Source organism: Nocardia sp. NPDC059228 (assembly GCF_042754245.1).
Lineage (GTDB): Bacteria > Actinomycetota > Actinomycetes > Mycobacteriales > Mycobacteriaceae > Nocardia.
On the sequence record NZ_JBHZAL010000017.1, the window covers coordinates 78,263 to 135,933 of the forward strand.

The following is a 57,671-nucleotide window of genomic DNA, read 5'->3' on the forward strand; positions in this document are numbered from 1 at the left end:
GATCCGCGCTTGGCGTGGCGTCTGCCTGCTGAAGGCGAGGGCTCGGTCCCAGCGCCGAGCAGTCCTGTGCGGGGTCAGGATCCGAGACTGACATGGAGGTTGCCTGAGGAAGGCGAAGGCTCGACGCCGGAGCCGCAGCGGCAAAGGCCGGTTGAGGACCCCAGGTTGACTTGGCGGTTGCCTGAGGAAGGTGAGGGCTCGGCTCCGGAGTCCGGCGGTCCTGTGCGGGGTCAGATCCGCGCTTGGCGTGGCGTCTGCCTGCTGAAGGCGAGGGCTCGGTCCCAGCGCCGAGCAGTCCTGTGCGGGGTCAGGATCCGAGACTGACATGGGGGTTGGCTGAGGAAGGTGAGGGTTCGACGCCGGAGTCCGGTGCTTGTGACCCGGGGCAGGATCCGCGTTTGACGTGGCGGGTGTCTCCGGGAAGTGAGGATCCGACCGTTGAGCTGCCGCGGCCGCCTCACGATGACGATGTGCCGGATACGACGTCGCTGATTCCTTATACGCCGCGGTACTTCTCGATTCCGCCGATTCCGGAGTACACCGCGCCCGCGCCTCCGCCCGAGAGCGTGTGGGAACCCGAGCAACCGCCGAAGCCGGCCCCGCCGCCGCACCCCGGGCCCGAGCCGAAGCCACCCCACCCGCCGACCCCGGTCCCGCCGTATGGGCCGGGACATGCGTACACCCACGAGCCGGGGTAAGGGCATGGCCACGGACCTGGAAATAGCCATAGGCCCGGGGACAGCGGTCAAAGACACAACCCCGGCCAGGGGGTAAGGGCACGGATACCTGGCCAAGGCAAGGGCCGCGGTCATGGTGGTGGCCCAGGGCACAGTCATGAGCGGGGCAAGGACATAAAGATGGCCACCGGCCGGGGAACGGCAAGTTATGGACATGATCCCGGCCATGGGCCATGGGCCATGGGCACGATGTTGTCGAGGCGATGGCCCCGATCATGGCAATGGCGCAGGGCACGGTCATGAGCAAGGGCCGGGGCCAGGACGTGGGTCGGAGCCCAGTCATAGGTCGGGCCCTGGTCCTGGTCAATAGGCCCGAGAGCCGAGCTCGAGGTCACAATCCCCCCGGGCCTGGATCCCGGGACATCGGACCGTGGCTCGGCTCCGGGGCCGGACGGCGCCTCGGATGGGGGCTATGGCTCGGCTCCGGCCCGGAGGGGCCTCAGAATCTGTTCTGGTGGCAGGCAGCGGCTCGGCATGGATCCCTGGGTACGTGGTCGCGGTGGATGCTGGGTAGGTGGTCGTGCCGGGACTGCGGGCGGGGGCGATGGCGAGGTCGGGATCGGGCTGGAAATGTGAGGTGTCACACAGTAAGTGGTGCGGGAGCATGGATATTCGACCGGGTGGGGTGGTGTCCCGGGGGTTTGGGGGGTCGATCGTGGAGAGGGGGGAGCGGGGGAAGATGAGTTCCGCTTAGGATCGGCGGTCGTGACCGACGTGTTGGAGAAGGCGGGGCAGGATGCCGCCGGGAGTGCTGGTGCTGAACCCGAGAGAAGGATTCGAGGGGGCTGGGCGCGGCCGACCGCTCTGATCGCCGGTGTGATCGCGGTGCTGGCGGCGCTGGCGGTGCCGTTCCTGCCCGTCCGGGTGGACCACACGACTTTGACTTGGCCGCAGGGGAATTCGGCGCAGAGCATCGAGGCTCCGCTGGTGACCTACGCGCCGTTGAACTTCGACGCCACCATTCCGTGTTCGGCTGTGACGCAGCTGGGTTCGAAGGGCGGCACGCTCGCCGCCACCGCGCCCAATGGTGCGCCGGACCTCGAGAAGTACGGCTTCGTGGCCCGGGTCACAGCGGCATCCACCACCGATGGTGTGACCACGCCGGGCAAACTGGAAGCGATCCTGCATCACAAGACGCTGATGAGCGTGCCCGTCGACCAGCTCGGCGCGGGTTGCGTGCTCACCGTGCACTCGGATTTCACCTCCTCCACCGCGACCCTGAGCGGATCCACGGCCGCCCCGGTCACCCTGAACGGTGACTACCGGCCGCAGCTGGTCGGCATCTTCAGCGACCTGACCGTTTCCGACGGCGCCAAGGTCAGCGCGCAGGTGGACAGCCGCTTCACCTCGACGCCGAGCACGATCAAGCGGATCGCCATCTGGACCGCCGTCCTCGGCACCCTCGTCGCCCTGTTCGCGCTGTTCCGCCTGGACCGCCTCGACGGCCGTCGCGCACGCCGCTTCCTGCCGCAGCACTGGTGGACCTTCAAGCCCGTCGACGCCGTGGTGCTGGGCATCCTCATCCTCTGGCATTTCATCGGCGCGACCACCTCCGACGACGGCTACCAGTACGGCATGGGCCGGGCCTCGATTCACGCCGGGTACATGGCCAACTACTTCGGCTACTTCGGTGTCCCTGAAACCCCGGTCGGCACTCCGTATTACGACCTCATCGGCCACATGGCGCAGGTCAGTCCGGCCAGCGTGTGGATGCGCCTGCCCGCCCTGCTGGCCGGCATCGTGATCTGGCTGGTGCTCAGCCGCGAGGTGATCCCCCGCCTGGGCGCGCGGATCCGCCGCGACCGCGTCGCGGTGTGGACCGGCGCGCTGGGTTTCCTGGCCGTCTGGCTGCCGTACAACAACGGCCTGCGCCCGGAACCGCTGGTGGCGCTGGGTGTCCTGCTCACCTGGGTCTCGGTGGAGCGGGCGATCGCGACGGGCCGGCTGCTGCCCTACGGCGTGGCCATCATGATCGGCGCGTTCACCTGCACCGTCGGCCCGTCCGGCATCATCTGTTTCGCGCCGCTGCTGGCCGGGATCCGGCCGGCCTGGCGGATCCTCAACAAGCACGCGACCGTGCTCGGCAAGCCGACCGCCCCCGGCGCGAGCGCCTTCGCCATCCTGAAGGCCCGTTTCGGCGCCTATCTGACCCTCGCCGCCCCGCTGGCGGCGGCCGGTGCGGTGGTGCTGGCGATCATGTTCTGCGATCAGCCGTTGTCGTCGATGTTCGAGATGAGCCGGGTGCACACCGCGGTCGGCCCGGATGTGCACTGGGACGGCGAATACATTCGCTACCAATACCTTTTCATGCCCACCATCGATGGTTCGCTGGCGCGGCGCTTCGGCATGTTCGCGTTCTGGATCGGCCTGCTGGTGTGCGCATTCGTGTTGCTGCGCAAGGGCGGCCGGATCCCGTTCACCGCGCCGGGCCCGGTGCGCCGGGTGCTCGGCACCGGTGTGGGCGTCATCGCGCTGATGATGTTCACCCCTACCAAGTGGACCCACCACAACGGCATCTATGCCGGATTGGCCGGAGTCATCGCGGTTTTGACCGCGGTGGCGGTCGGCCCGCGGGTGATGCGCTCCCCGCGTAACCGGGCGTTGTTCGCTGCGGTGATCGCGTTCGCGCTCGCGGTCGCGTTCTCCAGCATCAATGGCTGGTGGTACGTCTCGAACTGGAATGTGCCCTGGCACGACAAGCCGGTGGTGCTGGCCGGGATCGAGGTCGACAAGATCTTCCTGGCGCTCACGGTGGCGCTGCTCGCCCTGGCCGGCTGGTTCCATGTGCGCGCGCCGGAACAGCCCGGCCCGCACCGGATCTCGAAGCTGGGCTGGCGCTTCGTGGCGATTCCGCCGCTGACGGTGGCGGCCGCGTTCATGGTGCTGTTCGAGGTGGGCTCGCTCGCCAAGGGCGCGGTCGCGCAGTATCCGGCGTACTCGCTGGCGCGCTCGAATGTGGATGCGGTGCTGGGCAAGCCATGCGGCCTGGCCCGCGACGTGCTGGTCGAGACGGACCCGAACCAGGGCATGCTGAAGCCGCTCGAGGGCGATGCACTCGGTACTTTCACCGCGGACGCGGTCGGCTTCTCGCCCAGAGGCGTGTCCACCGACCTGCGTCCCGACGATGACGTCGACACCGGCGGCAGCGTCTCCAGTGCAGTCAGCAACCGCGGCAGCACTACCGTGGACGGAACCACTACCGCGCCACTGCCTTTCGGGCTCGCCGCCGATACCCCGGTGCTGGGCAGTTACAACAGCTCCGAGGCGGTCTCCACCCTGACCACTGGCTGGTATGCCCTGCCCGGGCAGGGGGATCGTTCCGGCATCATCGCGATGACGGCCGCCGGGCGGATTCGCTCGGTGAGCAAGGACGGCATCGTGACGCCGGGCCAATCGGTCGAGATCGAGTACGGTGTCGCCGGCGCTGAGGGTTCGGTCGAACCGCAGGGGCGCGTCACGCCGATCGATATCGGCCCCGCGCCGACCTGGCGCAATCTGCGGGTGCCGCTGAGCGATATTCCGGCGCAGGCCACCGCGATTCGCGTGGTGGCCGAGGACCGTGACAGCGATCCCAAGCAGTGGGTGGCGCTCACTCCGCCGCGCATCCCGCAGACGGTGACGCTGGAGAACTATGTCGGCCGGGACAAGCCGGTGCTGCTGGATTGGGAAGTGGGCCTGCAGTTCCCGTGCCAGCGGCCGTTCGATCACCTCGACGGGATCGCCGAGGTGCCCGACTACCGCATCATGCCCGACCGCGGCGGCGCGGCCATGACCACGCTGTGGCAGAGCCATGACGGCGGCGGCGCCCTGGGCTGGAGCTCGATGCTGCTGCGCCCGGTCACCCTGGCGACCTACCTCGACCACGACCCGCGCATGGATTGGGGTGAGCTGCAGCGGCTCGAGCGGATCGATGGCTCCGCACAGACCGCCAAGCCCGTGGTGACCACGGACCCGCACAGCGGTCTCTGGAATCCCGGCCCGATCAACGTGACCGGCTGGCAGTGATCACCGTGGCCGGGCGGCAACAGCCGCCCGGCCGGCGACCGCGATCCGCCCCGTTTCCTTGCCGAAACGGGTGCGGAGGCGTTTTCAGACCGTGCTATCGGACCGCAGGGCGGGCCTCAGCCCTGCATCTCGGCCATCCGCTTGGCCATCTCCTCCGGCTCGACATCCTCGACGTGCAGGGCGAGGGTCCAGCGGTGACCCCACGGATCCTCGATGCCCGAGGTGCGGTCACCGTAGAACTGGTCGGCTGGCGGCTGTAGCTCCTGAGCCCCGCCCGACAGGGCCACGGCGTGGGCGGCGTCGACATCGTCGACGTAGACGTACAGATTGACCGGCGTGCCGCCGACCGCCTTGGGGTCCAGGAACCCCATGGACGGCGCCGGGTCGCTGAGCATGATCACCGAAGAGCCGAACTGCATTTCGCAGTGTGCGACCGTGCCGTCGGGCCCGGGCATGCGGAAACGTTCGTCGGCGCCGAAAACACGTTTGTAGAAGTCGATCGCCTGCGCGGCGCCATTGCAGGCGAGCGAGGGGCAGACGGTCGGGTAGCCCTCGGGAATGGGTTTGACATCGGACATCGAAAACCTCCGTTCGAGGTTGTTGCCGGACGCGTCGAGCTTATGCCCCGGTCCCGACAAGAATTACTCGAATTTCCGAATGATCACCCGAATTGCCGCATATGCGGGAAAAGTTCCGTGACTACGGACCCGCAGCCCCCTGCAGCTTGCGCACCTGCGCTGCGGTCATGGCGCTGAGCTGCTGTGGATCGGGTTCCTTCGCATCCGAGTAGGCGATCTGCACCACCGTCGAACCGACCAGCGTGATGCTCACATCGGTGTACAGCGTGAGCCCATCGCTGGTGGTGCGCACCTGGAATGCGGTCGAGCCGTCACCGGCCTGCGGCTGATTCAAACCGCCCAGCCGGAATTCCACTTTCGTATTGTCGGCATCCTTACCGGAGTACTTGGTGCAGCCCGGCAGAATGGACTGGACGGTGGAAAAAGCCTGCGCCGCTCCGCCATTCGCATACGACGCCGCATCGATATCCACACTGGCGAAATTCGGCCCGCCGAACTGGGCCGCGGCCTGCGCCGCCGACCCCGGAGCCTGAACGGCCATGGCGGCCAGCACATTCGCGCACGGCGCCGGATCGGTCTTGGCGCCCGCCCCGCCGGAACTCCCGGGCGGCGGATCGTCGAGCGCGGTGAACCCCGCGGGCATCACCGATACGTCGAGCAGCTCCGAACGCAGCGTGAACTGGTCGAGAACCGGTGCGCCCCCCGGCGTTCCGGACGGTTGCACCGCCGGCCCCAGACTCGGCAGCGCGGGCGCGGAATCCTTGTGGCTGCCGCAGGCGGTGGCGGCCAGCGCCAGGACCCCCGCCAGCAGCGCGAGCCGCGTCAGGCGCCCCACTGCACCTCCGTGCGCAGGGTCTGCCGCAGCGTCACCGAGCTGCGCGGGTCGCGGTAGGTCTGGTTGCCGCCCACCTCGACCGAACCGGAAACCGGTAGCGGCAGACCGAGATCCACCGTGATGGTGCCGGTGCCCTGCATGAGGTAGTCGACGATCTCCAGCTGGCCCGCCTCGTTGGGCAGATGCCACACAGTGGATTTCGGCGTCTGCACCACATTCAGTTCGATGGTGAGCTGGTTGCCCTCCCGGGAGGTGAGGGTGCAGGTGGTCACCTGCTCGAGCGGCACGCTGCCGGAAACCTGTTGCCGCACCGTCCACACCGCGCCCACGCCGACGGCGTCGGGCGGGAACGCGATGGACTGGTACACGGCCTGATAGAACGCCTGCTCCAGCGCGGCCCGCGCGGAGTCGGAGGTGGCGGGCTTGGCCGCCAGCTTGAGCGCGGTGATCGCCCCCAGGTCACTGACGTCGAAGCCGACGCGGGAACCGTCCGCGGGCAGCAGCGCCTTGGCCAGGGTCGGGTCGGGGGAGGTGACATTGCCGACGGTCAGTTCCACCCCATCGGTGCCGGACTCCGCGGTGAGCGGAATGGTCATCGCGGGCGGGGAGATGTCACGCAGCGCCTGCTGATTGATCTGCTGCTCGATGTGATGTTCGGTACTCAGCGTGACCTGCTGGGTGGCGCCTGCCTCGAGGGTGCGGCGCAGCGGCGAGCGGGGTTCGGCGCCCGGCTCGACAACGGTGGCGGTCACGGCCTCGATGGGCATGGTGACCTCTTTGTTGATGCCCACCGGTTCGGTGCCGTCGGCCTCGGCCGTGGTCTCCGTGCGATCGCTGCAGCCGACGCCGAAGGCGGTCAGGGTCACCGCGAGAACCAGGAGCAGGACCCCCGAGCGCGTGGTGCGCGTGCCCGCGCCTCGCCGCGGCGGGCGCGGGGTGCCGGAACAGCGTGCGGTGGCTTTCGCCGAGCTGGGGGAGGAAGACAACACCGTCACGTCGAACAGGTTACGGCGCGTTCCTGAAAAACAGCTGGGATCCTGTGGGGCCGTGGTTTCGGGGTGTTCAGAGGCGCCCGACATGAATAAGGAATGATGTCAGGGTGAGTACCGATCGGCCGCGCGAATCCGGCGCAGAGGAACCAGACACATCGCCAGGGGAGATCAGCCCCGCGGCCGATGCCGGGACTTCCCCCGCGCGGCCGTTGCGTCTGCCCGTGCTCCTGCTCATCGCGGTGGTGCTGCTGGGCCTGGATCTGCTGACCAAGACCATCGTGGTCGCGACCATGACGCCCGGTAAGCCGATCTATCTCATCGGCGACAGCGTGCGCCTGACCCTGGTCCGCAATCCGGGCGCCGCGTTCTCCATGGCCACCGGCATGACCTGGCTGCTGACCCTGGTCGCCGCGGCCGTGGTGATCGGTGTCATACGCATCGGCCGGACCCTGCGCTCGCTGCCGTGGGCCATCGGCCTGGGCATGGTGCTGGGCGGCGCGCTCGGCAATCTCATCGACCGTCTGTTCCGCGCGCCCGGCCCGCTGCAGGGTCATGTGGTGGATTTCGTGGCGGTCGGCTGGTGGCCGGTGTTCAATATGGCCGATTCGTCGATCGTGTGCGGGGCCATTCTGCTGGTGGCGCTGACGGTGTTCGGTTTCGAACCCGACGGCACCCGCATGCATCGGCAGCAGGCGGCGTCGAGCACGGAGGGGAAGGCGGCATGAGGGAGACCCGCAGCATGCCGGTGCCCGACGGGCTGGACGGTATGAGAGTCGATGCCGGGCTGTCGCGTCTGCTCGGGCTGTCGCGCACCGCGGTGGCCTCGATGGCCGAGGACGGCGGCGTCCAGCTGGACGGCGTCTCGGCCGGCAAGTCGGACCGGCTGACCGCAGGGGCCTGGCTGGAGGTCGAATTCCCGGAGCCCAAGCGGGAACTCACGGTGGAGGCGACCCCGGTGGAGGGGATGAAGATCCTCTACGCCGATGACGACATCGTGGCCGTCGACAAGCCCGTGGGGGTGGCGGCGCACACGGGTGTCGGCTGGACCGGCCCGACCGTGGTGGGCGGCCTGGCGGCCATGGGTTACCGCATCTCGACCTCGGGAGCCCATGAGCGGCAGGGCATCGTGCACCGGCTGGATGTCGGCACCTCGGGTGTGATGGTGGTCGCACAGTCCGAGCATGCCTACACCCAGCTCAAGCGGGCGTTCAAGTACCGGACCGTGGAGAAGCGGTATCACGCGCTGGTGCAGGGTCATCCGGATCCGAGCAGTGGCACCATCGACGCGCCCATCGGACGCGCGCGTGGCAACGACTGGAAGTTCGCGGTCACCGCGGACGGCCGCCCGTCGATCACCCATTACGACACCGTCGAGGCCTTCCAGTCGGCGAGCCTGCTCGACATCCACTTGGAAACCGGTCGCACCCACCAGATTCGCGTGCACTTCTCGGCGGTGCGGCATCCCTGCTGCGGCGACCTCACCTACGGCGCGGACCCGCGTCTGGCCGAGCGGCTGGGGCTGGAACGGCAGTGGCTGCATGCGCGCCAGCTGGGCTTCAACCATCCCGCCGACGGCCGCTGGATCGAGATCACCAGCGAGTACCCCGCCGATCTGGAACACGCCCTCGACGTCCTGCGCGCGCACTGATCCGGGGTCTCGAGTGGATGCGCTGACGCCGCGCCGCGCCGGGATCGGTGTGGCCGCAGTGCTTTTCGCGATCCTGATCGTGGTACTGGGGTGGGCGATCCCGCCCCGGTCGGCGATCATCTCCACCGACCGGCTGGGGCCGGAGAGCGGTGAGCCGGTGACGCACTACCTGGAGCGGGCTCAGAAGTCGTTGCAGGGCACCGACTCCGACGGGCACTGGGCGTTGCTCTCGTTCACCGAGGGTGTCACCGCCGACCGCATCCCGGAATTCAGTGGCGGCCTGCGGATCTCGGAGATCGACTATCACGTGGCCGTCGACCGGGTGGCGACGCCGATCATCTCCATCGGTGTCCCCGCGGGCGACGCCGTGGCCGTGGCGTCGGTGAAATCCGCTGCCGCCCAGATGGAGTCGACGCCCACCTACGACGACCGCTCCACCCGGGTGAAGAACCTCGTGGCGAGCCGCTTGGGTGCCGACTGCCCGTGCGTCGTCGCCATCGTTCTGCAGGGCACACTGGCGCAACTCCGCACCCTGGCCGCGCACCCGGGAGTTCGCGCCGTCGAGGCACTCCCCGCCGACGCATCCGCCGCCGTCTTCGCGGTATCCCCGCTCCTGCCCGAACAACTCGAATCCGCCAGTCCGCCCCTGGACGATGGGCCGGTTCCCGACAACTGACCTCGGTCAGCGCCCGGTCCTCGATGACCAGCCGAGGCCGAGGAGCTTCGTTCGGACCTTCTCGAGGCGGGCCGAAGGGTCATCCGACGGCGGGATGATCGGCGCGCTGCGAGTTGTCGCAAAGGGCGGTGACATCCCGCCGCTCGTGAGGAGGTGCCAGGGATTGGGTCCCGTATGTTCGGTGGGGTCATGGTGATCTTTCTGCTGGCGCTCGCGGGCTTCGCCTTCCTGGACTCGCTCGATGTCCTGCTGGTCGGCGTCACGACCGCGGTGGTCTATGACAGTCGGTTGAGCCGTCGCTCGCCGCTGCCCGGTGCGCTGAGCTTCCTCGCCGGAGTGTTCGCCGTCACAACCGTTTTCGGCATCACCTTCGTGCTCGGTCTCCGATTCCTCACCGACCTGGTCAGTTTCGACATCACCCCGACGGTTCGCTACTGGGCCGAGTTGGGTGTCGGCCTGGTGCTGCTGGCGCTCGGGAGCCTGCGCATGTCCAAGCAGGGTGGGGCGGCAGTGCCCGCGTGGGCATTGGAGGCCCGGCGTAGGCCCTTGCTGCTGGGATTCGTGGGCGTCGCCATCGGACTGGGGCAGGCGCCCACCGCGGTTCCGTATCTGGCGGCACTGGCCATGATCTCGGCGCGGGATCCGCATCCGCCGATGTGGCCGCTGATCATCATCGGATACTGCGTGATCGCGCTCCTGCCGCCGCTGCTGGTTCTGGTCACCTCGACCCTCGAATCGTCCCGGGCCCGGCGCTTCTATCGCGGATTGGTCCGCGGGCTGAAACGCTTCGGCCCCCGGTCGGTTCGCATCCTGCTGCTACTGGCCGGTGCGGCGCTGGTCGCCGACGCTCTCGTGCACCATGCCTCGCTCTAGCGGGTCCCGGCGATGATGTCGAGCAACCGGCCGTGGGTGACGGGGTCGGCGGCGGCCAGCAGGCCGTGCGGTGGAGTGTGGAGGGATTGCCCGGTAAGGCCGGTGACCGTGCAACCGGCCGCCCGGCACACAGCGATGCCGGCGGTGAAGTGGACGTCGTCGCGGAGATCGCGGTCCACGAGGTAGGCGGCGCGACGGCCCGCTGCCACCCAGGCCAGGGCCAGTGAGGTGGACAGAACGCGGGGATAGAACGCGGCAGTGAAGGACTCGTCGGCCATGAGCCGGCCAGCGGAGAACCAGTCCGTGTAGGGCGACGGGTTGTCGGCGTCGATTTCGACCAGCCGGCTCGCGGATAGAGGGAGCAGAGGGTGGTCGTTGCCGTCGCGGCGAACGGCGGCCGTGGTCCCGTCGGTCCAGAAGATCTCCCCGGAGAAGGGATCCGCCACTGCGGCCGCCGTAACGGTCTCCCCGGCGCGCAGCGCGATATTCACCGCGACAAGCGGCGTCCCCGCAGCGAAATTCCGTGTGCCGCACAGCGGATCGATCAACCAGGTGCGGTCCGAACGGTCCCCGGTGGTGCCGGACTCCTCGGCAAGGAAACGATCGCCGGGACAGGCGGCCCGGAGGATATCGAGAATGGTCCGCTCGGCGGCAAGATCAGCCTGGGTGGCGAAGTCATCATCCTCTTTGTCATAGCGGGTGACAGGACCACGGAACTGATCCCGGATCACACCGGACGCGGCCTCCGCGGCTCGAATGGCAAGGGCGACATCGGATTCCTCCATACCTGGCACCTTACTGGGGCTGAGTTGGAATTGGTTCGACGTATGAAAACTGTTGTATAACAACCAAATTCGACTTCCTTTGCAGTCTCGGTCGCGGTAAAATCAGCACGTGGATTCGAAGGTGGAACACTCGGCACGTGCGGCATCGCCGACCTGGCGACCGCCGTCGAGACCCCGTCCTACACGGCAACCTCACCCCGTTCTCCGACGCTGATGTCGTCGAGTTGATGCAGCGCCTGGAAATCCGCAAACGCCAACCGTTGGCGCTGGATTCACGCCTGATCATCGAGGCTGCGATCGCTCCTTGCCTGGAACCAGCGGTGCCGGGACCTGATGCCGTTCCTGCGCCAGACGCCGCCGATCAGTAGCAGTTCGTCGCGGCGAGGGCCGGTACTGCGACCGGAGGCCTCGAGAGTTGCCCGGAACGTCTGCGCCAGCCCCACGCCGCGGCCTATACCGTCTTGATTACTCCCCGAATATCGCTGTCTATTTCAGGAATACCGGCAGGTGATCGTGCCCGTTGGCGATGAAACCGGGTACCGTGCCGAGTTCGTCGGGGGAGACGGCGAGTTTCATGTGCGGGAACCGCTGGAAGAGTGTGGGAAGGGCCACCTGCGCCTCGAGCCGTGCCAGCGGTGCGCCCGGGCAGCGGTGGGCGCCGTACCCGAACGCCATGTGGTCTTTGTTCGTCCGGTACGGGTCGAACTTGTCCGCGCGGTCGCCGTAGATCTTGGGGTCCCGGTTGGCGCCCGCGGGGCACGAGAGTATTGGATCGCCTTCGGTGATCGTGACGTCGCCGAGGATGAAATCGGTCACCGCGTAGCGCAGCGGGGCGTGCGCGATCGATGGCTCGAACCGCAGCGCTTCCTCGATCACATCCGCCCAGGGCAGACTGCCGGCGAGCGCAGCAGCCAGGTGGTCAGGGTTGGTGAGCAACAGGTATATCGACTGGTCGATCAGGTCCACCGTCGTCTCGTGCCCGGCGTTGATCGTCAAATAGAGTGTCCCGACGAGTTCCTCGACGCTGAAATCCTTTGCGGGATCGTCCGCGTGGGCGATGAGGGTGCTGGTCATGTCCTCCGCGGGATTCTCGCGACGATACGCGACGAGTTCCTGCAGGAGCCCGATCATCGTCAGGTAGTTGGCTACGGCTTGCTCTTCGCTCAATGCGATGTCGAAGATGCCGTCCACGCATTTACGCAGTGGCCCGATCAGGTGCTCGGGAACCCCCACCAGCTCGTTGATCACACGCAGAGGCAGCGGGTAAGCGAAATGCTCGCGGATGTCGACAGGGTCGTGCTGCGGCGCGGCATCCAGACCCGTCACCAGTTCATCGGCGATCGCCTGGATGCGTGGCTCGAGTGCTGCGGTGCGCCTGTCGGTGAACGCCGGTGCCACGAACTTGCGGAGCCGACGGTGTTCTGCGCCGTAAGCGGTGAACATCGAACGCGTATTCACCCAGTTGAGGAGCGGGAAGTCCTTGCCGATCTCGCCGTTCCGGAACGCCGGCCAGTGCTGGCGTGGGTCCTTGGAAACCTCTGAGCTGGAGAGAATCTCCTTGAGCATGGCCGCGTCGGTCACCGACCAGGCGGGCACTCCGCCCGGGAGCACGACCTTGGTGATCGGTCCCCGCTCGCGGATGCGGGCGATCTCACCCTGAATATCGGGACCTTCGGGATCGATGACGATGGGGTCGGTGTGGTTGTCCATGGCGAACTCCATTCTGACCGTAGACCGGCAGGCGGAGGCTTGTGTCGAGCCCCCTCGACCTCTGAGGTCCTGACAACCGCAACTGCCAATACCGTTGTATATCAATCATTTTCGACAAAGTTGCGGCGTATCAACACTCGCTTTGCCTAGCGTCGGCCGCCTCGGGGAAAGCAGGCCAGTGTCGGCGGGCATCCTTGGATCCGCATGGATCGAGCAGCAGTGTGCGTAGTAACTCCTGGCTGGTGACCGACCAGGCCTGAACTCCGCCGGGCAGCTCGGCCAGGGTGCCGGGCCGCGGTCGTTGATCCGCTTCCGCTGCCACCCGAACCAGGGCCGGTGAGGTGGATAGAACGCGGGGATAGCAGGCGGCCGTGAAGGTTTCGTCGGCCATCAGCCGGCCAGCGAGAACCAGCCCGTGTAGGGCGACAGGTTGTCGGCGTCGATTTCGACCAGGCGGCTCGCGGATTGGGGAGCAGGGCGGAGCCCGATTTTCACCGTGACAAGCGCTGCTCCCGCAGCGAAATTCCTTGTGCCGCACAGTGGATTGATCAACTAGGCGCGGTTCGAGGCGGTCCCCGGTGGGTGCCTGACTCTCCGGCGAGGAAACGGCCGCCGGGACGGGCGGCCAGAAGAATATCGAGAATGGTCAGCCCGGCGGCGAGATCAGCCTGGGTGACGAAGTCCTCATCCTCTTTGTCATAGCGGGTAGCTAGGTCACGGAACTGATCCCGCATTACTCCGGACGCGGCTTCCGTAGCTCGAACGGCAAGGGCGACATCGAGTTTCTCCACGCCCGCCCTCGTACCCTGTTAGGCTCGAATTTGAAACAGTTCGATATCTGAAAATTATTGTGTCACACTTTAATTCGGCTTCACTGGCGATCATGCGAGCGGTAGAATTAGCACATGGATTCGAAAGGGGAAACAGTCGACACGTGCGGCATCGCCGACCTGGCAGCCGCCGTGCAATCCCTGTCGAATTCCGTCCTCCACGGCAACCTCACCCCGTTCTCCGACGCTGATGTCGTGGAGCTGATGCAGCGCCTGGAAACCTGCAAACGTCAACTGTCGGCGCCGGATTCACGCCTGATCATCGAGGCCTGCAATCGTTCGCTGCCCGAAGGCAGCGGGGCGAAGGATGTGGTGCCGTTCCTGCGGCAGACCTTGGGCCTGTCGAGGTACGACGCGTCGGTGCGGGTGAAGATCGCCCGCCAGTGCGGGGAATTCTTCGAACCCACCGGACACCTGCGCCCGGCGACGTTGGAGAAGGCCACCGAAGCTTTTGAGGCAGGCGATATCTCGCGTGATCATGTCCGCAACATCATCGACGTCATGAACCACCTGCCCGCCGATATCCCCCGCCGAGACGCGCGCGGAAGCCGAGGACATCCTGGTCGGCCACTCCCGCGTCGGCTGGCCCGATGATCTGCCCAAGATCGGCCGTGACATCCTCGCCCGCGTCGACCCCGACGGCAAGGTCGTCTCCGACACCGACCGCCGTCGCCGTCGCGGTCTGATCCTGGGACGTCCCGGAGTGGACGGCATGTCGTGGATCGAGGGCTGGATCACTCCCGAGCTGCGTGCCCTGCTCGCTGCGGTGTTCGCGAAGCTGGCGCGTCCGGGCATGTGCAACATCGACGACGCCAAAAGCGTCGCTGCCACGGTCAAGGTCGTCGATTCCAAGGTGTTGGAGGCGGCCGCGCGTCGTGACCGTCGCGATGCCGGTCAGCGCACCCACGACGCCCTGTTCGCACTCCTGCAGCCCGGAATCGACCCCGCCAAGCTCGGCTCCCACCGTGGCCTGCCGGTGCAGGCCATCCTGACCATGTCGGTCGCTGACCTGGAGCGTGGGGCCGGGGTCGCGACCACTGCTTCCGGTGGCCATGTCTCGATCGACGAGGCGTTGAAGCTGGCCGAGGGCACCCGCCCGGTACTGGCGGTCCTCGACGCCGACGGGCTGCCGCTGTACCTGGGCCGCTGCCAACGCCTGGCCACCCCCGCCCAACGGTTGGCGTTGATCGCCCGCGACAGGGGATGCACCCGCCCCGGATGCGATGCACCCGCGAGTATGTGCGCGGTCCACCATGTCACCGACTGGGCCAAGGACGGACCCACCGACCTGACCAATCTGACCCTGGTCTGCGATCACTGCCATGCACTGGTGAACGACAGTCCCGAGGGTTGGAGAACCGTTGTCATGGGCAAGGATTCCCCGTATCGGGGCCGGACCGGGTGGATTGCTCCGAAACGTCTTGACCCCACCGGCACGGCGCGGGTGAACGATAGACATCACGTGGGGCAGCAGGTCGCGGCTGCGATCGATTCCAGTTGCCGGAGGTGGGGTGCACGGGCGGCGTGATTCCCGGCTGCTCGTGTGCTGCTGGCGTGCGCAGGGCACGGGGAGGTGTGGGTGAACGATCGGCATCACGTGGGGCAGTGGGTCGCCTCTGCGATCGATTCCAGTTGTTGGAGGTGGGGTGCGCGGGTGGCGTGATTCCCGGCTGCTCGTGTCCTGCTGGTGTGCGCAGTGACGGGCAAGTGTGCCCCGAAGGGCATCCGTGCCGCAGGAAAACGCGAACTCACCGCCGTCGCAATCAAGCATGCACCCAGCATGGGTGCCCGACTGGTCGAGGTGATCCTGGCCGCGCTGCCCACGCGGCCAGTCGCCGCCCGGGCAGTGAGGCCGCCGAGGTTGTGAGACTCGCCGATTCACTGAAATCGGTTTTGGTGCAATGACAACTCATCGCGACCGACATCGAGAGGATGCTCGATGCGCACCCTCTCGCCAAGGTCCCAGCCTCGATGCTCGGCGTCGGAGTCAGGACCCGAGCCCGCACTCTGCTCGAACTCGGCGACGGCACGGCGTTCTCCATCGCCGGCGATCTGGCCGCCTACGCCGGCATCGCCCCGGTCGCCCACCGCTCCGGCAGATCCATCCGCGGTGAACATCCCGCCCGCTCCGGCAATCACAAACTCAAACGCACGCTGTTCCTGTCAGCGTTTGCCGCCCTGCACGACCCAGTCAGCCGCGCCTACCAGGACCGCAAACGCGTCGGAGGCAAAATGCACAACGCCGCCCTCGTCTGCCTAGCCCATCGCCGTTGCGACGTTCTCTATCCGTACTCAAAGCCAGACGGCCCTACCGCAACCCCGCAGCTGCCACACCAGCGGCCGGATCAGGCGTCCGGATCCTTTGCACTGCGGGCGTTGGGCGACGCGCCGCGCTGCCACCAATCGATGGGGTCGCCGTCATCAGCCATGCGCTGAATCAAGTGCGCGGTCGATTCCATCTGCGTGCCGGACAGGGCGCAGAACGACCACAACTGCCGGGCCGCCCGATGGAACTGATGGATCACCGCGTCGACCTCGAACGCATCCCGCTCACCAGTCCGAAAACGGTCCACCGCCCGGCCGACATGCTCGATCAGCACACCGAGCTGCGCCTCGTGATACGCAGCCACCATGCGGCGGGCAGCTTGCCGTTCAGCCTTCGTCGACACCCAAATCACGCTACCGACAACCAGCTTCGTCCAACACCCTCACCAGCCAGAACGCCCGACCCGCGACTTGACAACGAACATGGGACACCCCCTCTTTTTCCTGCATCTTTTCGAGTCAGGACGACCGTCGCGGGTTCACCCACATCATTACTGCGTTTTGTCTTTTGGCTCTTTGTCTTTCGGGTTTGTGGGTGCGGGACGGTCACGTCCGGAGGAGTCGGACGTCACTGCTGAGCGTCAAAATGTCCGAATTCAGTGTTGGCCCGCGGTCGGGACCGGCGGTCTGGGTGAAGGGGTGGGGCTACGCGATGGGGCGGATTGTCGAATCCTGGGCTCGCCCTTGCGGGTTGATGGCGGTCAGTGGGCGAAGTGCCAGCGGGTGGCGCCGTGGGGGTCGGTCAGGGCCACGCCTACTGCGGTGTGGATGGTGAGGCGGTAGAGGTGCCAGGGGGCGGGTCCGGCGCTCTGGGCGCTGTAGGGTGCGGTGATCGCGTCGCCGGATCGTTCTGCGGGCCAGCCGCCGGCGCGGTAGACGGCGGTGACGCGATCGAGTTCGGCGGGGTCGATGATCCGGTGCGCTGCCCCGGACAGTACGAGATCGACGTCCGGGAATCGGATGGACAGTGTGCAGAACGGGTTGGTGGCCAGGTTGCGTGACTTCTTGCTGGCGGGCCCGCTGGTGAAGTAGATGTGGCCGTCGGCTTCGATGCCGCCGATCCCTGCTGAGCTCGGCTTGCCGGATGGGCTGACGGTGCCGAGGAATTGGGGGGTCTCGGGCAGCCCGATCCATGCGTCGATCGCCTTCTGGACGCGGTCCCAGGGCAGCTCGGCCTTGCCATAGATGTTCAGGTCCTCTGCCGATACCGGATCTGCGAGCATCGTTCCTCCTCGGTGGGCTGATACGAGTCGAGACGGGCCGAGACCGTCGCAATCATCGGCCCGGGGCGATCAGGATGCGACGGGGCGGAGTTGGGCGATGGCCCGGGTGCCATGGTCGACGGAGAACCAGAGGGTGAGGGCGTCCGGCGTGCGGGCGGTATGGATGTCCAAGGTTTCGCCGTAGCGGATGGGCTTGTTGTATTCGAGGATGAAACGGTGCGGTCTCCGGACGAGATCCGTTGCGTCGGCGGTGAATTCGTGGACAGCGTGCCAGTAGGCCGTGTTGGTGATGTGCTGAAAGTGGTCGGTGTCGGTGCGGCGCAGGGGGAAACGGGTGGCGGGCGTGGGCGGCTGGGGTTCGTCGAGCCATTGCCGCCAGCGCAGCCGGTGCTCGTCGGTGGTGGTGCTCATGAGCTCGAAGAATTCGTCGGCCACCCGGGACGGGCTCATCGTCTCCTTATTCATGTGGATCCAGAAGCCTTCGGTTTCGATCAGGCCGCCGGTGTCGGAGTCGATACGGACCCGCATGGTGCACCAGCGTGGGGAGATGCCCGAGCACCAGCGGCGGATGCGCAGCTGGGTGGGCCAGGTGATGGGGCGGAGTACATCGATGACGGTGCGGCGCACGATCCAGTGCGGATGCGATTCGAGGGCTCCGATGTGGGCGAGGTGGTCGACGCCGGCGTCCTGGAGGTGGCGGGCGGTGCCGTCGATGCGCAGGTACTGGTTCTCGTCCATGTCGACGGTGCCCAGTCGGCGGGTGACGTCGAAGATGTGGCCGGAGTCGGGAACGGGGACGAGTGGCGTGGCCGACGGGTGTGCCGCGGTCACAGTGGGATCGGCGACCTGGTTCATCGGCAGAACCTCCATCCGAGTAACGGAGCGGGAGTGCACGGAACAACTGCGGCGGCGACGCTGCACGGGAGTGTCCCCGAGCCTAGTGCAGAACCCGTAAAGACGGCGGCTGCCCGGTTCGGCGTGCCCACGCGGTGGGTAACGTCGTGATAGATCGATGTGGACGCATCGGAGCGGAAGAGGCGAGCGCACATGGAATTGACGCCGGAACAGGCCGACCGAGCCGCCGGGGTACTGCTGGGGACCGCGGCCGGAGACGCGCTGGGGGCGGGCTACGAGTTCACCGTGCCCGGTCCGGACGCCGAGATCCGAATGCGGGGCGGTGGCGCGTTCGGGTGGGCGCCGGGTGAGTGGACCGACGACACGGCCATGGCGGTCGCGGTGGCGCGGGCGGCCGCGCGGGTGGGGGACCTCTGCAGCCCGGAGGGGCTGGACGCGGTCGCGGCCGAATTCGTCGTGTGGTGGGACTCCGGACCCAAGGACATCGGCAACCAGACCCGTGAGGTGCTGCAGTGGCGTGACCGGACCGGGCGCGCCATGCAGATGCGCGCCCACGATCTGACCGGCCTGACGGCGGGCAATGGTTCGCTCATGCGGACCGCCCCGGTCGCGCTCGCCTATCTCGACGATGCCGAGAAGTGCGGCAAGGCAGCCAAACTCGTCAGTTCACTGACCCACTACGACATGCAGGCCATGCAGGCGTGCAAGCTCTGGACCCTGGCCATCCGCCACGCCATCCTGTTCGGCACCTATGACGGCCTGCGTGAGGCGCTGTCCCAGGTGGACACCGGCTTCTGGGAACCGTTGCTGGACAAGGCCGAAACCGGCAGCCCCGTCGACTTCCCCAAGAACGGCTGGGTGGTGCACGCCCTGCAGACAGCCTGGTGGGCCATTACACACGCCGAAACCCTGTCCGCCGCGCTGGAACTCGCGGTGCGCGCGGGCGGCGACACCGACACCACGGCGGCCATCGCGGGCGGTCTGCTCGGCGCCCGCTGGGGCGCGTCGGCCGTCCCCGCCGAATGGCTGGAGCTGCTGCACGGCTACCCGGGCTACCGCACCACGGACCTGAACGCCCTCACCCGGCAGGTCACCGAGCGCTGAATTGCTCAGTCCGGCAGGCGGACTACTCCATCGAGGTAGCGGCGGCAGCGGCCGGTGAGGCGCACCCGGTCGCCGGTGAGGGCGCAGCGCAGAGCCCCGCCGCGCCGGGACAGCTGGCGGGCGGTGAGGATGGTGCGCCCGAGTTCGCGACTCCACAGCGGGGTGAGCTGGGCGTGCGCCGACCCGGTGACCGGATCCTCGGGAATGCCCTGGCCGGGCGCGAAGACCCGGGACACGAAGTCGACGTCGTCGCCGGTCGCGGTGAGAATGGCGGCGCGGTTCAATTCGGGAAAGGCCGAGAAGTTCGGACGGGATTCGCGCACTTCGTGTTCGGCGGTGACGACCAGCACCACGTCGGTCCCCTCGAACGCGCGCAGCGGCCGCACCCCCAGCGCCTGCGCCAGCTGATGCGGAAGTTCGTCGTGCACATCGATTTCCACCGATGACACCGATGGCAGGTCGAGCACCAGATCGTCCCGGTCCCGATCCACCCGCAACCACCCGCTGCGCGTATAGAAGTGGACCCGATCCGCCCCCGGATGCATGTCGTCCAGGATCTGCGCGGCCGCGGCCATGGTGGCATGCCCGCACAGGTCCACCTCCACCGTCGGCGTGAACCACCGCAGATGGAAGGCGGGCGAGTTGTCCGGCGGCGCACCCGCTTCCGCCGGCAGCACCGAGGTGTAGAAGGCCGTCTCGGCGAGGTTGTTCTCCTCGGCCAGCCGCTGCAGCAGTTCGTCCGGCAGCCAGGACAGCAGCGGCATGACCGCGGCGGGATTGCCCGAGAACGGCGCGTCGGCGAATGCGTCGAGCTGATGCAGCAAGACCTCCATGGCGCTCAAGGTACCTGCGAATTCAATTACTGCCCAGGACGGCACCACTCACGGCGAGCCAAACCATGCAACAATTCGACCATCACCGCAGGTCCAGGCCGCTGACACGCTCCACATGCGCTCGCGCTGAACATGATTCGAGCCGGGGTACGCGACACGGCCCCGGCTCGAAACGGCTTGTGGATCAGGCGTCTTCGTCCGCCGGTACCGGCGTGTGGGGCGATTCGCCGAGGTACTTGGCGCTGAGCCACCACGCAACCTCGACCAGGACGATGCCGATTCCGCCGCACACGATGGCCAACGTCGTCAGCGCGATGTTGGACGGGTCCAGTTTGAAGAAGTGGCGGGTGAACGGCACCGCGAACAGGATCAGGTATCCGGCGATGGAACCCGCCACCAGCAGGATCTTCCACCAGTTCCACGGGCGGGCGACGATGGCCAGCACCCACACCGCGATGATCAGCAGCGTGATCAGGGCGGTGGTGCCGGCCTGGATCTTCGCGGTCTCGCTGACGTCGGGCCCCTTGTAGGCGATCAGGTACGAGATGAAGGTCATCACGCCGATCACGACACCCGACGGGACCGCCAATCGCATGACGCGGCCGACGAATCCGGTGCGGGCGCGCTCGTTGTTGGGGGCCAGCGAGAGGATGAAGGCCGGGATGCCGATGGTGAACCAGGCGGCGATCGTCACGTGGCGGGGCAGGAACGGGTAGCCGATGGCCTTGTAGCTGAAGATCTGCGACCCGATGCCCGCGATGCCGACCAGGAACGCCAGCACCACCGAGTAGACGGTCTTGGTGAGGAACAGGTTGGAGACCCGCTCGATATTGCCGATCACCCGGCGGCCCTCGCCCACGACGTAGGGCAGGGTCGCGAACTTGTTGTCCAGCAGCACGATCTGCGCCACCGCGCGGGTGGCCGGGCTGCCCGAGCCCATGGCGACGCCGATATCGGCGTCCTTGAGGGCGAGGACGTCGTTGACGCCGTCGCCGGTCATGGCGACGGTGTGGCCGCGCGACTGCAGGGCACCGACCATGGCGCGCTTCTGATCCGGCCGGACGCGGCCGAACACGGTCTTGTGCTCCAGCACGTCCGCCAGCTCGTTCTGATCGGTCGGAAGCGTGCGGGCATCGACCGGGTCGTTGCCCCCGGGCAACCCCAGCGACGACGCCACCGCGCCGACCGACACCGCATTGTCGCCGGAAATGACCTTGGCCGAAACATGCTGGGAGGCGAAGTATTCCAGCGTCCCCTTGGCGTCGGGGCGCACCTTCTGCTCGAGCACCACCAGCGCGGCCGGGGTGACCTGCCCGGGCGCGTCGGGCGCGTCCACCGGCCGATCGCTGCGGGCCAGCAGCAGGACGCGCAGCCCCTTGGCCCCGATGTCCTGTGCGGTGTCGGCGATCTCGGAGTCCGGGTCCAGCAGCACGTCCGGCGCACCCATCAGCCAGTTGCCGTGCTCGCCGTAGGACATGCCGCTCCACTTCTTGGCGGAGGAGAACGGCGCGACTCCGGTGGAGTCCCAGCCGGGCGCGCCCGGCAGTGCTTCCTTGATGGCCTGCACGCTGGCATTGGGCCGCGGGTCGTCGGCGGCCAGCGCGGCGAGTACCTCGCGCAGTGTCGCCTCCGGAATGTCGTTCACCGGACGGACTTCCGCGAGCCGCATGCCGTTCTCGGTGAGGGTGCCGGTCTTGTCCGCACACACCACGTCCACCCGGGCCAGCCCCTCGATGGCGGGCAGCTCCTGCACCAGGCACTTGCGCGCACCGAGCCGGACCACGCCGACCGCGAAGGCGATGGAGGTCATCAGTACCAGGCCCTCGGGCACCATGGGCACCAGCGCGGCCACCATGCCGTTGACGGCGGGTCGCCAGGATTCCTTGGAGGAGAACAGCTGGTTGTAGATGGACAGCAGGCCCGCCGGAATCAGCAGGTAGGTAATGACTTTCAGGATGGTGTCGATGCCGCTGCGCAGCTCCGACTTGACCAGCGTGAACTTGCTGGCCTCGTCGGCGAGCTTGGCGGCGTAGGCGTCCTTGCCGACCTTGGTGGCCCGGTAGGCGCCGCTGCCCGACACCACGAAGCTGCCCGACATGATATGCGCGCCAAGGGTTTTGTCGATGGGGTCGGCCTCACCGGTGAGCAGTGACTCGTCGACCTCGAGCAGTTCGGTCTCGATCACCTCGCCGTCGACGACGATCTGGTCGCCGGGACCGAGTTCGATGATGTCGTCGAGCACGATCTCCTGCGGCACGACGGCGCCGGCGATGCCCTCGCGGCGTACCACGGGCTTGGCCTGCCCGACGATGGCCAGCTTGTCGAGGGTGTTCTTGGCCCGGAGCTCCTGGATGATGCCGACCGCGCTGTTGGCGATGATCAGCAGCCCGAACATGCCGTCGATGAGCGAACCGGTGGCCAGCACCAGGATGAAGAGCACACCGAGGATCGCATTGATCCGGGTGAACACATTCGCCTTGACGATGTCCTTGACGGACCGGCTGGCCCGCTCCGGCACGTCGTTGGTCAGTCCGTCCCGCCGCCGCTGCTCCACCTCGGCGGAGGTGAGCCCCAGCGCGGGTGGGCTGGGTGGACTAGCTGCCTGCGCAGTAATCGACATGCCCTCCACAGTAAAGGGCGATCAAAGAAACTCGCCCGTAGCTGCCCGTCGCGCGGGATGGGTGTGTGAGGATCATCCCATGTATTCGCTGTCGTGACGTTTGTTGCGCGGGCTAACGTATTTGGGTGGCGGAAGGACCTGGGAACTCGGACGCAGCGATCGATACGACGACGCGGCGGGATCAGCCGACGGGACACGAGGGCGCCCGGGACGCGGGCATCGCCTTCGGCATCGGGGCGTATTTCATCTGGGGACTGTTCCCGGCCTTCTTCGGACTGCTGTCCTTCGCGAGCGCGGGGGAGGTCCTGGTCGAGCGGATTCTCTGGACGCTGGTGGTCTCGCTGCTGGTGATGACGCTCGCCGGGCGGCTGGGGGAGCTGCGGCGGATCGATGCGCGGACCTGGCGGCTGGCGGCCGTGGCGTCGGCGGCGATCTCGATGAACTGGGGCGCGTACGTCTACGGCGTGATCTCGCATCACGTGGTGGAGTGTGCGCTGGGGTACTTCATCAATCCGCTGGTGACGGTGGCATTCGGGGTCATCATCTTCCGGGAGCGGCTGCGGGCTCCGCAGTGGGTCGCGCTGGGGCTGGGGGCCACGGCGGTGATCGTGCTGACCATCGATTACGGCCGGCCGCCGTGGATCGCGTTGATCCTGGCCTGTTCCTTCGCCACCTATGGGCTGGTCAAGAAGGTGATTCGGCTCGACGCGCTACCCGGCCTGGCGGCAGAGGGATTGGCGGCCGCGCCGTTCGCGCTGATCGCGGTGATCGTGATCGCGGTGACCGGCAACGCGACCTTCGGTTCCTCACTTCCGCATACCGGATTGCTCATGCTGACCGGTCCGGTCACCCTCGTGCCACTGGTGCTGTTCGCGCTGGCGGCCCCGCGAGTGCCGTTGTCCACCATGGGAATTCTGCAGTACCTCACGCCCGGACTGCAGCTGGCCTGGGGTGTGGCGGTGGGGCACGAGCCCATGCCCGCGTCCCGCTGGGCGGGGTTCGCGCTGATCTGGCTGGCGCTGGCCATCTTCACCGTCGACGCCGTGCGCCGCTCCCGCCGTCCCGTGGTCGCCGTCCCGGAATAGCGCGAAACCGCACACCCCTCATTCGATGTGCGGTTCCACGTGGGCCGGTCAGGGTTTGCGAGCGCCCGGGGCCTTCTCCACGAACTCGTTGGTGTAGGTCGCGTCGAGGTCGATGCGCTCCCGCACCGGTGCGACATTGCGCGAGTACTGGCCGAGAATGCGCAGGACGTTCTGCGCGCCTTCGGGTTTCATCAGGCCGTCGCCGTTGAACATGCTGATCGAGTCGGCGATGGACTTGACGTAGAGCTTCGGATCCCCGCCCGCGTACTGGCCGGGCATCGTGGCGGCGATCTCCTCGGGGGAGTGGGTCTTGATCCACTGCAGGGTCTGGACGAACGAGTTCGCCAGCTTCTGCACGATGTCCGGGTGGCCGGCCACGGTCTCGCAGCGCATGTAAAGCGAGGCGGCGGGGTAGAGGCCGCCGAGCGCCGCGCGGGTGCCCTGCTCGTTGCGCATGTCGACCAGCACCCTGGCGTCGCCGGAGGTGACCATCTTGGCGACGGTCGGGTCGGTGGTCATGCCCGCGTCGATGCCGTTGTGGTTCATGCCCGCGATGAAGGTCTGTCCCGCACCGACTTTCACCCGGGTGTAGTCGGAGGTCCGCAGACCGGCCTGCCCGGCCAGCGCCTGAGTGAGGAAGTCGGTCGACGAGCCCAGCGACGTCACGCCCAGATTGCGGCCCTTGAAGTCCGCCGGGGACTTGATGGCGTCGGCGTCCTGCTTCGACACCAGCTCGACCTCACCGGGCACGTCGGCGAACTGCACGACCGTCTTCAGGCACTGGTCCTTGGCCTGCAGATCGATGGTGTGGTCGTAGAAACCGACCACGGCCTGGACGTCGCCGGTGAGCAGTGCGGTCTCGGCCGTCGCGCCGGACTGCTCGCCCAGCAGGTGCACATCGATGTCATTCGCCTCGAAGAAGCCCAGCTTCTCGGTGAGCATGGCCGGCAGGTAGATGACCTTCTCCAGCCCGCCCACCATGATGGTGATCTGCGGCCGCCCGTTCTCGGTCGGAATGCGGCGCGAATCGCGGCAGCCCGTCACCAGCAGCAGCGCACTGATCGCCAGCAGGACCACGGCAATGTGCTTGCGGTACTTCATGGCTCAGATCCCGTGGCCCGAGGCGGCCTGCGAGGGCCGCCATTTCAGCAGCCGGTTCTCCGCCAGCCCGATCAGCCACTCCGCCACCAGCGCGACGACGGTGATGATGATCATGCCCGCGTAGATGCCCGCCGCGTCGAAGGTGCCCTGCGCATTGCTGATCAGCAGGCCCAGGCCCTTGCCGGCGCCGGCGTACTCACCGACCACCGCGCCGATCAGCGCGAAACCGAAGGCGGTGTGCAGCGAGGACAGGATCCAGGTGGTCGCGCTGGGCAGCACGATGGAGCTCAGCACCTGACGGCGGCTCGCGCCCAGGATGCGGGCATTGTTGATGACATTGCCGTCCACCTCGCGCGCACCGGTGAAGGCGTTGAAGAACACCGCGAAGAACACCAGCACCACGACCGTCGCCACCTTGGACTGCAGTCCCAGGCCGAACCAGATGATGAACAGCGACGCCAGCACGATGCGCGGCACCGCGTTGAGCGCCTTGATGAACGGGGCCAGCACGTCCGCCCAGTAGCGGGAGCGGCCCAGCAGCACACCCAGCACGATGCCCGCGATGGTGCCGATGGCGAAGCCCAGCACCGCCTCCTGCACCGTCGTGTACAGCTGCAGCCAGATGGAGCCGAATTGCGTTCCCTCGGTGAACCATTCGGCCAGCCGGTTCCAGATCAGCGTGGGCTTGGAGTAGAAGAACGGGTCGATCCAGTAGGTGGCGGTGAGCTCCCACGCGCCCAGCCACAGGGCCACGATGAGCGCGCGCAGCCCCCACGTCCGGATCTTGTTCCGGCGCGCCTGCGACCGCACCCGCGCCAGGATCTGCTCCTCGGTCTCTACCTCGAATTCCGTTGCGGCGACCGCGGTCTGCGGCATGACATCAAGCGACACGGGCCGCTCCCTTCGTGCGGGCCGCCTCGACCTGATCGCGCAGCGTTTCCCAGATTTCCTTGTAGAGGTCGCGGAATTCCTCGGTGAGGCGGACCTCCTCGACATTGCGCGGCCGGTCCAGAGTGACCTCGAAGTCGCCGCACACGGTGGCGGGGCTCGCGGTCATGACGACGACCCGATCCGCCAGGGCGATGGCCTCTTCCAGATCGTGGGTCACGAAGATGACCGCCGCCCGGCCCTTTTCCCGGCCATCCGAGTCGGTGCCGGACCACACACGCAGCAGTTCGTCCTGCATGAGCTGGCGGGTCTGCACGTCGAGCGCGCTGAACGGCTCGTCCATGAGGATGATCTCGGGATCGTTGACCAGCGTCTGCGCCAGCGCCACCCGCTTGCGCATGCCGCCCGAGAGCTGATGCGGGTAGTAGTTCTCGAACCCGGCCAGCCCGACCGTGCGAACCCAGCGGGCAGCGCGCTCACGGGCCTCGGCCCTGGACACGCCCCGCAGCTTCGGGCCCAGCGCCACATTGTCGATGACCGACTTCCACGGCAGCACGGCGTCCTGCTGGAACATGTAGCCGACACCGTCCGGAATACCGCGAACATCCTTGCCGCGCACCAGGGTCCGGCCCGCCGAGGCCGGTTCCAGGCCGGACACCAGCGACAGCGTGGTGGACTTGCCGCAGCCGGTCGGGCCGACGACGGCGACGAATTCGCCGGCCGCGACGGTGAAGTTCAGGTCGCGCACCGCGGTGTGGATGCCGCCGTTGTTGCCGGGGAACCGCTTGGTCGCGCCCCGCAATTCGATCAAAGGCGCGGGACCCGGCCCGGGCTCAGTGGTCGTTGTGCTCATCAGTGCTCCTGTTTCCGATGCCGCCGCTGCGGCGTTGGACAGAAGCTACGTGGGCCGGGTCACACTCCACCCGGTTGTGCGCGCAAGTCACACAAGCGGCGATTCGGTCGTTTTGTGCATTCTGCTCAGGTGGTTGCGAGGGGTTGTCTACACTGTCGCCCGTGCTCTCGCTCGGCCCCCGTTCCGTCCGGCTCCGGACCCAGATCCTGCTGTTGCAGATCGCTGTGGTGGGCCTGACCGTCGGGCTGGCCTTCGGCGTGTTCGCCTACGTCAGTGGCGACCGCCTCTCCGGCGAGTACGGCCAGCGCGCTCTGGCCATCGCCCGCACCGTCGCCTCCGACCCGCAGGTCCGTGCCGCCGTCGCGCGGTACGCCGACAGCCCGTCACCGGCTGGACCCACGCTGAAGCAGGAACTCGCCGAGGGCACGCTCGAGAACATCGCCGACAGCGCGCGCCTGCGCACCGATGCGCTATTCGTGGTGATCACCGAGGACGCGGGCATCCGCCTTGCCCACCCCGACCATGCCCGACTGGGCGAATTGGTCAGCACCGACCCCTCGCGCGCGCTGGCCGGGGCCGAAGTGGTGATCCGGGAACACGGGACATTGGGCGAATCGGTCCGCGCCAAAGTCCCTGTCCTGCGGCCGGATACCGCACAGGCCTCGCCGCCGGGAGCCCCGGGTCCGGCGACCGGTGCACCGAGTGCCCAGGCGGCCGGCCCGACACCGAACGGGCAGCCGAGCGGCGGCCTCGTCGGCGGCCGCGTGGTGGGGGAAGTGAGCGTGGGGATTTCCACTGCGGCGGTACATGATCAGCTGCTGCGCGATCTACGCCGCGCGGGACTGCTGATCGGGGGCGCATTGCTCGCGGGCATCGCCGGATCAATGTTGCTGTCCCGTCGCTGGCATGGGTTGACGCTGGGATTGGAGCCTTCCGATCTGGCGGATCTGGTCCGCGAGCAGGACGCCGTCCTGCACGGCATCGGTGAGGGCGTGGTCGCCGCCGACGCGAAATCCCGGGTCACCGTCGTCAATGACGAGGCTTGCCGCCTGCTCGGCATCGACCCGGAACCGGGCAGCGATATCGAGTCGATCGGCCTGACTCCCCGTGTCCTGCAAGCCTTCCGGGCCGCGGATGGCCAACCCGTCCAAGCCGCCGTCGGCGACCGCATCGTGGTCGTCACCGCCCGCGCCGTCACCCGCGACTCCCGACCCCTCGGCGCGGTCCTCTCCGTCCGCGACCGCACCGACGTGGAATCGCTGACCCGCCAACTGGATGCCGTCTCCACCATGAGCACCGTCCTGCGCGCCCAGCGCCACGAATTCGCCAACCGCCTCCACCTGCTCAGCGGCCTGCTCCACACCGGCCGCCCCGACGAGGCCACCCACTACATCGAAGAACTCCTCGGCTCCGGCCCCCTCGGCGCGGCCCTCCCCGGCATCGACACCATCCGCGACCCCTACCTGCAGGCCTTCCTCTCCGCCAAGGCCGCCCACGCCCGCGAACAGGGCGTCCACCTCCGCCTCGGCCCCAACACCTGGGTCGACGCGAACCTCGCCGCCCCCGTCGATGTCACCACCGTCCTCGGAAATCTTCTCGACAACGCCATCGACGCCGCCGCGGCCGGCGGTGGTGCGGGTTCGGCTGTGTCCGAGCGGAATCCGGATTTTGCCGGGGCAGCTGCCGACTTGGATTCCGGTGGTGACAGCGTGGGTGGCAGCGTTCGGCGGGCGGCGAATTCCGGCTCGATCAACGCCTCCGGCGCTCGGGTCGATGGTGACGTGCATCCGGTCGGCGAGGGCGAGGGGCCGGTGGTCGAGGTGGAGTTGGTGCAGGAGGGCGGGACCCTGCATATCGCGGTCGCCGACAATGGGGCGGGCATCGCGCCCGGATTGCTGGATTCGGTCTTCGCCGAGGGGGTTTCGACGAAATCGGGCGGTGGCCCGGGTGGGCGGGGGCTGGGCTTGGCGCTGTCGCGACAGGTGGCACGGGCTCGGGGCGGGGATGTGCGATTGGCCGACCCGGGAGGCGTGAGCGTAACCGGGAGCCGTTCGGACGCTGGTGAGAAGTCTTTGGGCGGAGCGGAGTTCATTGCCCGGATGCCGGGTGCGCTGACGGACGAGGAGGCGGCGTGGGCCGAGGAGAGCTGACCGTGCTGGTGGTCGACGACGACTTCCGGGTGGCCAATCTGCATGCCGGAATCGTCTCGGCGCTACCGGGATTCGCGGTGTCGGCGACCGTGAACACGCTCGCCGCCGCGCGCGCCGCTCTGGCGGAGACCCCTGTCGATCTGGCCCTGGTGGACGTCTACCTGCCCGACGGCTCCGGCATCGACCTGGTTCGCGAGATGCCGTTTGACGCCATGATGCTCACCGCCGCAACGGAATCGGAGACCGTGCGCGCCGCCCTGTCGGCCGGGGCGCTCGGCTACCTGGTGAAGCCGTTCGACCATGCCGTGCTCGCGGCCCGGCTGGCGGGGTACGCGCGATATCGGCGGCTGCTCGCCGCCCCGGAGGTCACCGCGGCCGATGTGGACGCCGCCCTGGCGGCGCTGCGCCCGGTCGCCGCCCCCGCCGGTGTCGCCGTCGGCCCACCGACCGTCGCCTCACCCACGAAAGACCTTGTCCTGCAAGCGGTCCGCAATGCCGACACTCCGATGTCGGCAGCCCAGGTCTCGGCCGCCATCGGCATCTCCCGCGCCACCGCCCAGCGCTATCTCGCGAGCCTGGTCGGCGTCGGCGACCTACGCATGCAACTGCGCTACGGCAGCACCGGCCGCCCGGAGCAGGAGTACTCCGCCCCCCGCCGGCCCTGAGCCGCCCCCATTTTCTGGGGCCGCTGCGAGCTGTGACGGTTCGCACAGGGCGCTTGGCGGAATCGGCGGCGGGTGGTTACCGTCGTGGGCGTGGCGATGCTCCTGTCGGCCGACTTGTACCGGTCCAGGGTCGGGATCGTCACGAACACAGGAGAATTCCTATCACTATCCAGTTCAACCACACCATTGTCGCGTGCACGGACAATCGGGTCTCCGCCGAATTCTGGGCGGACATCCTCGGGGTGGAGGTGGGCAAGCCGTACGGTCCGTTCATTCCGCTTACCGTCGGTAATGGTGTCACCTTCGACTTCGCCAATCTGCCACCGGGTTTCGAGGGCGAGCCGCAACCGCAGCATTACGCCTTCCTGGTCTCCGAGGAAGAATTCGACGCCGCCTACGACAAGATCAAGCGGTACGGCATGACCTACTGGGCCGACCCGCGTCAGCAGGGCGTCAACGAGATCAACCACAATGACGGCGGCCGGGGGATCTATTTCCTCGACCCCGTCGGCCACTACATGGAGTTGATCACCGTCCCGTACGGCGGCTGGCCGCAATAGTTCTCACGCGGGTCACCGCGGTAGCTCCTCACCCGGCTACCGCGGTGCCCAATGAGAAGGCAACCCAGGGCTTCGGCCCCTGCTGGTAATACCGATCGATATCGCGGATCTCGAATCCTGCGGCCTCGATCAACCCGCGAATATCGCGGTCGAGGTGGCAGCCACCGGCCACTGCCTTCTGCACCGGGTTGAACCGGTGCTGCCACTTCTGGACACCGGCATCCGGTGCGAGACCGTGCTCGACGAAATGAAAAGTGCCGCCGGGCGCCAGCACCCGGCGCACCTCGGCGAGCGCGGCCCCGACATCCGGGATGGTGCACAGGGTCCACGTCGACAGCGCGGAATCGAAGCTGTCGTCCGCGAACGGCAGGGCCTGCCCGTCCAGGCCGGCCCGTTCCACCGGAACCGTCGCCGCGGCCAGCCGCCCGGCGGCCATTCGCCACCCGAGGTCGGCGGGTTCGACCGCGCTCACCGACCGCACCGAATCGGGATAGAACGGCACATTGCGCCCGGATCCGAACCCGATCTCGACGACGCGCCCGTGCAGCCCGGCGCAGACCCGCTGCCGCTCGGAGTTCATCTGCTTCGAGCCGCAGCACAGGTCGACCAGCCTGGGCAGTACCCGGTCTTCGTAGATTCCCACGACACCACTCTGGCAACCGGATCGCGCGCACGCCACTGCTTCGGGCAAGGATGAATCGGTCAGTGTGCGATGGGGAATCGCTGCGTCAGCCAATCCGTCACGAAGGTCAGCACCTGCGGATCGATGGTCGTCTCGATCTTGGCGTACTCGTCGGGCGTGCCCTTGTCGGCGGGCTGCATCAGGTGATTGAGCCCGTCGAAGACGTGCACGGTCGCATCCGGATCGGCGGCCAGCAGCGTGCGCGCCGGGCCCTCGTTCTGGGCCGCGGGCACCTGGAGATCCTTGCTGCCGTAAATGGCCAGCACCGGCGCCCGCAGTGCCGACAGCGCCGGGGCCGGGTCGTAGCCGACCAGCGCCGCCATGTACGGCGTCACCAGCTCGTCGATCTGCGCCTCGGACAGCTTCTTGTCGGCGGGCAGGCTGTCATTGTGCTGTCGCACATAAGTTTTGGCGGACTCCAGATCCCCGGAGCGCAGCAGAGTGGACAGGGTGGAGTTGAACGCCACCTGCTGAGCGATCTGCTCCGCGGTGGCCCCCTGCGCGGTGAGGATCAGCCGATTCTGTTCCACCAGCACATCCGAGCCCGGCACCGCCGGCCCCGCCATCATGATCACGAACGCCACTCCGCTGTCCGGCCGCATGGTGTACAGCGGCGCGAGATACCCGCCCTCGCTGTGCCCGAGCAGGCCGATCCGCTTGGCGTCGATCTCCGGCCGCCCGTGCAGGAAGGCCATTCCGGCGCCGATGTCGTCGGTCAGATCCTGATAGGTCGAGGTGTCCAGGTGCCCGCCGGTCTTGCCGACGCCGCGCTTGTCGGTGCGCAGCACCGCGTAACCCGCGCGGGTCAGGGTGTCGGCCAGCAGCAGGAACGGCTTGTGACCCAGCAGTTCCTCATTGCGGTCGTTGGCCCCGCTGCCATTGATCAGCACGACCGTCGGGAACGGCCCGCCGGTGTTCGGCTCGGTCAGCGTCCCGGCGATGGTGATGTCCCCACTGGGGAAGCTGACGTCCTCGGACTTGTACGGGAACGGCGGCTTCGGCTCCTGCGGGCGCGGCGGGCCCTCGACCTTGCCGCGCGTCAGGTTCAGCGGAAACGTCTGGCCGGATTGGCTGAACCGCCCCTGGATGCTGTCGGAGCCCTTGTCGTACTTGCCCTGGAACGACGGATTGCCCGGAATCTTGGTGATGGTCCAGGCCACGCCGTCGGCATCGTTCTGCACCCCGCTCAGCGGCGCGGCCTCGACACCCTGGGCGGGAATGTCGATGGTGGCCTGGTCCCCACCGGTGAAGCTGACCCCGACGGCCAGCGGATGGTCGGGAATCTCGATGCTTCCGTGCCAGTCCCCGGTCAGGCCGGCGGGCGCGGCCTCCTGCTTCGACGACGAACACCCGGTCAGCGCCAGGGCGATCACGAGCAGTACCGCCGGAACCAACGACCACGCCCTTCGCATGGCGACAGCCTACGCAGCCCTCGCCGGCACTCCCGGGAACTCGCCCTGATCTCGGAAAGGCTCGCTCCGATAACGCCGGTGTCACTACCCGGACACCCGGAATAACCACTGGGCCAACGGGAGTAACTCTCTCCGTTTCGTCATTGCCGGTGTCACCCGGCGCTCGTACCGTGGAATTCGTGAGCAATGACGCTTCCCCGCCGGGTCTCATGGACCTGCCGGCCACGGTGGGCGGCTACGCGGCCGCTGAATTCGGTCCGTTGGTGCGCACTTTCGCGCGGATGGTCGGCGGTCGCCCAGGCGCCGGGGGTGCGCTCACGGTGCACCTGCGCGGGGAACCGCTGGTCGAGATCTGGATCGGGGAGGCCGGGCCGCGCCGGCCCTGGGATGCCGACACCGGCGCGATCGTCTTCTCCGCCACCAAAGGCATTGCGGCCACGGTCATCCACCGGCTCGCCGATCGCGGCCTCATCGACTACGACGCCCCGGTCGCCCGCTACTGGCCGGAATTCGCCGCCAACGGCAAGGGGCGGATCACGGTACGGCAGGTGCTGTCCCACCGGGCCGGGCTGTACGGGCTGCCCGAGATCGCCCGCGGCCTGGACGACGTGCTCGACCACCGCATGATGGAAGACCACCTGGCCGCCGCCAAACCCGATCATCTGCTGGGCATCCCGACCTATCACGCCCTCACCTTCGGCTGGCTGCTGGCGGGCCTGGCCCGCGCGGTCACCGGCCGCGGCATGGCCGAGCTGTTCCGTACCGAGGTCGCCGAACCGCTGGGCACCGAGGGCATCCATCTGGGCAACCCGCCGCCCGGGTCGCGCACCAGCGCCGCCCTGCTGCACGGCAACAAGCTGTCGGCGGTCGGCACCAACTACGCCTCGCTGGTGCTGGGCCGGGCCTACTCGCTGCCCGGTCCACTCGGCGCGGTCGCCCGCGCGCTGTTCCTGCCCGGCCTGGACCAGCTGCTGGAAGGCGACGAACCGCCCATCCTGCGCACCGAACTGGGTGCGGGCAACGGCGTCTGCACGGCGACCGGCCTGGCCACCGTGTACGACCCGCTCGCCAACGGGGGCATGCACCAGGGCCGCCGCTTCCTCTCGCCCGAAACCATCAGGGCCATGCGGCAGGTGGAGAGCTACCGGCTCGACCGTGCACTGTTCTACATCCCGATGATGTGGCACATGGGCTATCACTCGCTGCCCGTTCCGGGAGCCCACGCGGGCTTCGGGCACATCGGTCTGGGCGGATCGTTCGGCTGGGCCGAACCCCGCCTGGGACTGTCGGTCGGCTTCGTCCACAATCGGCTCGGCATCGGGTCGATGAGCCTGGACCAACTCGCGTCGGCATGGGTGCTGCCGCTGGTGGTGCGGGGCGCCAACGCGGCGCGCCGCACCACTACCCCCGCCCTGCCCGCTGCCGCTTCGGTCGCATAGTCGCGGGCCGCGCCGCGTGACGTCGCACACGACACGCGGAGTCCGCCACGCCGATTCGAGTGATCACCACCGCGTGCCTTCGGGACTCGTCGGTGGGGCCGCATAGTATGTCCGGGTGTCAGCCTCGTCGGGATCATTCGTCCATCTCCACAATCACACCGAGTACTCGATGCTCGACGGCGCGGCGAAGATCACGCCCTTGTTCAAAGAGGCGACACGGCTCGGGATGACCGCCGTCGGCATGTCCGACCACGGCAATATGTACGGCGCGTCGGAGTTCTACAACTCCGCCAAGAAGCAGGGCATCAAGCCGATCATCGGCATCGAGGCGTACATCGCGCCGGAGTCCCGGTTCAACACCAAGCGCGTGCTGTGGGGCGACCCGTCGCAGAAGAGCGATGACGTCTCGGGTTCGGGTTCCTACACCCACATGACCATGGTCGCCGAGAACGCGACGGGTCTGCGCAACCTGTTCAAGCTGTCGAGTCTGGCCTCCATCGAAGGTCAGCTCGGCAAGTGGGCACGCATGGACGCCGACATCATCGCCGAGCACGCCGAGGGCATCATCGCCACCACCGGCTGCCCCTCGGGCGAGGTGCAGACCCGGCTGCGCCTGGGCCACGAACGCGAGGCCCTCGAAGCCGCGGCCAAGTGGCAGGAGATCTTCGGGCCGGAGAACTTCTTCCTGGAGATCATGGACCACGGGTTGTCCATCGAACGCCGGGTGCGCGAGGGCCTGCTCGAGGTCGGCAAGAAGCTGGGCATTCCGCCGCTGGCCACCAACGACTGCCACTACGTGCACGAGCACGACGCGTCCAATCACGAAGCGCTGCTGTGTATTCAGACCGGCAAGACGCTCTCGGACCCGACCCGCTTCAAGTTCGACGGCTCCGGCTACTACCTGAAGTCCGCCGAGGAGATGCGCGCCATCTGGGACGCGGAAGTCCCCGGCGCGTGCGACAACACGGTGCTGATCGGCGAGCGCGTCCAGTCCTACGACGACGTCTGGGCCCACCGCGACCGGATGCCGATCTTCCCGGTGCCCGAGGGCCACACCCAGGCCACCTGGCTCGAGCACGAGGTCATGGTCGGCCTGGACCGGCGCTTCCCGAGCGGGCCGCCGGAGGAGTACATCTCGCGCGCCAAGTACGAGCTCGGCGTCATCAACGAAATGGGCTTCCCCGCTTACTTCCTCGTCGTCGGTGACCTCATCACCTACGCCCGCTCGGTCGGCATCAATGTCGGCCCGGGCCGTGGTTCGGCGGCCGGCTCGCTGGTCGCCTACGCCATGGGCATCACGAACATCGACCCGATTCCGCACGGTCTGCTGTTCGAGCGCTTCCTCAATCCCGAGCGCGTGTCCATGCCCGATATCGATATCGACTTCGACGATCGCCGCCGCGGTGAAATGGTCCGCTACGCCACCGACAAGTGGGGCAGCGACCGGGTCGCCCAGGTGATCACCTTCGGCACGATTAAAACCAAAGCGGCGCTGAAGGACTCGGCCCGCGTGCAGTTCGGCCAGCCGGGCTTCGCCATCGCCGACCAGATCTCCAAGGCGCTGCCGCCGCCGATCATGGCCAAGGACATTCCGCTCTCCGGCATCATGGATCCCGAGCACGAGCGGTACAAAGAGGCCGCCGAGGTCCGTGAGCTCATCAACACCAACCCGGACGTCAACAAGATCTACGAGACCGCACGTGGTCTCGAGGGCCTGATCCGCAACGCGGGCGTGCACGCCTGTGCGGTCATCATGTCGTCCGAACCGCTCACCGACGCGATCCCGGTCTGGAAGCGCGCGCAGGACGGCGCCATCATCACCGGCTGGGACTACCCGTCGTGTGAGGCCATCGGCCTGCTGAAGATGGACTTCCTGGGCCTGCGCAACCTCACCGTCATCGGTGACGCGCTGGTCAATATCAAGGCCAACCGCGGCATCGAACTCGACCTCGACACCCTGCCCTTGGAAGACCCGGCCACCTACGAACTGCTCGCGCGTGGTGACACCCTCGGCGTGTTCCAGCTCGACGGTGGCGCCATGCGAGATCTGCTGCGCCGCATGATCCCCACCGGCTTCGAGGACATCGTCGCCGTGCTCGCGCTGTACCGCCCCGGCCCCATGGGCATGAACGCGCACAACGACTACGCCGACCGCAAGAACGGGCGGCAAGAGGTCAAGCCCATCCATCCGGAGCTCGAAGAGCCCCTGAAGGACATCCTGCGCGATACCTACGGCCTGATCGTGTATCAGGAGCAGATCATGCAGATCGCGCAGAAGGTGGCCGGGTACTCCCTCGGCCGAGCCGACATTCTGCGCCGCGCCATGGGTAAGAAGAAGGCAGAAGTCCTCGAGGCCGAATTCGAGGGCTTCGAAAAGGGCATGCTGGAGAACGGTTTCACCAAGCCGGCCATCAAGGCGCTGTGGGACACGATTCTCCCGTTCGCCGGTTACGCGTTCAACAAGTCGCACGCCGCCGGCTACGGCCTGGTGTCGTTCTGGACCGCGTACCTGAAGGCCAACTATCCCGCCGAGTACATGGCCGGTCTGCTCACCTCCGTCGGTGACGACAAGGACAAGGCCGCCGTCTATCTGGCCGACTGCCGCCGCCTGGGCATCCAGGTGCTGCCGCCCGACGTCAACGAGTCCGAGCTCGAATTCGCCTCCGTGGGCAACGACATTCGCTTCGGCATGGGCGCGGTGCGCAATGTCGGCGCGAACGTGGTGGCCTCGATCATCGCCGCGCGCAAGGAGAAGTCGAAGTTCACCGACTTCTCCGACTACCTGAACAAGATCGACGCCATCGCCTGCACCAAGAAGGTCACCGAATCCCTCATCAAGGCAGGCGCTTTCGACTCGCTCGGGCATCCGCGCAAGGGCCTGCTGCTGGTGCACTCCGATGCCATCGACGCGGTCATGTCGACCAAGAAGGCCGAGGCCATCGGCCAATTCGATCTCTTCGGCGGCCTCGACGACGCCGACGAGTCCATTGCCAGCGTCTTCAATGTGAAGGTCCCCGACGAGGAATGGGAGACCAAGCACAAGCTCGCCCTGGAGCGGGAGATGCTGGGCCTCTACGTGTCCGGGCACCCGCTCAACGGCGTCGAGCACGTCCTCGCGGCCCAGTCCGACACCCAGATCCCCGCCATTCTCGAGGGCGATATCAAGGACGGCGCGCAGGTCACCATCGGCGGCATCTTCGCCAACGTCACCCGCCGCGTGAACAAGAACGGCCTACCCTGGGCCTCGGCCCAGCTCGAGGACCTCACCGGTGGCATCGAGGTGCTGTTCTTCCCGCAGTCCTACTCCGTCTACGGCATGGACGTCACCGAGGACGCCATCGTCCTGGTCAAGGCCCGCGTCAGCGCCCGCGACGACCGCGTCTCCCTGATCGCCAACGACCTTGTGGTGCCGGACCTTTCGTCCATCGGCGTGGACAAGCCGCTGTCGGTGGTCATCCCCACCCGGCTGTGCACCCCCGACAAGATCGGTGAGCTCAAACGGGTGCTGTCCCGGCATCCGGGCACCGCGAACGTGCACATCAAGCACGTCGGCTCCCGGGATCGCACCACCATGCTGAAGGTGGCCGACAACCTGCGGGTCTCACCCTCCTCGGCCCTCATGGGCGACCTGAAGGCTCTGCTCGGCCCGGGCTGCCTGGGCGCGGTCTGATCCCGATACCCCCGTCGCACCGTGTGCCCCCTCGTCTCGGCGAGGGGGCACACGTGTTGTCACAGCCAGGTGGGTCGCCGACGATGCGATTGACGGACTCGTCGCGATTACCGATGGTGAAGCTGCCGACCGTGGACCGATAGGTCCGGGAGCCGGAAGGTCCGGATCAGCGGAGGCTGCGCGCCCCGCCGATGATCCAGCGCAGCGCCGCGATCACCGTCGCGCCGAGCACCGCGGCCTGCACCGATCCGGTGATCAGGGCGAGTGTCAGGCAGACCACCACACCGGCGAACAAGGCTTCCAGCTTGTAGACCGGCCATGCCGTCCCGGCGATGTCCACGGAAGCGTGCGAGCGGGGCTGCTCGGTGTCCGTAGGGTGAACCACTGCCATACGGTAAGGGTATACGGTGATACAAAGTTCGGGCAACCGAAACCTCTGTCGGGAACAACACGGGACCGTGCGTGGTTACCCAGGTCATGCCACTTATCGGAGAGTACGAACCCAGCCCGTCCGACTGGTCACGAGAGCAGGCCGAGCAGTACGAGAACTCCGGAGGCGCGGAGGCCAACCTCCTGCAAGGTGTGCCGATCATTCTGCTGACCACCCGCGGCAACAAGTCCGGCAAGCTCCGCAAGACCCCGCTCATGCGGATCGAGCACGACGGCGAGTACGCGGTGGTCGCCTCGTTGGGCGGCGCGCCCAAGCACCCGGTCTGGTACTGGAACGTCAAGGCCGATCCGCATGTGGAACTGCGCGACCGGGACGTGGTCAAGGACTACGACGCCCGCGAGGTCACCGGCGACGAGAAGGCCCTCTGGTGGAAGCGGGCCATCGAGGTGTGGCCCGACTACGCCGAGTACCAGAAGAAGACCGACCGCCAGATCCCGCTGTTCGTCCTCACCCCGCGCCCCTGAGCGCCGCCCGCCGTATCGCCGGGAAGCGCGGCGGCCGGTGAGAGAAGGTCCCGGTCCGACATGACCGGGACCTTTTCGTGGCGCTGCTGCAGGCCCGCCGCATGCTCCCAGCTAGCATGTTCGGGTGTCTGATCCGCTTGTTATCGCCGAGAGAGTGTCCGGTTCGCTGCCCGAGTTGACAGCGGACGAGATCGATGCTGCCGCGAAGCGAATTTCGGACATTATCGAGCCGACGCCGCTCCAAAGGATTCCGCGGCTGTCGGCGCTGACCGGGGCCGAGGTCTACCTCAAGCGGGAGGACCTCACCGCCGTCCGCTCCTACAAGCTGCGCGGCGCCTACAACCTCATGGTGCAGCTGACCGCCGCCGAGAAGGCCGCGGGCGTGGTCACCGCCAGCGCCGGAAACCACGCGCAGGGCGTGGCTTTCGCCTGTAAGGCCATGGGCGTCACGGGCCGCATCTACGTGCCCACCACCACCCCGAAGCAGAAGCGCGACCGAATCCGCGTCCACGGCGGCGAATTCGTGGAACTCATCGCCGTCGGCGACACCTTCGACGCGGCCGCCGCGGCCGCCGCCGACGATGTGAAGCGCACCGGGGCGACCATGGTCCCGCCCTTCGACGATCCGCGCACCGCGGCGGGGCAGGGCACCATCGCCGCCGAATTCCTCGAACAGCTCGGCCGCGAGCCCGATCTGGTGGTGGTGCCGGTGGGTGGCGGTGGCTGCCTGGCGGGTATCGCCACCTATCTGCGGGAGCGGTCGCCGCACTCCGCGATTCTCGCGGTGGAGCCGACGGGCGCGGCGTCCATGACGGCCGCGCTGGTGGCCGGCGGCCCGGTGACGCTGCCCGAGATCGACCCGTTCGTGGACGGCGCCGCCGTGCGCCGGGTCGGCGGAGTCGGCTACCAGGCGGTGGTGCGCTTCGGCGGCCAGGTCCGCTCGCACGCCTCACTGCCCCTGCTGACCAGCACCGAAACCGGTTCGGGCGCAGGCTCTTTCCGCATGATTCACGTGGACGAGGGCGCCATCTGCACCGCCATGCTGGAGCTGTACCAGAACGAGGGCATCGTCGCCGAGCCGGCGGGCGCGCTCGCGACGGCGGCGCTGCGCGAGGTCGAGATCGAGCCGGGTGCGACGGTGGTGGTGCTGCTCTCGGGCGGCAACAACGACGTCTCCCGCTACGGCGAGGTCATCGAGCGTTCGCTGGTGCATCAGGGCCTGAAGCACTATTTCCTGGTGGACTTCCCACAGGAGCCCGGCGCGCTGCGTCGCTTCCTGGACGAGGTCCTCGGGCCCGATGACGACATCACCGTGTTCGAGTACGTCAAGCGCAACAACCGCGAAACCGGCGCCGCCCTGGTCGGCATCGAACTGGGTACCCCGGAGGGCCTGGAACCGCTGCTCGGGCGGATGGACAAGTCGCCGATCCAGTGTGAGCGGCTGGATCCGAACTCGCCCGCCTACCGGTATTTGACCTGACCGGTGACCCGTGTGATCCGACCCCTCGTTCGGGATCACACGGGTCCGGTTGCCCCGGTGGGGCTTTCAGGCGTGCAGGAGATATCCCGCCGCCGAGCTGTGAATGATCCGCGGCCGGCCGAGCTTGCGGTCCAGGCGCGTGATCACCTCGTCCACGCCCGCGGTCGAGGTCGAATCGCTGCAGAAGGCGGCGATCTCGGCCGGGGTGACAAGGGTTCCGGCGCGCGCGGCCAGCAGTTCCAGCGCGCAGAATTCGCGGGTGGTCATGGTCAGCAGGATTCCGCTGCGGCGCACCCGCCGGCGTATTCGGTCCACCACCAGATCCCCGATGGTGAGCACGGGCGAGTGCGGCGAGCGCCGGCGCGAGCACAGGGCCCGCACCCGTGCGGCGAGCTCGCCCAGTGAGAACGGCTTGGCCAGATAGTCGTCCGCGCCGCCCGCATAGCCCTCGCGGCGGTCGGCCGGGCTGTCGCGCGCGGTGATCAGCAGTGCGGGGGTGCGATCACCCGATTCACGTTGCCGCCGTACCAGTTCCAGTCCGTCGCCGTCGGGTAGCCCGCGGTCGACGATGAGGCAGTCGTAGATCCGCACCCCGCAGTGCTCGGCGGCGTCGGTGAGATTGCGGGTCAGATCGACGATGAATCCGGCCGCCCGCAGTCCGTCCGCGACCCGCTCGCCCAGCCGCTCGTCGTCCTCGCATACCAGGACACATACGCTGCGGGCGCTCACTCCATCGTCGGACATGCCGCCACCGTGCCATAGGGATCGTGAACGAATCGTGAGCGATCGCCTGGCGAGCGCCGGACGTTAACGCCGTGGGAGGGGCACTTGCGGGGGCACGCGCCGCGGTTAACGACCGCGTGGCCCGGGCGCGATGATCGGGTAGTTCACTACGCGTGAAACCGAACGGTCAGGGCGGGAGGCTGACGTCATGAAAAGGCTGGTCGTGTGTTGTGACGGCACCTGGAAGGCCGAGTCGAGCTCGACGGTGTCGAACATCGTGAAGATCGCGGAAGCGGTCAAGCTGACCGGGACGGACAAGGAGGGGAAGTCCGTCGGTCAGCGCATCAACTACGTCTCGGGTCCGGGCTCGCGCGGCTTCATGTCCGACAAGGTGCTGGGCGGCGCGTTCGGTCTGGGCCTGGAGGCCAATCTGTCGGCCGCCTACTGGCAGCTGGCCCTGAACTGGGAGCCCGGGGACGAGATCTACATCTTCGGCTTCAGCCGCGGCGCGTACACCGCCCGCAGCCTCGCGGGGATGATCAACCGGCTCGGAATTCTGACCTACGAGGCCATCATCGGGGGTAAGTACCCGAAGGCGCTGGGGATCTACAAGACCCGCAAGAAGAACCCCGACGATCCGGATCCGCCGGAGTGGGCGGCCTTCCGCGCCGCGAACTGCCACCCCCAGAGGCCGGTCATCAATTTCCTCGGCGTCTTCGACACCGTGGGCGCGATGGGCGTCCCGGGTATCACCTCGTGGCTGCACAGCTTCCACGATGTGCGGCTCTCGCGCATCGTGCTGTGCGCGCGTCAGGCCCTGGCCATCGACGAGCGGCGGCGCGCCTTCGAGCCCTGCCTGTGGGAGATTCCCGCCGATCAGCGCGAGCTCTACGACCGTCCCGACCGGGTGAAGCAGGTCTGGTTCGAGGGCGTGCACAGCGATATCGGCGGCGGCTACGCCGACTGCGGGCTGTCCGACATCACCCTGCGCTGGATGATCGCCGAGGCCGAGGCCGAGGGACTGGCCTTCGATCACGACCGACTCGACACCCTGCTCAGCAGCTGCCCGTTCGACGTCACGCACCTGCACGATTCGCTGAGCCTGAGCTTCCGGGCGCTGAACTACGCTCGCCTGGCGACCGGCTGGCGCAGCCCGCGCTTCTACTGGGATTCCTGGCGCAAGCTGTTGCAGCCCGAGGACCAGGACAGCTTCCTGGCCGCCAGCGTCCCGGACCGGAAAGGCTACCGCCCGGCCAATATTCACCGCTGGTGCGAGCATCGGGGCGGTCCGGTGCCGCCGGATCTCATCGAGCCCGTCGACCAGGTGCCACGCGCTGCCGGTGACGGCGGTCCGGAAGAATCCGCCGCCTGAGCGGCCGGCCGCTCAGCGCACCAGCAGGGCCACCGGCAGCCGGGCGAACAGCTTCTCCAGCCGTGCGCGCCCGGAGAAGGTGTGGCCGGTGAGCCGGTCGGTCCAGTGTCCCTGCGGCAGATCCAGCACGGTGTCGGCCCAGCCGCCCGCCTCGTCCAGCCGGATGCTGTGCCGGGTGACGGCCACTATCACCTCGGGGGTCTCCCCGGTGCGGCCGCGGGCGTAGGAGAGCAGGTGCTGGGCGCGGTCGCCGGCCGCGAACAGCGGGATGTAGGCGCCGCCGACGAAGCAGTCGGGGCGTTCCCGGCGCAGCCACAGCGCGTACGCCACGATCCACATCTTGACCGCACCGGTCGGGTCGAGATCCGGTGTGCCGGTGAGGGATTGCAGCAGCAGGGAGCGGTGGGTGAAGTCCACCGGGCGGCGGTTGTCGGGATCGACGAGCGAGTCCTCCCACAGCTCGCAGCCCTGGTAGACGTCCGGGATGCCGGGGCCGCACAGTTGCAGCAGCTTCTGCGCCAGCGCGTCGGTCCAGGCGTGGCCGGCCAGATCGGCCACGAACTCACCCAGCTCGGCCCCGACCGGTCCGTCGATGACGGTGTCGATCCAGCGGTGCACCGCCGTCTCGAACTCGACATCCGGTTCCTCCCAGGAGGATTGGGTGCCGGCCTCGCGAACCGCCTTCTCCGCGAACTGATGTAGCCGCTCGCGCAGCCCGGGCACGGCCGCGGCGGGGCGGCCGTCGGCGGGCCACACCCCGAACATGTTCTGCAGCAGGAACAGTGTGGTCGCGCCGTCGGGTCCGGGCGCGATCTCCTCCCAGGTGCTGACCGAGCGCGCCCAGATGTCGGGCACCTGCGAGAGCATGCCGATGCGGGCGCGCACGTCCTCGCCGCGCTTGGTGTCGTGGGTGGACAGCGCGGTCATGCCGGCCGGCCAGCGTTGCGCACGTTCGGCATTGGCGAGGTGGAACTCGATGGGCGAGCAGCCGAAGCGGGCCGGGTCCGCGCCCATCTCCTGCAGCGACACCAGCCGCGCGGCGCGGTAGAACATGGTGTCCTCCACGGCTTTCGCGCTCATCGCCCCGCCCACCTGGTGGAAGCGGGTGGCGGCCTCGCCGCCGGTGGCCAGCGCGGTCACCAGCACCTGCAGCGGCGCGGTCAGCTCGGCATTGCGCCGTGCCACCTCGGCGACGACGGCCCCGACCATGCCCGCCAGCGGCGCGTAGTCGGTGCGGTAGACCGGCATGAACGACAGCACCTCGATGGCGGCATTGGTGAGCGCCATGGTGTCGAAGGCGTCGGCGCGGGCGTCGCGCTTGACCGCGGCCACCAGCCGGCGCACCTCGGGCACCAGCATGGTCTCGGCGACGGCGCGGCGAATCCGGTGTTCCTGCTCGGTGAACCAGGCCCGGTCGCTGCCGTGCCCGGTGAACTGCCGGGACAGGTCGGTGAGCTGTTTCTCGCCGTCCGGGTCGATGAGTACGCCGCCGATGTCGGCGAGGGAGTCGTAGCCGGTGGTGCCGTCGATGGGCAGGGTGGCGTCGAGGGGCTCACGATTGGAGAGCACCTTCTCCACCAGCAGCAGCCGCTGCGGTCCGATGAGCTGGCGTAGCCGCCGCAGGTACTCGGCGGGCTGGGCCAGTCCGTCGGGATGATCCACGCGCACACCGTCGATGAGGTCGTGCTCGCACCAGGCGGCCAGCTCCCGATGGGTGGCCTCGAATACCGCCGGCTCCTCCTGCCGGATGGCGGCCAGCCCGCCCACGGTGAAGTAGCGACGGTATCCGCACAGCCCCGACTTCCAGTTGACCAGGCGGTAGTGCTGTTTGTCGTGAATGCGCAGCGCGTTCTCGCCGTCGGTGCCGGGCGCGATGGGGAAGCGCAGATCGTGCAGTGCCAGCATGGGTTCGGGCCCGGAGCGGTCCACGGTCAGCGCCGCCGGATCGTTCTCCCCGGCCAGCACCGGCAGCGCGATGCGCCCGCCGGCGCCATTGCCCGGCGTCCAGTCGATATCGAACCAGGTGGCGTACTTGGACTTCTTGCCCTGCCTCAGCACATCCCACCACCACTGGTTCTGTCGCGGATCGGCCACCGCCACATGGTTGGGCACCAGGTCGACGATGAGTCCCATACCGCGGCTGCGCACCTCGTCGGCCAGGGCCTTGAGCCCGGTCGGCCCGCCCAGCGCGGCCGACACCGTGGTCGGATCGGTGACGTCGTAGCCGTGGGTGGAGCCGCGTGTCGCGGTCATGACGGGCGACAGGTACAGATGCGAAATGCCCAGTTGCTGCAGGTATTCGGCGATGGCGCGCGCGTCGGTGAAGGTGAGCGCGTCGGGCCGCAGCTGCAGGCGGTAGGTGCTGCGCACGGGCGTCTGCCGGGCGATGGGTCCGGTGAGGTGTTCGGGCGAGCTGGTCATGGCGGTATCGATCATGCCGTACGGCGCAGCACGAGTAGACAGCGTGCGGGCACTTGCACCGTTGCCGCAGCGGGGAGGACGGTGTCGGCGGCGGGGCGGCCGGTGGGCGTGGCGCAGTCCAGGGCGACCGACCAGGCATTACCGTGCCGGTCGTCGGGGAGGGCGAAATCCAGGGCTTGATCGTGAGCGTTGAAGCACAGCAGGAACGAGTCGTCGGTGATGCGTTGCCCGCGCGGGCCCGGCTCGTTGATGCCGTCGCCATTGAGGAACACCGCCAGCGAGCGGGCGAAGCCGGTCTTCCAGTCGGCGTCGGTCATGGCCGCGCCGCCGGGGGTGAACCAGGCGATATCGCCGAGGTCGTCGGGATCGGGCGCCGGATCGAAGAAGCGGCGCCGCCGGAACACCGGGTGCGCGGCGCGCAGCGCGACCGCGCGCCTGGTGAATTCGAGCAGATCGGCATTGGTGTCCATGAACGTCCAGTCCATCCACGACAGCGGTGAATCCTGACAGTAGACATTGTTGTTGCCGCGCTGGGTGCGGCCGAATTCGTCGCCGTGCAACAGCATCGGGGTGCCCTGGGAGAGCATCAGGGTGGCGAGCAGATTACGGGATTGCCGCGCGCGCAGGGCCAGGATCTCCGGATCCTCGGTCGGGCCCTCGACGCCGCAGTTCCAGGAGCGGTTGTAGTTCTCGCCGTCGTGATTGCCCTCGCCGTTGGCGTCGTTGTGTTTCTCGTTGTAGGACACCAGATCCGCCAGCGTGAATCCGTCGTGTGCGGTCACGAAATTGATGCTGGCGCTGGGCCGGCGGCCGGTGGCCTCGTACAGATCCGAGGACCCGGTGAGCCGGGAGGCGAACTCGCCCAGTGTCGCCGGCTGCCCGCGCCAGTAATCCCGTACGGTGTCACGGTATTTGCCGTTCCATTCGGTCCAGGCCACCGGGAAATTGCCGACCTGATATCCGCCCTCGCCGACATCCCAGGGTTCGGCGATGAGCTTCACCTGGCTCACCACCGGATCCTGGTGCACCAGGTCGAAGAAGGTGGAAAGCCGGTCCACATCGTGCAATTCGCGGGCCAGGGTGGCCGCCAGGTCGAAGCGGAATCCGTCCACGTGCATCTCGAGGATCCAGTAGCGCAGCGAATCCATGATCAGCTGCAGGGCGTGCGGGTGGCGCATGTTGAAGCTGTTGCCGGTGCCCGTGTAATCCATGTAATGCTGTGGATCATCGTCCACCAGGCGGTAATACGCGGCATTGTCGATGCCGCGGAAGCTGATGGTCGGCCCGAATTCATTGCCCTCGGCGGTGTGGTTGTAGACCACGTCGAGGATCACCTCGATACCGGCGGCGTGGAAGGCGCGCACCATGGTCTTGAATTCGGTGACCGCGGCGGCGGGGGAGGAGCCCGCGGCATAGCCGCGATGCGGCGCGAAATAGCCGAAGCTGTTGTAGCCCCAGTAATTCCGCAGTCCGCGGTCCAGCAGAATGCGGTCGTCGAGGTACTGGTGCACCGGCATGAGCTCCACGGCCGTCACGCCCAGCGCCCGCAGGTGTTCGAGGATCGCCGGATGCGCCATGCCCGCGAAGGTGCCGCGCAATTCCGGCGGCACCTCCGGATGTGTGACGGTCATGCCCTTCACGTGCGCCTCGTAGATGACGGTCTCGTGGTACGGCCGTTTCGGCGCGCGATCGTGGGCCCAGTCGAAGTACGGGTTGATGACCACCCCGGTCATGGTGTGCCCGAGCGAGTTCTGCCCGAAGTTGTAGGGCGCGGTGGCGGTCCCGAAATCGCCCTCGAACGCCTTGCCGTACGGGTCCAGCAGCAGCTTGCTGGGATCGCAGCGCAGCCCCCGCTCCGGATCGAAGCCCCCGTGCACCCGGAAACCGTACCGTTGCCCGGGCCCGACGCCGGGCAGATAGGCGTGCCAGACATAGCCGTCCACCTCGTCGAGCGGCACCCGGGTCTCGCGGTGGTCCGCGTCGATCAGGCACAGCTCCACCCGCCGGGCCACCTCGGAGAACACCGAGAAGTTCGTTCCGGCGCCGTCGTAGGTCGCGCCGAGCGGATAGGCGGTCCCCGGCCACACACCGAGCGCGGTGGTGCCGGGAGTCGCGGGAGACATGATCCAGACCCTAGCGGGCCGGATCGTCCTCCCCGCCGAGTCCCCGCCGCCAGGTCTGCCCGACCAGATCGACGCCGAAGCTGTGGTGCGGATTCGATTCCACCAGTTCGAATCCGGCGCGCTGGTAGATGTGGCGCGCGGAGTCCAGCACGCTGTTGGTCCACAGCACCATCTCGGTGTATCCCGCCGCGGTGGCGAAGCGCAGGCATTCGTCGACCAGTGCGCTGCCCACGCCGAGCCCGCGGACGGACGGTTCCACCAGTAGCAGTCGCAGCCGGGCGGTGGTGTCGTCCTCGCGCATGCAGTAGACGCAGCCGACCGGGCTGCCGTCGTATTCGGCGATCCAGGCCCGTTCCCGTTGCGGGTCATGGGAACTCAGCCAGTTCGCGACGATGGTGGCGGCCAGCGTCTCGTATTCGGCGTTCCAGCCGTACTCCTCGGCGTAGAGCACGGCATTGCGGGTGATCACCCAGCCGTGGTCGCCGGGCCGGGGTTCGCGCAGCATCACGCCGGCGGGATCGGGCTCGGAGTCGGTGTCGAGGATCTGCTCGATGGTGCGCATGGCCCCGACCAACCGGGTGCGCACCGTCGGGGAGTGCGGGACCAGCAGATCCCCGATCTGGTCCTGGGTGCGCTGGTCCAGCACCGTGAAGGCCGCCCGGCCCGCCTCGGTCAGCTCCACCACCTGCCGCCGGCCGTCGGCGTCGGATCGGCGGCGGGCGACCAGGCCGCGCTCTTCGAACCGGGCCAGGATGCGGCTCAGGTATCCCGGGTCCAGATCCAGAGCCAGCCGCAGGTCCACCACCTCGGTGGCCCCGAAATGGGCCAGCTCGAACAGGATTCTGCCCTCGGTGAGCGAGTACTCGGTGCCGAGCATCTCGCCCTGCAGGACGCCGATGATGCGGGTGTAGCGCCGGTTGAAGGCGCGGACGGCGGCGATCTGCTGTGCCTCGACCGGGCGATCGGTCGTCTCGACGGCCATGCTGGCTCCAATCCTTTGACCGAGTCAAAGAATACGCCCGGGGTGCGGTTGGGTGGCCGGGTTCGTGGTAACTTGAACGCCGTTCAAGCCCGCTCCTCGAAGGACTTCTCGTGGCATCGACCGAGCCTGTTGCGGCACTGACCGAGCCTGTTGCGGCACTGAGCGAAACTGTTGCGGCATCGACCGGGCCTGTCGGGGCGCTGCCCTCCGGCGAGATCACCGCACTCGACGCCGCTCACGTGTGGCATCCCTACGGCGGTTTCCCGGCCACCACCGCGCCGCTGGTGGTCGCCTCCGCGTCCGGCACCCGGCTCACCCTGGCCGACGGCCGGGAACTGGTGGACGGTATGAGCTCCTGGTGGGCGGCCGTGCACGGGTATCGGCACCCGGTGCTGGACGCCGCCCTGCTCGCCCAGTCGCGGAAGATGAGTCACGTCATGTTCGGCGGGCTCACCCACGAGCCGGCGGTGCGGTTGTCGCAGCTGCTGGTCGAGCTCACGCCCGAGGGCCTGGACAAGGTCTTCCTCTGCGACTCCGGCTCGGTGTCGGTGGAGGTCGCGGTGAAGATGTGCCTGCAGTACCAGCGGGCGCTGGGGCGGCCGGAGAAGCACCGGCTGATGACCTGGCGCGGCGGCTACCACGGCGACACCTTCACCCCCATGAGCGTCTGCGATCCCGAGGGCGGAATGCACTCGCTGTGGACAGATGTCCTGGTCCCGCAGGTCTTCGCGGGTCCGCCGCCGGAAGCCTATGAGCCGCAATATGTCTCGGAGCTGGAGCGGACCCTCGCCGCGCATGCGCACGAATTGGCCGCGGTCATCGTGGAACCCGTGGTGCAGGGCGCGGGCGGCATGCGCTTCCACGATCCGCGCTATCTGGCCGATCTGCGCCGGCTGTGCGACGAGCACGGCGTCCTGCTGGTGTTCGACGAGATCGCCACCGGATTCGGCCGCACCGGAACACTTTTCGCCGCCGAGCAGGCGGGCATCCGGCCCGACGTCATGTGCGTGGGCAAGGCCATCACCGGCGGCTACATGAGCCTGGCCGCCGCACTGTGCACCACCGAGATCGCCGAAACCATCAGCCGCTCGCACGGCGGCCTCATGCACGGCCCGACCTTCATGGGCAATCCCCTCGCCTGCGCGGTCGCGGTGGCCTCGATCGAACTACTGCTCTCGCGCGACTGGCAGCGCGAGGTCCGCGAGATCCACACCGGCCTCACGGAAGGCCTGGCTCCCGCCCGCGACCTCCCCGCCGTCGCCGACGTCCGCACTCTCGGAGCAATCGGCGTCATCGAACTGAACCAGCCGGTGGACATGCGCAAAACCACCCACGCCGCAGTCGAATCCGGCGTCTGGCTACGCCCCTTCCGCAACCTCATCTACTGCATGCCGCCCTTCATCAGCACCCGCGACGACATCCACCGCATCGCCACCGCCATGGTCGCCGCCGCGGCCGTCTGACCACCGGGTTCGCGCTCCGGTCGAAATACCTCTGAAACAGAGCTATTGTGGGAGCGTGTCCGAGACTCCCCGGGAGAACGCCGAAAGCGACGGCTATGCCGAGCTGATGACGCTGCTGTTCAGCTCGATGGGTCGGCTGCGGCGGCAGGTTGGCCGGTTGGCCGGGCGGTCGTTCGATGAACCCGGGCTGTCCGGGGCGCAGTCGGAGTTCTTGCGGCTGGTGGGGCGGCGGCCGGGGATCTCGGTGAAAGAGGCTGCCGGAGAACTGGGTTCGGCGGCGAACAGTGTGTCGACGCTGGTGACCGAGTTGGTCAAGGCGGGGCTCGTGGTGCGTGAGCCGGATCCGCGGGACCGGCGGACGATGCGACTGTCGCTGACCCCGGACGCGCAGCGGATCGCCGACGAGACGCGGCGGCAACGGCACGCCGTGGTTGCCGAGGCGCTCGACCAGCTCACCGCAATCGAACGCGCGCAACTGCGCAACGGTCTGGCGGCCATGACGCGCCTCACCGATCTGCTGCACGAACGCGAGCATTCCCGCGGAGGCGACCGATGACCAGCGTGCCCGCCGTCGAATGCGCCGGCCTGACCCACCGCTACGGAACCAGCACCGTGGTCGACGATCTCACCCTCACCATCGAACGCGGTGAGGTGTTCGGCCTGCTCGGCCCCAATGGCGCGGGCAAGTCCACCACCATTCAGCTGCTCACCACGCTCATGCCCATCCAGTCCGGCAGCGTCCGGGTGTTCGGGCTCGATGTCACGACCCACGCCGCGGACGTCCGCTACAACCTCGGCTATGTGCCGCAACAGCTCTCGATCGAGGCCGGGCTGACCGGGCGGCAGAATGTGGCCTGGTTCGCCCGGCTGTTCGACGTGCCGCGCGCCGAGCGGGGCGAGCGGGTGGACGAGGTGCTCGACGCCATGAACCTGCTGGACGTGGCCGACCGGCTGGCCGGCGGCTACTCGGGCGGCATGATCCGCCGCCTCGAACTGGCCCAGGCCCTGGTGAACCGCCCCGCCCTGCTGGTGCTGGACGAGCCGACGGTGGGGCTGGATCCCATTGCGCGCGACAGCGTCTGGGAGCGGGTCGCCGAGATGCGCGCCGGCTACGGCACCACCGTGCTGCTCACCACCCACTACATGGCCGAGGCCGACGCACTCTGCGATCGAATCGCACTGCTGCACAAGGGCGTGCTGCGCGCGACCGGTTCGCCCGCCGATCTGAAGGCCGGGATCGGCCCCGGGGCGACCCTCGAGGATGTCTTCCGGCATCACGCGGGGGAGAGCCTCGACGATGTGACCGAAGGGAACATGCGCAATGTCCGAAGCACTCGCCGGACCGCCCGGCGCGCGGGCTGATACGGCGTTCACGCCGGTCCTGGCCCCGCGCGGCTGGGCGCGCCTGCCCCGGCTGGCCTCCCGCATGGGCACTTTCGCGCTGGTGGAGATCCAGAAGCTGCGCCACGACCAGACCGAAGTCCTCACCCGCGCAATCCAGCCCGTGCTGTGGATGGTGATCTTCGGGACCACCTTCTCCCGCCTGCGCGCGCTGCCCACCGGTTCGGTGCCGTACCTGGACTTCCTCGCTCCCGGCGTGATCGCCCAGTCGGCGCTGTTCATCGCGATTTTCTATGGCATCCAGATCATCTGGGACCGCGATGCGGGCATTCTCACCAAACTGCTCGTCACCCCGACCCCACGAGCCGCGCTGATCGCCGGAAAGTGTTTCGCCGCAGGCGTTCGCGCCATCGCCCAGATCCTGGTGATCGTGATCGTGGCGCTGCTCATGGGTGTGGCCCTCACCGGCAATCCGCTGCGCGTGCTCGCCACCGTTCCCGTGGTCTTCCTCGGCACCGCCTTCTTCGCCTGCCTGTCCATGACCATCGCCGGGCTGGTGCGCGCCCGGGATCGGCTGATGGGCATCGGCCAGGCCATCACCATGCCGCTGTTCTTCGCCTCCAACGCGCTCTACCCCGTGGACCTCATGCCGACGTGGCTGCGGGTCGTCAGCCACGTCAACCCGCTCAGTTACGAGGTGGACGCGCTGCGCGGCCTGCTGATCGGCACACAGGCCGACCTCTGGCTGGACTTCGGTGTACTGGCCGGGGCCGCCACCCTCGGCGTCGCCACCGCGTCGGCCCTGCTGGGCCGGTTGGTCCGGTAGGCCGACGCGGTCTCGGCCACCGGTGTGGTGCCGTGTCGGCTCGCGCGGTGCGAGCCGTCAACGGTTGGCCCGTCCTTCGCGCACCTTGTCTGAATTGTCACTGTCTGACAGGACTTCCCAGACCTTGAATACGCAGTGATAGTCGTCGGACCAGCCACGGGCGATCAGCATGAAGGTGTCGCCGTCGCGCAGGATGGTGCGGCGGCTGATCAACTTCGGATGATCGGGTTGGAATTTCGAGACGAGGTCCGGGACTTTCGCGAGGGCTTGTTCGCGGGTTCCCACCACCTCTGTGAGGATCTTCGGACTCCAGGTTTTGCTGTCGCCGAAGCCGGTCGTCTGCTCGACCACTATTGCCCATCGTGGCATCGCGCAGCCTCCTTACGACTTCCCAGCATAGCGCCGTGTACCGACACCCATGGCCCCCTGAACGGTGTTCAAGTATGCTTCCGAGCTGTGACTGCCGATCCCCTGAGCTGGCTCGACACGCGCGCCGCCGAGCGCGTGGACGCCGGGCTGCGCCGTGAACTGCGCCCCCGCACCTCCGACACGGTGAGCATCGACCTGGCCTCCAACGACTATCTCGGGCTGGTCCGCCACCCCGAGGTGATCGAGGGCGCCGTCGCTTCGGTGCGGTACTGGGGCGCCGGCGCGACCGGCTCGCGCCTGGTCACCGGGACCACCGCCGAGCACGAACAGCTCGAGACCGAACTCGCCGAATTCGTCGGCGCGGAGGCCGGATTGGTGTTCGCCTCCGGCTACGCCGCGAACCTGGGCGCGGTCACCGCGCTGGCCGGCCGTGGCGCACTGGTGGTTTCGGACGCGGGCAGCCACGCCTCGCTGGTCGACGCCTGCCGGCTGTCGCGGGCGCGGGTGGAGATCGCGCCGCACTGCGACCCGGCGGCCGTGGACCGCCTGCTGTCCGAGCGCACCGAGGAACGTGCACTGGTCTTGACGGACTCGGTGTTCAGCGCCGACGGGGATCTCGCGCCCCTGACCGAACTGCACCGGGTGACCCGGGCCAATGGCGCGGTGCTCATCGTGGACGAGGCGCACGGCCTGGGGGTGCGCGGCACCGGCGGCCGCGGCTTGGTGCAGGAGTGCGGGCTGGCCGGCGAGCCCGACCTGGTGATCACCGCGACCCTCTCGAAAGCCTTTGCCGCCCAGGGCGGCGCGGTGCTGGCCAGCGAACGGGTCCGCGCCCACCTCATCGACGCCGCCCGCACCTTCATCTTCGACACCGGCCTGGCGCCCGCCGCCGTCGGCGCGGCCCGCACGGCCCTGCGGCTGCTGCGCCGCGATCCCGAGATGGCCCAGCGGGTGCTCGACCGCGCCGCCGATCTCGCCCGCATCGCCGGTGTCGGCCAACCGGATTCGGCCGTCGTCCCGGTCATCCTCGGCGATGCCCAGGTCGCCTATGACGCCGCCCAGGCCTGCCGCGCCCGCGGTCTCAGCGTCGGCTGCTTCCGCCCGCCGTCGGTCCCCGAGGGCACCTCCCGCCTGCGCCTGACCGCCCGCGCCGACCTCACCGAGGCCGAGTTGGCCACCATCGCAACCGTTCTCGGCGAGGTCCTCGCCGAAGCCCGTGGGCGGCAGGTGGTCCCGGCATGAGCCGCCTCCTGTTCATCACCGGCACCTCCACCGACGTCGGCAAGACCATCGTCACCGCGGCCCTGGCGGCGACCGCCCGCGCCGCAGGTCTGGACGTCGCCGTCTGCAAACCGGCCCAGACGGGCGTAGCCCCCGGTGAACCCGGCGATCTCGCCGAAATCACCCGATTGAGCGGGGTCACCCGCACTCTGGAACTGGCCCGCTACCCGGAGCCCCTGGCCCCCGATACCGCCGCCCGGCGCTGCGGCCGGCCGCTGCTGACCCTGTCCGAGACCATCGCCGGCATCGAGTCCTGCGCGGACGCGGACCTGGTCCTGGTCGAGGGCGCCGGCGGCCTGCTCGTCCGCATCGGCGACTTCACCCTCCTCGACCTGGCCCAAAAACTCGGTGCCCCGGTGCTTCTGGTAGCGGCCCCCGGCCTGGGCACCCTCAACCACAGCGAACTGACCACCCGAGCCATGACCGCCGCCGGCGTCCCTTGCGCAGGCCTCGTCATCGGATCCTGGCCCGCCACCGCCGATCTCGCCTCCGAGTGCAACCGCACCGACCTCCCCGCCGTAACCGGCGTCGACCTCATCGGCTCCATCCCCTCGGGCGCCGGCTCCTGGCCCGCCCCCGATTTCACCGCCGCCGCCCCCACCTGGTTCGACCCGACCTGGACCGCCCGCCACCTCCTGACCCCTGCCTGACCAGCCGATACCGGATTGGCCCGGTGGTACCGTGCGCGATGCCGCCGAAGAACGGTTGCCGGGCCATTCGCAGTGTCGACCGATCGACGCCGGGTCAGAGTGCTCGCAGGGCACGCTCGGACGGTGATCCGGGCTCGACGGTGTACAGGCCGAGTGTTTGGTCGAGATCGCCTGTCGGAGTGAAGGCTTCGAATCCGAGGGTGAGTTCCCCGGCGATCAGGTGGCGGTAGCGCTTGGCGCCGAAGGTCGGCCGGTATACGTCCTGCCGGGCCCACCAGTGGCGGAAATCAGGGTCGGCGGACAGCTCGCTGACCAGGGCGGCGAGCTTCGGATCGCGCGGGTGGTGGCCGGCGTACAGGTGCAGCATGCCGATGTTCTCGCGAGCAGTCTCGGACCAATCGAGATAGAGATCGCGGGCTGCGGCGTCCAGGAACATGAACCGGGCCATGTTCCACTCACCGGCTGGGACGTCGCCGAATCCGGGGTAGAAGGTGCGGGCCAAGTGGTTCATCGCCAGCACGTCGAGGCGGTGTCCCAGGATCATCGCGGGGATGGCGGTGATGTTGTCCAGGACCCGTACCAGCCCGGGCCGCGCTTGCTGGATCGTCGACTGTGGCCGCCGCCCAGTGGGTTTCGCCAGTGCGAACAGGTGGTCACGTTCCGTTCCGTCGAGTTGCAGGGCGCGGGCCACGGCGTCGAGGACAGCGGCTGAGACGTGGGTATTACGGCCGCGCTCCAGCTGCACGTAATAGTCGACGCTGACCCCTGCCAGCTGGGCGACTTCCTCGCGGCGCAGACCCGGCACTCGCCGCACTCCGGGATGCGGCGGCAGGCCGGCCGCCTCGGGGCTGATGCGCGCCCGCCGAGACCGCAGGAACTCCCGAAGGTCGGTTTCGATCACGGTTGCCCAGGCTAACGGCGCCAGGGCCACAGAGGGGGTAAATCCTTACCCCCGGTATGCCGTACCACGGTAAAAATTGCCCTCTGCCTGTGAGTTTGCGTCGGTGGTGTGCTGAATGGGCCCACCCACCCACCACCCACGGAGGTAGCACGAAAATGGATGGATCCAAGATCGTCTTGGTGACCGGAGCGTCCAGCGGCATCGGCGAGGCCACGGCTCGCCGCCTGGCCGCGGCCGGCCACCACGTGGTCCTCGGCGCTCGGCGAACCGACCGCTTGGCCCAGCTGGTCGCCGAGTTGAAGGAAGCGGGACACGAAGCCGAGTACGCGCAGCTGGATGTCACCGACCTGGAGAATGTGCGCGCGGTCGTCACCGATGTGCTCACCCGCCACGGACGGGTCGACGTCCTGGTCAACAATGCCGGCATCATGCCGCTGTCCATGGTCGAAGACCTGCGGGTCGATGACTGGAACCGGATGATCGACGTCAACCTGCGCGGCGTCCTGCACGGCATCGCGGCGGTGCTTCCGTCGATGCGCGAGCGCCGATCCGGGCACATCGTCAATGTCGCCTCCACCGCAGCTGACCGGGTGGACCCGACCGGAGTGGTGTACTCCGCGACGAAATACGCCGTCCGCGCGGTCTCCGAGGGACTGCGCCAGGAGACCGCCGACATCCGCGTCACCCTCGTCAATCCCGGACTCACCCGCACCGAACTCACCAACTCCGGCGGCGCGCCGGAGTTGCAGGACGCGGTACGGAATGCCCTCGCCACCGCTGGTCTCGACGCCTGCGCCATCGCCGCGGCCATCGAGTACGCCGTCGACCAACCCGACGGCGTCGATGTCAACGAGATCATCGTCCGCTCGACCGCATCGCTCCAGGGCTGAAAACACCGGAAGGACAATGGAAATGACACAGCAGCTCACCGGAAAGTCGGCGCTCGTCACCGGCGGTGGCAGCGGTATCGGGCGGGCCAGTGCGCTGGCGCTGGCAGCCGAAGGCGCGATCGTGACCGTCGCGGGCCGCACCGAGGCGAGCCTGAAGGAGACGGTCCGGCAGATCGAATTGGCCGGTGGTACAGCTCATTTCGTTGTGGCCGATGTGACGGAGGAGCCGCACTTGGAGCGGGCCGTCGAGGCCGCGGTCTCGGGCATCGGTCATCTGGACATCGCGTTGAACAACGCCGGCTACGACGGCGAGTTCCAGCTGACCTGGGAGTACTCGGCCGACATGCTCGACCGCATGATCGCCACCAACCTCCGCGGCGTCTTCCTGGCCATGAAATACGAACTCCGGCAGATGGTCTCGCAGCAGTCAGGCGTGATCGTGAACATGGCTTCGGGCGCCGGGCTGGTCGGTGTCGCCGGATTCTCCGGCTATACGGCCACCAAGGCGGCCACGATCGCCATGACCAAGAGCACCGCGCTCGAGGCCGCGCCCTACGGCATCCGTGTCAACGCGGTCGCACCCGGACTGGTCGAAACCCCCATGATCGCTTCGCAGGACCCGGACACCGAGCCCATGAAGTCGATCATCGGTTCCCATCCACTCGGCCGGATCGCCACCGCGGACGAGATCGCCGACGCCGTCGTCTGGCTCAGCTCCGACAAAACGAGCTTCATCACCGGCGCCACGATTCCCGTCGACGGCGGGTACACGGTGCCCTAGGGGCAGGCAGCCGGGACGCAGGTCCTCCCCGTGGCCTGCCGGGTCACGGGGGCCGAATCCCTATCCCATGCAAGGAGTTACGAATGTCCACTACGAATGTCACACGTGCACCTCGGACATGGTTGATCACCGGAAGCTCCCGCGGATTCGGCCGTAGTCTCGCCGAGGCCGTCCTGGCCGCGGGTGACAACCTCGTCGCGACTGCCCGAAATCCCATGGGCATTCGCGATCTCGTCGAGGAATTCGGCAATCGAGTCCTGCCGTTCCCACTCGACGTGACCGAACCTGAGCAAGCGCGAGCCGCCGTCGCTGCGGCCGTCGAGCGATTCGGTTGTCTGGACGTGGTGGTCAACAACGCCGGCTACGCCAATCTGGACTCGATCGAACACATCGCAGAGGACGACCTGCGCGCTCAGGTCGAAACCAATCTGTGGGGCGTCGTCAACGTCACGCGCGCCGCGCTGCCGGTACTGCACCGCCAGCGCGCCGGGCACGTCATCCAGTTCTCGTCGATAGGTGGGCGTCAGGGTTCCCCTGCTCTGGGTGCCTACCAGCTGTCCAAATTCGCGGTCGGCGGATTCTCCGAGGTGCTGGCCACGGAGGTCGCTCCGCTGGGCATCAAGGTCACGATCATCGAACCCGGCGGTTTCCGCACCGACTGGGCCGGTGCCTCGATGCGGACACCTGACTGCCTGGACCCCGATTACGAGCCGACCGTCGGGGCAATGATCCGGCGATTGCGCGGCAGTCGCGGCCACGAAGATGGCGACCCCGACCGTGCCGCCCGGGTCATCCTCGACGTCGTGGAACTCGCCGATCCGCCACTTCGGCTGCTGCTGGGCACCTACGCCCTCGAACGCGCCGCCGACATCCTGGAACGACAATCCGCGTCGGACCGGAAATGGGCCTATCTCAGCACAAGAACAGACTTCCCACCCCAGGACACGAAATGACAACCTCCGCAACCGAAACCGTCACCATCGGTGGCGATCTGACCGTCGGGCGTATCGGGTACGGCGCCATGCAACTGACCGGGCCGAAGGTCTGGGGCGACTACCCCGACCGCGACCGGGGTATCGCGCTGCTGCACACCGTCGTCGAGAAGGGTGTGACCTTCATCGACACAGCCGATGTCTACGGCCCGCACTCCAACGAGGAACTGATCCGCGAGGCGTTGCACCCGTATCCGGAGGATCTGGTGATCGCCAGCAAGGGCGGCTTCGTCCGCGGCGGCCCGGAATACAGCGATATGGGTGCGGTCGGGAACCGGAACTATCTGCGGCAGGCGGCATACCTGAGTGCGCGCCGACTCGGCCTTGACCACATCGACCTGTACTACCTGCACACCCCGACCATGACCGACGCCCCCTTCGAGGACATCATCGGAACCCTCGCGCACATGCGCCAGGACGGGCTCATCCGCCACATCGGACTGTCCAACGTCAACGTCGACCAACTCCGCACCGCCCTGGCGATCACCGACATCGCGGCTGTCACAGTGCACTACAACGTCGCGGAGCGCCTCGGCGCTGCTGTCCGGCACTTCGCGCAGCAGGCCGGCATCGTGTTCTCGCCCTGGCATCCCGGCGCGGTTCCCGGGGGCGACGCCGGCCGGCCCTTCCGCGCCGTGATCGATCCCATTGCCGCCGAACACCACGCCACAGCGCAGCAGATCGCCCTCGCCTGGCAACTGCACCGCAGCGAGCAGGCGCTCCCCATTCCCGGCACGACCAGCGTCCCCCACCTCGAGGAGAACCTCGCCGCCGCCGACATCACGCTGTCCCCGGCCGAAGTCGCCGCAATCACCGCACTCGTGCCCGAGGACCAGTGACAGGCGACGCGGAGTGCCGCCGGCCTGATGCCGATGGCAAGTGGTGGGTGGTCGCCTCATGAATTTCTAACGGGTGGTTGCCCATGCTGGGGGCATGGATGAGTTTGCGGCGGTCGCGCATGTGTTGCGGCGCACCACCTTCGGGCCGTTTCCGGGGCGGGTGGAGGCCCTCGTCGATCGGGGTGGTG

51 protein-coding genes and 1 pseudogene (1 of these 52 cut by a window edge) are annotated in these 57,671 nt (G+C 68.0%); 29 read left to right on the forward strand and 23 right to left on the reverse strand.

Annotated features, from left to right (window positions below):
- Positions 1–1,442 precede the first annotated feature (1,442 nt).
- Positions 1,443–4,742, forward strand: a complete 3,300-nt coding sequence (locus tag ACFXKA_RS24880; RefSeq protein WP_379429093.1) for an arabinosyltransferase domain-containing protein — start codon at positions 1,443–1,445, stop codon at positions 4,740–4,742.
- Between the two features lie 116 nt (positions 4,743–4,858).
- Here the strand turns inward: ACFXKA_RS24880 and ACFXKA_RS24885 are convergent, their stop codons facing one another.
- The 3 genes from ACFXKA_RS24885 to ACFXKA_RS24895 all read right to left on the reverse strand — a co-directional run bounded on the left by ACFXKA_RS24885 (position 4,859) and on the right by ACFXKA_RS24895 (position 7,150).
- Entirely contained in the window at positions 4,859–5,320 is a 462-nt protein-coding gene (locus tag ACFXKA_RS24885; RefSeq protein WP_354842964.1) for a VOC family protein, read from the reverse strand.
- A gap of 121 nt (positions 5,321–5,441) precedes the next feature.
- On the reverse strand, positions 5,442–6,155 hold the full coding sequence (locus ACFXKA_RS24890) for a hypothetical protein (RefSeq protein ID WP_379429094.1): 714 nt from the start codon (positions 6,153–6,155) through the stop codon (positions 5,442–5,444).
- On the reverse strand, positions 6,143–7,150 hold the full coding sequence (locus ACFXKA_RS24895) for a hypothetical protein (protein WP_379429095.1): 1,008 nt from the start codon (positions 7,148–7,150) through the stop codon (positions 6,143–6,145). The genes ACFXKA_RS24890 and ACFXKA_RS24895 overlap by 13 nt, the downstream gene beginning before the upstream one ends.
- 104 nt (positions 7,151–7,254) lie before the next feature.
- On the opposite strand from ACFXKA_RS24895, the gene lspA reads away from it, so the two are divergent.
- From lspA to ACFXKA_RS24915, 4 genes are all read left to right on the forward strand, one after another.
- Entirely contained in the window at positions 7,255–7,872 is a 618-nt protein-coding gene (gene lspA / locus ACFXKA_RS24900; protein WP_379429096.1) for a signal peptidase II, read from the forward strand.
- Positions 7,869–8,795: an RluA family pseudouridine synthase gene (locus tag ACFXKA_RS24905; RefSeq protein ID WP_354842953.1), complete on the forward strand. Its 927-nt coding sequence runs from the start codon at positions 7,869–7,871 to the stop codon at positions 8,793–8,795. The genes lspA and ACFXKA_RS24905 overlap by 4 nt, the downstream gene beginning before the upstream one ends.
- 13 nt (positions 8,796–8,808) lie before the next feature.
- Complete coding sequence (locus tag ACFXKA_RS24910; protein WP_379429097.1) at positions 8,809–9,471, forward strand: hypothetical protein; 663 nt, start codon at positions 8,809–8,811, stop codon at positions 9,469–9,471.
- A gap of 189 nt (positions 9,472–9,660) precedes the next feature.
- Positions 9,661–10,344: a GAP family protein gene (locus tag ACFXKA_RS24915; RefSeq protein WP_379429098.1), complete on the forward strand. Its 684-nt coding sequence runs from the start codon at positions 9,661–9,663 to the stop codon at positions 10,342–10,344.
- On the opposite strand, the gene ACFXKA_RS24920 is transcribed toward ACFXKA_RS24915, so the two are convergent.
- From ACFXKA_RS24920 to ACFXKA_RS24930, 3 genes are all read right to left on the reverse strand, one after another.
- The gene (locus ACFXKA_RS24920) at positions 10,341–11,129 is read right to left on the reverse strand and encodes an inositol monophosphatase family protein (protein ID WP_379429099.1); all 789 of its coding nucleotides are present in this window, start codon (positions 11,127–11,129) and stop codon (positions 10,341–10,343) included. The genes ACFXKA_RS24915 and ACFXKA_RS24920 overlap by 4 nt on opposite strands.
- A gap of 486 nt (positions 11,130–11,615) precedes the next feature.
- Positions 11,616–12,944, reverse strand: coding sequence for a cytochrome P450 (locus ACFXKA_RS24925; protein ID WP_379429100.1), 1,329 nt, complete (start codon positions 12,942–12,944; stop codon positions 11,616–11,618).
- Between the two features lie 443 nt (positions 12,945–13,387).
- Positions 13,388–13,630 carry a hypothetical protein gene (locus tag ACFXKA_RS24930; RefSeq protein WP_379429101.1) on the reverse strand — a complete coding sequence of 81 codons (243 nt, stop codon included), beginning with the start codon at positions 13,628–13,630 and terminating at the stop codon, positions 13,388–13,390.
- 114 nt (positions 13,631–13,744) lie between these two features.
- Here ACFXKA_RS24930 and ACFXKA_RS24935 point away from each other — a divergent pair, with 114 nt between their 5' ends.
- From ACFXKA_RS24935 to ACFXKA_RS24945, 3 genes and pseudogenes are all read left to right on the forward strand, one after another.
- Complete coding sequence (locus tag ACFXKA_RS24935) at positions 13,745–14,263, forward strand: DUF222 domain-containing protein (protein WP_379429102.1); 519 nt, start codon at positions 13,745–13,747, stop codon at positions 14,261–14,263.
- Positions 14,229–15,197: a DUF222 domain-containing protein gene (locus ACFXKA_RS24940; RefSeq protein ID WP_379429148.1), complete on the forward strand. Its 969-nt coding sequence runs from the start codon at positions 14,229–14,231 to the stop codon at positions 15,195–15,197. The genes ACFXKA_RS24935 and ACFXKA_RS24940 overlap by 35 nt, the downstream gene beginning before the upstream one ends.
- A 183-nt stretch (positions 15,198–15,380) precedes the next feature.
- Positions 15,381–16,011: pseudogene (locus tag ACFXKA_RS24945) on the forward strand (transposase); the annotation flags it as partial.
- 3 nt (positions 16,012–16,014) lie between these two features.
- On the opposite strand, the gene ACFXKA_RS24950 reads toward ACFXKA_RS24945, so the two are convergent.
- From ACFXKA_RS24950 to ACFXKA_RS24960, 3 genes are all read right to left on the reverse strand, one after another.
- On the reverse strand, positions 16,015–16,338 hold the full coding sequence (locus tag ACFXKA_RS24950; RefSeq protein ID WP_379429103.1) for a hypothetical protein: 324 nt from the start codon (positions 16,336–16,338) through the stop codon (positions 16,015–16,017).
- Positions 16,339–16,695: 357 nt separating this feature from the next.
- Positions 16,696–17,217, reverse strand: a complete 522-nt coding sequence (locus tag ACFXKA_RS24955; protein ID WP_379429104.1) for a pyridoxamine 5'-phosphate oxidase family protein — start codon at positions 17,215–17,217, stop codon at positions 16,696–16,698.
- Between the two features lie 69 nt (positions 17,218–17,286).
- Positions 17,287–18,072 (reverse strand): acyl-[acyl-carrier-protein] thioesterase, encoded by a 786-nt coding sequence (locus ACFXKA_RS24960; RefSeq protein WP_379429105.1) that lies wholly within the window; start codon positions 18,070–18,072, stop codon positions 17,287–17,289.
- A gap of 192 nt (positions 18,073–18,264) precedes the next feature.
- On the opposite strand from ACFXKA_RS24960, the gene ACFXKA_RS24965 reads away from it, so the two are divergent.
- Positions 18,265–19,176, forward strand: a complete 912-nt coding sequence (locus ACFXKA_RS24965; RefSeq protein WP_379429106.1) for an ADP-ribosylglycohydrolase family protein — start codon at positions 18,265–18,267, stop codon at positions 19,174–19,176.
- Positions 19,177–19,181: 5 nt separating this feature from the next.
- Here the strand turns inward: ACFXKA_RS24965 and ACFXKA_RS24970 are convergent, their stop codons facing one another.
- Positions 19,182–20,009, reverse strand: a complete 828-nt coding sequence (locus ACFXKA_RS24970; RefSeq protein WP_379429107.1) for a PhzF family phenazine biosynthesis protein — start codon at positions 20,007–20,009, stop codon at positions 19,182–19,184.
- Positions 20,010–20,193: 184 nt separating this feature from the next.
- Positions 20,194–22,629, reverse strand: a complete 2,436-nt coding sequence (locus ACFXKA_RS24975; protein ID WP_354842928.1) for a cation-translocating P-type ATPase — start codon at positions 22,627–22,629, stop codon at positions 20,194–20,196.
- A 158-nt stretch (positions 22,630–22,787) separates the two neighbouring features.
- Between ACFXKA_RS24975 and rarD the strand changes: the two genes are divergently transcribed.
- On the forward strand, positions 22,788–23,714 hold the full coding sequence (gene rarD / locus ACFXKA_RS24980; protein ID WP_379429149.1) for an EamA family transporter RarD: 927 nt from the start codon (positions 22,788–22,790) through the stop codon (positions 23,712–23,714).
- Positions 23,715–23,762: 48 nt separating this feature from the next.
- Here the strand turns inward: rarD and ACFXKA_RS24985 are convergent, their stop codons facing one another.
- Genes ACFXKA_RS24985 through ACFXKA_RS24995 form a run of 3 tightly spaced genes read right to left on the reverse strand, consistent with a single transcriptional unit; the run spans position 23,763 to position 26,556 of the window.
- Complete coding sequence (locus tag ACFXKA_RS24985; protein WP_379429108.1) at positions 23,763–24,815, reverse strand: ABC transporter substrate-binding protein; 1,053 nt, start codon at positions 24,813–24,815, stop codon at positions 23,763–23,765.
- A gap of 3 nt (positions 24,816–24,818) precedes the next feature.
- Positions 24,819–25,706, reverse strand: a complete 888-nt coding sequence (locus ACFXKA_RS24990; protein ID WP_379429109.1) for an ABC transporter permease — start codon at positions 25,704–25,706, stop codon at positions 24,819–24,821.
- Positions 25,696–26,556 (reverse strand): ABC transporter ATP-binding protein, encoded by an 861-nt coding sequence (locus tag ACFXKA_RS24995; protein WP_354842920.1) that lies wholly within the window; start codon positions 26,554–26,556, stop codon positions 25,696–25,698. The genes ACFXKA_RS24990 and ACFXKA_RS24995 overlap by 11 nt, the downstream gene beginning before the upstream one ends.
- A 161-nt stretch (positions 26,557–26,717) precedes the next feature.
- Here ACFXKA_RS24995 and ACFXKA_RS25000 point away from each other — a divergent pair, with 161 nt between their 5' ends.
- The 3 genes from ACFXKA_RS25000 (at position 26,718) to ACFXKA_RS25010 (ending at position 29,931) form a co-directional block, all read left to right on the forward strand.
- Entirely contained in the window at positions 26,718–28,706 is a 1,989-nt protein-coding gene (locus ACFXKA_RS25000) for an ATP-binding protein (protein WP_379429110.1), read from the forward strand.
- Positions 28,688–29,371 (forward strand): response regulator, encoded by a 684-nt coding sequence (locus ACFXKA_RS25005; RefSeq protein WP_379429111.1) that lies wholly within the window; start codon positions 28,688–28,690, stop codon positions 29,369–29,371. Before ACFXKA_RS25000 ends, ACFXKA_RS25005 begins: the two co-directional genes overlap by 19 nt.
- A gap of 161 nt (positions 29,372–29,532) precedes the next feature.
- Positions 29,533–29,931 carry a VOC family protein gene (locus tag ACFXKA_RS25010; protein WP_354843214.1) on the forward strand — a complete coding sequence of 133 codons (399 nt, stop codon included), beginning with the start codon at positions 29,533–29,535 and terminating at the stop codon, positions 29,929–29,931.
- Between the two features lie 28 nt (positions 29,932–29,959).
- Here ACFXKA_RS25010 and ACFXKA_RS25015 read toward each other — a convergent pair whose 3' ends face one another.
- Positions 29,960–30,574 carry a class I SAM-dependent methyltransferase gene (locus ACFXKA_RS25015; RefSeq protein ID WP_379429112.1) on the reverse strand — a complete coding sequence of 205 codons (615 nt, stop codon included), beginning with the start codon at positions 30,572–30,574 and terminating at the stop codon, positions 29,960–29,962.
- 59 nt (positions 30,575–30,633) lie between these two features.
- A complete protein-coding gene (locus ACFXKA_RS25020) occupies positions 30,634–32,025 on the reverse strand; it encodes an alpha/beta fold hydrolase (protein WP_379429113.1) in 1,392 nt (463 codons plus the stop codon).
- A gap of 179 nt (positions 32,026–32,204) precedes the next feature.
- On the opposite strand from ACFXKA_RS25020, the gene ACFXKA_RS25025 reads away from it, so the two are divergent.
- Together ACFXKA_RS25025 and dnaE are read left to right on the forward strand one after the other, a co-directional pair.
- Positions 32,205–33,464: a serine hydrolase domain-containing protein gene (locus ACFXKA_RS25025; RefSeq protein WP_354842908.1), complete on the forward strand. Its 1,260-nt coding sequence runs from the start codon at positions 32,205–32,207 to the stop codon at positions 33,462–33,464.
- A 115-nt stretch (positions 33,465–33,579) separates the two neighbouring features.
- Positions 33,580–37,134 carry a DNA polymerase III subunit alpha gene (gene dnaE / locus ACFXKA_RS25030; protein WP_354842906.1) on the forward strand — a complete coding sequence of 1,185 codons (3,555 nt, stop codon included), beginning with the start codon at positions 33,580–33,582 and terminating at the stop codon, positions 37,132–37,134.
- 166 nt (positions 37,135–37,300) lie between these two features.
- Here the strand turns inward: dnaE and ACFXKA_RS25035 are convergent, their stop codons facing one another.
- A complete protein-coding gene (locus ACFXKA_RS25035) occupies positions 37,301–37,525 on the reverse strand; it encodes a hypothetical protein (protein ID WP_379429114.1) in 225 nt (74 codons plus the stop codon).
- An 86-nt stretch (positions 37,526–37,611) separates the two neighbouring features.
- Between ACFXKA_RS25035 and ACFXKA_RS25040 the strand changes: the two genes are divergently transcribed.
- Together ACFXKA_RS25040 and ilvA are read left to right on the forward strand one after the other, a co-directional pair.
- Positions 37,612–38,049, forward strand: coding sequence for a nitroreductase family deazaflavin-dependent oxidoreductase (locus ACFXKA_RS25040; protein WP_354842901.1), 438 nt, complete (start codon positions 37,612–37,614; stop codon positions 38,047–38,049).
- Positions 38,050–38,173: 124 nt separating this feature from the next.
- Positions 38,174–39,529, forward strand: a complete 1,356-nt coding sequence (ilvA, locus tag ACFXKA_RS25045) for a threonine ammonia-lyase IlvA (protein WP_354842898.1) — start codon at positions 38,174–38,176, stop codon at positions 39,527–39,529.
- A 66-nt stretch (positions 39,530–39,595) separates the two neighbouring features.
- On the opposite strand, the gene ACFXKA_RS25050 is transcribed toward ilvA, so the two are convergent.
- Entirely contained in the window at positions 39,596–40,273 is a 678-nt protein-coding gene (locus tag ACFXKA_RS25050) for a response regulator transcription factor (RefSeq protein WP_379429115.1), read from the reverse strand.
- A 187-nt stretch (positions 40,274–40,460) separates the two neighbouring features.
- Here ACFXKA_RS25050 and ACFXKA_RS25055 point away from each other — a divergent pair, with 187 nt between their 5' ends.
- Positions 40,461–41,624, forward strand: a complete 1,164-nt coding sequence (locus tag ACFXKA_RS25055; protein WP_379429116.1) for a DUF2235 domain-containing protein — start codon at positions 40,461–40,463, stop codon at positions 41,622–41,624.
- A 12-nt stretch (positions 41,625–41,636) separates the two neighbouring features.
- On the opposite strand, the gene treY is transcribed toward ACFXKA_RS25055, so the two are convergent.
- Genes treY through ACFXKA_RS25070 form a run of 3 tightly spaced genes read right to left on the reverse strand, consistent with a single transcriptional unit; the run spans position 41,637 to position 47,150 of the window.
- Positions 41,637–44,045: a malto-oligosyltrehalose synthase gene (gene treY, locus ACFXKA_RS25060; RefSeq protein WP_354842889.1), complete on the reverse strand. Its 2,409-nt coding sequence runs from the start codon at positions 44,043–44,045 to the stop codon at positions 41,637–41,639.
- Positions 44,046–44,056: 11 nt separating this feature from the next.
- The gene (gene glgX / locus ACFXKA_RS25065) at positions 44,057–46,168 is read right to left on the reverse strand and encodes a glycogen debranching protein GlgX (protein ID WP_379429117.1); all 2,112 of its coding nucleotides are present in this window, start codon (positions 46,166–46,168) and stop codon (positions 44,057–44,059) included.
- Between the two features lie 10 nt (positions 46,169–46,178).
- Positions 46,179–47,150: a GNAT family N-acetyltransferase gene (locus ACFXKA_RS25070; protein WP_379429118.1), complete on the reverse strand. Its 972-nt coding sequence runs from the start codon at positions 47,148–47,150 to the stop codon at positions 46,179–46,181.
- Positions 47,151–47,350: 200 nt separating this feature from the next.
- Here ACFXKA_RS25070 and ACFXKA_RS25075 point away from each other — a divergent pair, with 200 nt between their 5' ends.
- The 4 genes from ACFXKA_RS25075 (at position 47,351) to ACFXKA_RS25090 (ending at position 50,780) form a co-directional block, all read left to right on the forward strand.
- Entirely contained in the window at positions 47,351–48,613 is a 1,263-nt protein-coding gene (locus ACFXKA_RS25075; protein ID WP_379429150.1) for an adenosylmethionine--8-amino-7-oxononanoate transaminase, read from the forward strand.
- Positions 48,614–48,668: 55 nt separating this feature from the next.
- On the forward strand, positions 48,669–49,169 hold the full coding sequence (locus tag ACFXKA_RS25080; protein ID WP_379429119.1) for a MarR family winged helix-turn-helix transcriptional regulator: 501 nt from the start codon (positions 48,669–48,671) through the stop codon (positions 49,167–49,169).
- The gene (locus tag ACFXKA_RS25085) at positions 49,166–49,975 is read left to right on the forward strand and encodes an ABC transporter ATP-binding protein (RefSeq protein ID WP_379429120.1); all 810 of its coding nucleotides are present in this window, start codon (positions 49,166–49,168) and stop codon (positions 49,973–49,975) included. Before ACFXKA_RS25080 ends, ACFXKA_RS25085 begins: the two co-directional genes overlap by 4 nt.
- A 64-nt stretch (positions 49,976–50,039) precedes the next feature.
- A complete protein-coding gene (locus ACFXKA_RS25090) occupies positions 50,040–50,780 on the forward strand; it encodes an ABC transporter permease (protein ID WP_379429151.1) in 741 nt (246 codons plus the stop codon).
- A gap of 57 nt (positions 50,781–50,837) precedes the next feature.
- On the opposite strand, the gene ACFXKA_RS25095 is transcribed toward ACFXKA_RS25090, so the two are convergent.
- On the reverse strand, positions 50,838–51,131 hold the full coding sequence (locus ACFXKA_RS25095; protein WP_379429121.1) for a hypothetical protein: 294 nt from the start codon (positions 51,129–51,131) through the stop codon (positions 50,838–50,840).
- A gap of 105 nt (positions 51,132–51,236) precedes the next feature.
- Here ACFXKA_RS25095 and ACFXKA_RS25100 point away from each other — a divergent pair, with 105 nt between their 5' ends.
- A complete protein-coding gene (locus ACFXKA_RS25100) occupies positions 51,237–52,391 on the forward strand; it encodes an 8-amino-7-oxononanoate synthase (RefSeq protein WP_379429122.1) in 1,155 nt (384 codons plus the stop codon).
- Entirely contained in the window at positions 52,388–53,080 is a 693-nt protein-coding gene (gene bioD, locus ACFXKA_RS25105) for a dethiobiotin synthase (protein ID WP_379429123.1), read from the forward strand. Before ACFXKA_RS25100 ends, bioD begins: the two co-directional genes overlap by 4 nt.
- 94 nt (positions 53,081–53,174) lie before the next feature.
- On the opposite strand, the gene ACFXKA_RS25110 is transcribed toward bioD, so the two are convergent.
- A complete protein-coding gene (locus ACFXKA_RS25110; RefSeq protein WP_379429124.1) occupies positions 53,175–53,981 on the reverse strand; it encodes a helix-turn-helix transcriptional regulator in 807 nt (268 codons plus the stop codon).
- Between the two features lie 155 nt (positions 53,982–54,136).
- On the opposite strand from ACFXKA_RS25110, the gene ACFXKA_RS25115 reads away from it, so the two are divergent.
- From ACFXKA_RS25115 to ACFXKA_RS25135, 5 genes are all read left to right on the forward strand, one after another.
- Positions 54,137–54,871: an SDR family oxidoreductase gene (locus tag ACFXKA_RS25115; protein WP_379429125.1), complete on the forward strand. Its 735-nt coding sequence runs from the start codon at positions 54,137–54,139 to the stop codon at positions 54,869–54,871.
- A 22-nt stretch (positions 54,872–54,893) separates the two neighbouring features.
- Positions 54,894–55,652, forward strand: a complete 759-nt coding sequence (locus ACFXKA_RS25120; RefSeq protein ID WP_379429126.1) for an SDR family NAD(P)-dependent oxidoreductase — start codon at positions 54,894–54,896, stop codon at positions 55,650–55,652.
- An 83-nt stretch (positions 55,653–55,735) separates the two neighbouring features.
- The gene (locus tag ACFXKA_RS25125; RefSeq protein ID WP_379429127.1) at positions 55,736–56,605 is read left to right on the forward strand and encodes an oxidoreductase; all 870 of its coding nucleotides are present in this window, start codon (positions 55,736–55,738) and stop codon (positions 56,603–56,605) included.
- On the forward strand, positions 56,602–57,483 hold the full coding sequence (locus ACFXKA_RS25130; RefSeq protein WP_379429128.1) for an aldo/keto reductase: 882 nt from the start codon (positions 56,602–56,604) through the stop codon (positions 57,481–57,483). The genes ACFXKA_RS25125 and ACFXKA_RS25130 overlap by 4 nt, the downstream gene beginning before the upstream one ends.
- Before the next feature lie 94 nt (positions 57,484–57,577).
- Positions 57,578–57,671: the start of a DUF1800 family protein gene (locus tag ACFXKA_RS25135; protein WP_379429129.1), read on the forward strand. It continues 1,130 nt past the right edge of the window; 94 of the gene's 1,224 nt are visible here — the first part of the coding sequence; the start codon lies at positions 57,578–57,580; the stop codon falls past the right edge of the window.

Bases quoted from the DNA above. Each gene is read 5' to 3' on its own strand.
- ACFXKA_RS25035 (WP_379429114.1), bottom strand. From the start codon at position 37,525: ATGGCAGTGGTTCACCCTACGGACACCGAGCAGCCCCGCTCGCACGCT.
- ACFXKA_RS25085 (WP_379429120.1), top strand. From the start codon at position 49,166: ATGACCAGCGTGCCCGCCGTCGAATGCGCCGGCCTGACCCACCGCTAC.
- ACFXKA_RS25125 (WP_379429127.1), top strand. From the start codon at position 55,736: ATGTCCACTACGAATGTCACACGTGCACCTCGGACATGGTTGATCACC.
- ACFXKA_RS25120 (WP_379429126.1), top strand. From the start codon at position 54,894: ATGACACAGCAGCTCACCGGAAAGTCGGCGCTCGTCACCGGCGGTGGC.
- ACFXKA_RS24955 (WP_379429104.1), bottom strand. From the start codon at position 17,217: ATGCTCGCAGATCCGGTATCGGCAGAGGACCTGAACATCTATGGCAAG.
- ACFXKA_RS24965 (WP_379429106.1), top strand. From the start codon at position 18,265: ATGGAATTGACGCCGGAACAGGCCGACCGAGCCGCCGGGGTACTGCTG.
- ACFXKA_RS24905 (WP_354842953.1), top strand. From the start codon at position 7,869: ATGAGGGAGACCCGCAGCATGCCGGTGCCCGACGGGCTGGACGGTATG.
- ACFXKA_RS24975 (WP_354842928.1), bottom strand. From the start codon at position 22,629: ATGTCGATTACTGCGCAGGCAGCTAGTCCACCCAGCCCACCCGCGCTG.
- ACFXKA_RS24885 (WP_354842964.1), bottom strand. From the start codon at position 5,320: ATGTCCGATGTCAAACCCATTCCCGAGGGCTACCCGACCGTCTGCCCC.
- ACFXKA_RS25115 (WP_379429125.1), top strand. From the start codon at position 54,137: ATGGATGGATCCAAGATCGTCTTGGTGACCGGAGCGTCCAGCGGCATC.
- ACFXKA_RS24915 (WP_379429098.1), top strand. From the start codon at position 9,661: ATGGTGATCTTTCTGCTGGCGCTCGCGGGCTTCGCCTTCCTGGACTCG.
- ACFXKA_RS25070 (WP_379429118.1), bottom strand. From the start codon at position 47,150: ATGGCCGTCGAGACGACCGATCGCCCGGTCGAGGCACAGCAGATCGCC.
- ACFXKA_RS25020 (WP_379429113.1), bottom strand. From the start codon at position 32,025: ATGCGAAGGGCGTGGTCGTTGGTTCCGGCGGTACTGCTCGTGATCGCC.
- ACFXKA_RS25090 (WP_379429151.1), top strand. From the start codon at position 50,040: ATGGGCACTTTCGCGCTGGTGGAGATCCAGAAGCTGCGCCACGACCAG.
- ACFXKA_RS24960 (WP_379429105.1), bottom strand. From the start codon at position 18,072: ATGAACCAGGTCGCCGATCCCACTGTGACCGCGGCACACCCGTCGGCC.
- ACFXKA_RS24995 (WP_354842920.1), bottom strand. From the start codon at position 26,556: ATGAGCACAACGACCACTGAGCCCGGGCCGGGTCCCGCGCCTTTGATC.
- ACFXKA_RS24970 (WP_379429107.1), bottom strand. From the start codon at position 20,009: ATGGAGGTCTTGCTGCATCAGCTCGACGCATTCGCCGACGCGCCGTTC.
- ACFXKA_RS25040 (WP_354842901.1), top strand. From the start codon at position 37,612: ATGCCACTTATCGGAGAGTACGAACCCAGCCCGTCCGACTGGTCACGA.
- ACFXKA_RS24920 (WP_379429099.1), bottom strand. From the start codon at position 11,129: ATGGAGGAATCCGATGTCGCCCTTGCCATTCGAGCCGCGGAGGCCGCG.
- bioD (WP_379429123.1), top strand. From the start codon at position 52,388: ATGAGCCGCCTCCTGTTCATCACCGGCACCTCCACCGACGTCGGCAAG.
- ACFXKA_RS24935 (WP_379429102.1), top strand. From the start codon at position 13,745: ATGGATTCGAAAGGGGAAACAGTCGACACGTGCGGCATCGCCGACCTG.
- ACFXKA_RS24985 (WP_379429108.1), bottom strand. From the start codon at position 24,815: ATGAAGTACCGCAAGCACATTGCCGTGGTCCTGCTGGCGATCAGTGCG.
- ACFXKA_RS25050 (WP_379429115.1), bottom strand. From the start codon at position 40,273: ATGTCCGACGATGGAGTGAGCGCCCGCAGCGTATGTGTCCTGGTATGC.
- ACFXKA_RS25055 (WP_379429116.1), top strand. From the start codon at position 40,461: ATGAAAAGGCTGGTCGTGTGTTGTGACGGCACCTGGAAGGCCGAGTCG.
- glgX (WP_379429117.1), bottom strand. From the start codon at position 46,168: ATGTCTCCCGCGACTCCCGGCACCACCGCGCTCGGTGTGTGGCCGGGG.
- ACFXKA_RS25130 (WP_379429128.1), top strand. From the start codon at position 56,602: ATGACAACCTCCGCAACCGAAACCGTCACCATCGGTGGCGATCTGACC.
- treY (WP_354842889.1), bottom strand. From the start codon at position 44,045: ATGACCAGCTCGCCCGAACACCTCACCGGACCCATCGCCCGGCAGACG.